At 66.9% G+C, this 56,526-nt stretch carries 49 protein-coding genes and 1 pseudogene (1 of these 50 only partly in view); 29 read left to right on the top strand and 21 right to left on the bottom strand.

The features are described 5' to 3' along the window. Positions 1-95 precede the first annotated feature (95 nt). On the bottom strand, positions 96-863 hold the full coding sequence (locus tag AB1I47_RS10050) for an IclR family transcriptional regulator domain-containing protein (RefSeq protein ID WP_354683604.1): 768 nt from the start codon (positions 861-863) through the stop codon (positions 96-98). A gap of 129 nt (positions 864-992) precedes the next feature. Here AB1I47_RS10050 and AB1I47_RS10055 point away from each other — a divergent pair, with 129 nt between their 5' ends. Then, positions 993-2,861, top strand: coding sequence for a bifunctional sugar phosphate isomerase/epimerase/4-hydroxyphenylpyruvate dioxygenase family protein (locus AB1I47_RS10055; protein ID WP_354683605.1), 1,869 nt, complete (start codon positions 993-995; stop codon positions 2,859-2,861). 4 nt (positions 2,862-2,865) lie between these two features. Here the strand turns inward: AB1I47_RS10055 and AB1I47_RS10060 are convergent, their stop codons facing one another. The 6 genes from AB1I47_RS10060 to AB1I47_RS10085 all read right to left on the bottom strand — a co-directional run bounded on the left by AB1I47_RS10060 (position 2,866) and on the right by AB1I47_RS10085 (position 9,381). Beyond that, complete coding sequence (locus AB1I47_RS10060; protein WP_354683686.1) at positions 2,866-3,756, bottom strand: DMT family transporter; 891 nt, start codon at positions 3,754-3,756, stop codon at positions 2,866-2,868. 158 nt (positions 3,757-3,914) lie between these two features. Beyond that, positions 3,915-5,108 carry a c-type cytochrome gene (locus tag AB1I47_RS10065; protein ID WP_354683606.1) on the bottom strand — a complete coding sequence of 398 codons (1,194 nt, stop codon included), beginning with the start codon at positions 5,106-5,108 and terminating at the stop codon, positions 3,915-3,917. Between the two features lie 31 nt (positions 5,109-5,139). Continuing rightward, positions 5,140-6,111, bottom strand: coding sequence for an ABC transporter ATP-binding protein (locus tag AB1I47_RS10070; RefSeq protein ID WP_354683607.1), 972 nt, complete (start codon positions 6,109-6,111; stop codon positions 5,140-5,142). Beyond that, the gene (locus AB1I47_RS10075) at positions 6,105-7,163 is read right to left on the bottom strand and encodes an ABC transporter permease (RefSeq protein WP_354683608.1); all 1,059 of its coding nucleotides are present in this window, start codon (positions 7,161-7,163) and stop codon (positions 6,105-6,107) included. The genes AB1I47_RS10070 and AB1I47_RS10075 overlap by 7 nt, the downstream gene beginning before the upstream one ends. 4 nt (positions 7,164-7,167) lie before the next feature. Beyond that, the gene (locus AB1I47_RS10080) at positions 7,168-8,181 is read right to left on the bottom strand and encodes an ABC transporter substrate-binding protein (protein ID WP_354683609.1); all 1,014 of its coding nucleotides are present in this window, start codon (positions 8,179-8,181) and stop codon (positions 7,168-7,170) included. Between the two features lie 108 nt (positions 8,182-8,289). Beyond that, a complete protein-coding gene (locus tag AB1I47_RS10085; protein ID WP_354683610.1) occupies positions 8,290-9,381 on the bottom strand; it encodes an LLM class flavin-dependent oxidoreductase in 1,092 nt (363 codons plus the stop codon). A gap of 223 nt (positions 9,382-9,604) precedes the next feature. On the opposite strand from AB1I47_RS10085, the gene AB1I47_RS10090 reads away from it, so the two are divergent. The 3 genes from AB1I47_RS10090 to AB1I47_RS10100 all read left to right on the top strand — a co-directional run bounded on the left by AB1I47_RS10090 (position 9,605) and on the right by AB1I47_RS10100 (position 13,161). Next, a complete protein-coding gene (locus AB1I47_RS10090; protein WP_354683611.1) occupies positions 9,605-10,816 on the top strand; it encodes an acyl-CoA dehydrogenase family protein in 1,212 nt (403 codons plus the stop codon). Positions 10,817-10,930: 114 nt separating this feature from the next. After that, the gene (locus tag AB1I47_RS10095; RefSeq protein WP_354683612.1) at positions 10,931-11,557 is read left to right on the top strand and encodes a cysteine dioxygenase family protein; all 627 of its coding nucleotides are present in this window, start codon (positions 10,931-10,933) and stop codon (positions 11,555-11,557) included. Next, positions 11,554-13,161, top strand: a complete 1,608-nt coding sequence (locus tag AB1I47_RS10100; protein WP_354683613.1) for a rhodanese-related sulfurtransferase — start codon at positions 11,554-11,556, stop codon at positions 13,159-13,161. The genes AB1I47_RS10095 and AB1I47_RS10100 overlap by 4 nt, the downstream gene beginning before the upstream one ends. 37 nt (positions 13,162-13,198) lie before the next feature. Here the strand turns inward: AB1I47_RS10100 and AB1I47_RS10105 are convergent, their stop codons facing one another. Together AB1I47_RS10105 and AB1I47_RS10110 are read right to left on the bottom strand one after the other, a co-directional pair. After that, positions 13,199-13,369, bottom strand: coding sequence for a hypothetical protein (locus AB1I47_RS10105; RefSeq protein ID WP_354683614.1), 171 nt, complete (start codon positions 13,367-13,369; stop codon positions 13,199-13,201). An 84-nt stretch (positions 13,370-13,453) separates the two neighbouring features. Further along, positions 13,454-14,056 (bottom strand): nucleotidyltransferase domain-containing protein, encoded by a 603-nt coding sequence (locus tag AB1I47_RS10110; protein ID WP_354683615.1) that lies wholly within the window; start codon positions 14,054-14,056, stop codon positions 13,454-13,456. A gap of 327 nt (positions 14,057-14,383) precedes the next feature. Here AB1I47_RS10110 and AB1I47_RS10115 point away from each other — a divergent pair, with 327 nt between their 5' ends. The 4 genes from AB1I47_RS10115 to AB1I47_RS10130 all read left to right on the top strand — a co-directional run bounded on the left by AB1I47_RS10115 (position 14,384) and on the right by AB1I47_RS10130 (position 20,784). Continuing rightward, entirely contained in the window at positions 14,384-14,794 is a 411-nt protein-coding gene (locus AB1I47_RS10115) for a cobalt-zinc-cadmium resistance protein (RefSeq protein ID WP_407935818.1), read from the top strand. 201 nt (positions 14,795-14,995) lie between these two features. Then, positions 14,996-16,498, top strand: a complete 1,503-nt coding sequence (locus tag AB1I47_RS10120) for a TolC family protein (protein ID WP_354683617.1) — start codon at positions 14,996-14,998, stop codon at positions 16,496-16,498. A gap of 2 nt (positions 16,499-16,500) precedes the next feature. Continuing rightward, positions 16,501-17,661, top strand: coding sequence for an efflux RND transporter periplasmic adaptor subunit (locus tag AB1I47_RS10125; protein ID WP_354683618.1), 1,161 nt, complete (start codon positions 16,501-16,503; stop codon positions 17,659-17,661). A gap of 6 nt (positions 17,662-17,667) precedes the next feature. Continuing rightward, complete coding sequence (locus AB1I47_RS10130) at positions 17,668-20,784, top strand: efflux RND transporter permease subunit (protein WP_354683619.1); 3,117 nt, start codon at positions 17,668-17,670, stop codon at positions 20,782-20,784. 179 nt (positions 20,785-20,963) lie between these two features. On the opposite strand, the gene AB1I47_RS10135 is transcribed toward AB1I47_RS10130, so the two are convergent. The 3 genes from AB1I47_RS10135 to AB1I47_RS10145 form a co-directional block, all read right to left on the bottom strand. Continuing rightward, complete coding sequence (locus AB1I47_RS10135) at positions 20,964-21,548, bottom strand: methyltransferase domain-containing protein (protein WP_354683620.1); 585 nt, start codon at positions 21,546-21,548, stop codon at positions 20,964-20,966. A gap of 12 nt (positions 21,549-21,560) precedes the next feature. Continuing rightward, positions 21,561-21,914: a mechanosensitive ion channel protein MscS gene (locus AB1I47_RS10140; protein ID WP_354683687.1), complete on the bottom strand. Its 354-nt coding sequence runs from the start codon at positions 21,912-21,914 to the stop codon at positions 21,561-21,563. A 211-nt stretch (positions 21,915-22,125) separates the two neighbouring features. Further along, complete coding sequence (locus tag AB1I47_RS10145) at positions 22,126-24,591, bottom strand: DUF3772 domain-containing protein (RefSeq protein ID WP_354683621.1); 2,466 nt, start codon at positions 24,589-24,591, stop codon at positions 22,126-22,128. Positions 24,592-25,063: 472 nt separating this feature from the next. On the opposite strand from AB1I47_RS10145, the gene AB1I47_RS10150 reads away from it, so the two are divergent. Both AB1I47_RS10150 and AB1I47_RS10155 read left to right on the top strand, forming a co-directional pair. After that, positions 25,064-25,738 carry an alpha/beta hydrolase gene (locus AB1I47_RS10150; protein WP_354683622.1) on the top strand — a complete coding sequence of 225 codons (675 nt, stop codon included), beginning with the start codon at positions 25,064-25,066 and terminating at the stop codon, positions 25,736-25,738. 115 nt (positions 25,739-25,853) lie between these two features. After that, a complete protein-coding gene (locus AB1I47_RS10155) occupies positions 25,854-26,600 on the top strand; it encodes a BON domain-containing protein (RefSeq protein WP_354683623.1) in 747 nt (248 codons plus the stop codon). Positions 26,601-26,631: 31 nt separating this feature from the next. On the opposite strand, the gene AB1I47_RS10160 is transcribed toward AB1I47_RS10155, so the two are convergent. Next, complete coding sequence (locus AB1I47_RS10160; protein ID WP_354683624.1) at positions 26,632-27,357, bottom strand: GntR family transcriptional regulator; 726 nt, start codon at positions 27,355-27,357, stop codon at positions 26,632-26,634. Positions 27,358-27,440: 83 nt separating this feature from the next. Between AB1I47_RS10160 and AB1I47_RS10165 the strand changes: the two are divergent. Both AB1I47_RS10165 and AB1I47_RS10170 read left to right on the top strand, forming a co-directional pair. Further along, a pseudogene (locus AB1I47_RS10165) lies at positions 27,441-27,728 on the top strand (hypothetical protein); the annotation flags it as partial. 39 nt (positions 27,729-27,767) lie between these two features. Continuing rightward, complete coding sequence (locus AB1I47_RS10170; RefSeq protein ID WP_354683625.1) at positions 27,768-28,910, top strand: DSD1 family PLP-dependent enzyme; 1,143 nt, start codon at positions 27,768-27,770, stop codon at positions 28,908-28,910. A 58-nt stretch (positions 28,911-28,968) separates the two neighbouring features. Here the strand turns inward: AB1I47_RS10170 and AB1I47_RS10175 are convergent, their stop codons facing one another. Beyond that, the gene (locus AB1I47_RS10175; protein WP_354683626.1) at positions 28,969-30,483 is read right to left on the bottom strand and encodes a CoA-acylating methylmalonate-semialdehyde dehydrogenase; all 1,515 of its coding nucleotides are present in this window, start codon (positions 30,481-30,483) and stop codon (positions 28,969-28,971) included. A 186-nt stretch (positions 30,484-30,669) separates the two neighbouring features. Here AB1I47_RS10175 and AB1I47_RS10180 point away from each other — a divergent pair, with 186 nt between their 5' ends. Beyond that, positions 30,670-31,638, top strand: a complete 969-nt coding sequence (locus AB1I47_RS10180) for a LysR family transcriptional regulator (RefSeq protein WP_354683627.1) — start codon at positions 30,670-30,672, stop codon at positions 31,636-31,638. 499 nt (positions 31,639-32,137) lie between these two features. On the opposite strand, the gene AB1I47_RS10185 is transcribed toward AB1I47_RS10180, so the two are convergent. Further along, positions 32,138-32,632, bottom strand: coding sequence for a ProQ/FinO family protein (locus AB1I47_RS10185; RefSeq protein WP_354683628.1), 495 nt, complete (start codon positions 32,630-32,632; stop codon positions 32,138-32,140). Between the two features lie 330 nt (positions 32,633-32,962). On the opposite strand from AB1I47_RS10185, the gene AB1I47_RS10190 reads away from it, so the two are divergent. Beyond that, a complete protein-coding gene (locus AB1I47_RS10190; protein ID WP_354683629.1) occupies positions 32,963-33,148 on the top strand; it encodes a hypothetical protein in 186 nt (61 codons plus the stop codon). Between the two features lie 264 nt (positions 33,149-33,412). Next, positions 33,413-34,291: a drug/metabolite exporter YedA gene (gene yedA / locus AB1I47_RS10195; protein WP_354683630.1), complete on the top strand. Its 879-nt coding sequence runs from the start codon at positions 33,413-33,415 to the stop codon at positions 34,289-34,291. Between the two features lie 16 nt (positions 34,292-34,307). Here yedA and AB1I47_RS10200 read toward each other — a convergent pair whose 3' ends face one another. From AB1I47_RS10200 to AB1I47_RS10210, 3 genes are all read right to left on the bottom strand, one after another. Continuing rightward, positions 34,308-35,000 carry a GntR family transcriptional regulator gene (locus AB1I47_RS10200; RefSeq protein ID WP_354683631.1) on the bottom strand — a complete coding sequence of 231 codons (693 nt, stop codon included), beginning with the start codon at positions 34,998-35,000 and terminating at the stop codon, positions 34,308-34,310. Between the two features lie 116 nt (positions 35,001-35,116). Beyond that, the gene (locus AB1I47_RS10205; protein ID WP_354683632.1) at positions 35,117-36,730 is read right to left on the bottom strand and encodes an OpgD/OpgG family glucan biosynthesis protein; all 1,614 of its coding nucleotides are present in this window, start codon (positions 36,728-36,730) and stop codon (positions 35,117-35,119) included. Between the two features lie 130 nt (positions 36,731-36,860). Then, entirely contained in the window at positions 36,861-37,616 is a 756-nt protein-coding gene (locus AB1I47_RS10210) for a TerC family protein (protein ID WP_354683633.1), read from the bottom strand. Positions 37,617-37,816: 200 nt separating this feature from the next. Here AB1I47_RS10210 and AB1I47_RS10215 point away from each other — a divergent pair, with 200 nt between their 5' ends. The 9 genes from AB1I47_RS10215 to AB1I47_RS10255 all read left to right on the top strand — a co-directional run bounded on the left by AB1I47_RS10215 (position 37,817) and on the right by AB1I47_RS10255 (position 49,581). After that, positions 37,817-38,794, top strand: coding sequence for a 2-dehydropantoate 2-reductase (locus AB1I47_RS10215; protein WP_354683634.1), 978 nt, complete (start codon positions 37,817-37,819; stop codon positions 38,792-38,794). 292 nt (positions 38,795-39,086) lie between these two features. Beyond that, positions 39,087-39,806 carry a GntR family transcriptional regulator gene (locus tag AB1I47_RS10220; protein ID WP_354683635.1) on the top strand — a complete coding sequence of 240 codons (720 nt, stop codon included), beginning with the start codon at positions 39,087-39,089 and terminating at the stop codon, positions 39,804-39,806. A gap of 335 nt (positions 39,807-40,141) precedes the next feature. Beyond that, the gene (gene frc, locus AB1I47_RS10225; protein WP_354683636.1) at positions 40,142-41,374 is read left to right on the top strand and encodes a formyl-CoA transferase; all 1,233 of its coding nucleotides are present in this window, start codon (positions 40,142-40,144) and stop codon (positions 41,372-41,374) included. Positions 41,375-41,528: 154 nt separating this feature from the next. Next, positions 41,529-42,311 carry a fumarylacetoacetate hydrolase family protein gene (locus AB1I47_RS10230; protein ID WP_354683637.1) on the top strand — a complete coding sequence of 261 codons (783 nt, stop codon included), beginning with the start codon at positions 41,529-41,531 and terminating at the stop codon, positions 42,309-42,311. A 37-nt stretch (positions 42,312-42,348) separates the two neighbouring features. Beyond that, the gene (locus tag AB1I47_RS10235) at positions 42,349-43,911 is read left to right on the top strand and encodes a Re/Si-specific NAD(P)(+) transhydrogenase subunit alpha (RefSeq protein WP_354683638.1); all 1,563 of its coding nucleotides are present in this window, start codon (positions 42,349-42,351) and stop codon (positions 43,909-43,911) included. A 9-nt stretch (positions 43,912-43,920) separates the two neighbouring features. Then, a complete protein-coding gene (locus AB1I47_RS10240) occupies positions 43,921-45,318 on the top strand; it encodes an NAD(P)(+) transhydrogenase (Re/Si-specific) subunit beta (protein ID WP_354683639.1) in 1,398 nt (465 codons plus the stop codon). A gap of 645 nt (positions 45,319-45,963) precedes the next feature. Then, on the top strand, positions 45,964-47,703 hold the full coding sequence (oxc, locus tag AB1I47_RS10245; protein ID WP_354683640.1) for an oxalyl-CoA decarboxylase: 1,740 nt from the start codon (positions 45,964-45,966) through the stop codon (positions 47,701-47,703). Positions 47,704-47,745: 42 nt separating this feature from the next. Next, positions 47,746-48,996, top strand: a complete 1,251-nt coding sequence (frc, locus tag AB1I47_RS10250) for a formyl-CoA transferase (RefSeq protein WP_354683641.1) — start codon at positions 47,746-47,748, stop codon at positions 48,994-48,996. Between the two features lie 147 nt (positions 48,997-49,143). Continuing rightward, positions 49,144-49,581 (top strand): PAS domain-containing protein, encoded by a 438-nt coding sequence (locus tag AB1I47_RS10255; protein WP_354683642.1) that lies wholly within the window; start codon positions 49,144-49,146, stop codon positions 49,579-49,581. 400 nt (positions 49,582-49,981) lie between these two features. On the opposite strand, the gene AB1I47_RS10260 is transcribed toward AB1I47_RS10255, so the two are convergent. Beyond that, positions 49,982-50,512: a hypothetical protein gene (locus AB1I47_RS10260; RefSeq protein ID WP_354683643.1), complete on the bottom strand. Its 531-nt coding sequence runs from the start codon at positions 50,510-50,512 to the stop codon at positions 49,982-49,984. Positions 50,513-50,524: 12 nt separating this feature from the next. Here AB1I47_RS10260 and AB1I47_RS10265 point away from each other — a divergent pair, with 12 nt between their 5' ends. Together AB1I47_RS10265 and AB1I47_RS10270 are read left to right on the top strand one after the other, a co-directional pair. Further along, a complete protein-coding gene (locus AB1I47_RS10265; RefSeq protein WP_354683688.1) occupies positions 50,525-51,805 on the top strand; it encodes an SDR family oxidoreductase in 1,281 nt (426 codons plus the stop codon). After that, on the top strand, positions 51,787-52,245 hold the full coding sequence (locus AB1I47_RS10270; RefSeq protein ID WP_354683644.1) for a DUF2269 family protein: 459 nt from the start codon (positions 51,787-51,789) through the stop codon (positions 52,243-52,245). Before AB1I47_RS10265 ends, AB1I47_RS10270 begins: the two co-directional genes overlap by 19 nt. Before the next feature lie 51 nt (positions 52,246-52,296). Here AB1I47_RS10270 and AB1I47_RS10275 read toward each other — a convergent pair whose 3' ends face one another. Both AB1I47_RS10275 and AB1I47_RS10280 read right to left on the bottom strand, forming a co-directional pair. Continuing rightward, a complete protein-coding gene (locus tag AB1I47_RS10275; RefSeq protein WP_354683645.1) occupies positions 52,297-52,602 on the bottom strand; it encodes an HAD family hydrolase in 306 nt (101 codons plus the stop codon). A gap of 226 nt (positions 52,603-52,828) precedes the next feature. After that, positions 52,829-53,776, bottom strand: a complete 948-nt coding sequence (locus AB1I47_RS10280) for a LysR family transcriptional regulator (protein ID WP_354683646.1) — start codon at positions 53,774-53,776, stop codon at positions 52,829-52,831. A 290-nt stretch (positions 53,777-54,066) separates the two neighbouring features. Here AB1I47_RS10280 and AB1I47_RS10285 point away from each other — a divergent pair, with 290 nt between their 5' ends. From AB1I47_RS10285 to oxlT, 3 genes are all read left to right on the top strand, one after another. After that, positions 54,067-54,987, top strand: coding sequence for a LysR family transcriptional regulator (locus AB1I47_RS10285; RefSeq protein ID WP_354683647.1), 921 nt, complete (start codon positions 54,067-54,069; stop codon positions 54,985-54,987). A 137-nt stretch (positions 54,988-55,124) separates the two neighbouring features. Further along, entirely contained in the window at positions 55,125-55,343 is a 219-nt protein-coding gene (locus tag AB1I47_RS10290; protein ID WP_354683648.1) for a hypothetical protein, read from the top strand. A gap of 663 nt (positions 55,344-56,006) precedes the next feature. Then, a protein-coding gene (gene oxlT / locus AB1I47_RS10295; RefSeq protein ID WP_354683649.1) for an oxalate/formate MFS antiporter crosses the window boundary here: on the top strand, positions 56,007-56,526 show its start. Its footprint extends 800 nt past the window's final position; the window shows 520 of its 1,320 coding nt (coding positions 1-520); it begins with the start codon at positions 56,007-56,009; its stop codon lies beyond the right edge, outside the window.

The raw sequence follows: 56,526 nt of genomic DNA on the forward strand, positions 1-56,526 counted from the left end.
ATGACCTGCCCCCTCAATGCGGCTCTGAGCTGCGGTGTAACGCACCTCAAGCTTAATCCGCGTACCTTGAGGCGCGGCAGGTCCATACATGATGTCTAGAGCACGCGCATGATCAGCAGCGCGGTGTCCTGCAACACCTGCAGCACGCGGTCCACCGCCTGCTGCGCGGTCTCGTCGCCGATCGGCATATTGACCGACAGCGCGGCGATCACCTTGCCGTGGCGGTCGCGCAGCGGCACCGCGATGCCGCGCACGCCGGTCTGCAACTGCTGCTCCAGCATCGCATAGCCCTGCGCGCCGGCCTTGCGGATTTCTTCGAGCAGGCGCTCGTGCTGCAGGATGGTGTACGGCGTATAGGGCGCGAGCACGCAGGTTTTCAGCCACTCGCGCACCTGCTCTTCGGGACGCGACGCCAGCATCATCACCCCGGCCGAGCCCAGCGGCGCCGGCACCCGCGCGCCCAGCACGAAGCCGGTGCTCATCACGCGGCTGGTGCTGGTGCGGGCGATAAACACCAGCTCCCAGCCATCGAGCACGCTCAGGTAGGCCGCTTCGCCGAGCTGCGCGGTGATCTGCTGCAGGAACGGCTGCACCGTGCGCGGCAGCCGCGCCGAATCGAAATACGACCAGCCCACCTTGAGCACGCGCGGCGTCAGGCTGAACAGCGTGCCGTCGCTGGTGGTGTAGCCCAGGTGCTCCAGCGTCAGCAGGTAGCGGCGCGCGGCGGTGCGCGTGAGCCCCGTCAGTTGCGCCGCCTGCGTCGGCGTCAGGCGCGGATGGTCGTTGTCGAAGGCCTCCAGGATGGCCAGGCCTTTTTCCAGCCCGGCGATCCAGTCACGCCGGTTCAGCGGTTCCTTTTCCATGGTTAACCCGAATTTCGCGCGAATGATGATCGCAATGGAGCGATTGTCGCACGCTTGCGCGCGAATCGTGGTTGTTGCGCGCGGGGATGGCTCATAACCTTTGGCCACCATCGCCACTTAGCTATCGCCATGACCGCAGTCCGCCGGCCCCTGCCGAAATCCATCGCCACTGTCTCGCTGTCCGGCACGCTGCCGGAAAAGCTCGACGCCGCCGCGGCCGCGGGCTTTGACGGCGTGGAGATCTTCGAGAACGACCTGCTGCATTTCGGCGGCTCGCCCGCCGACGTGCGGCGCATGGCGGCCGATCTCGGCCTGCAGATCCTGCTCTACCAGCCGCTGCGCGACTTCGAGGCCATGCCGGATGCGTTGTTCGCCCGCAATATGGCGCGCGCCGAACGCAAGTTCGACGTGATGGAGCAGCTGGGGGCGGAGATGGTGCTGGTCTGCAGCAATGTGCAGGATGTCGCGATCGACGACCCGGCGCGCGCCGCCGCCGACTTGCGCCGGATGGCCGAGTCCGCCGCGCGGCGCGGTCTGCGCGTGGGATACGAGGCGCTTGCCTGGGGCCGCCACACGCGCCGCTGGCAGCAGGCCTGGGAGATCGTGCAGCGCGCCGACCACCCCGCGCTGGGGCTGGTGCTCGACAGCTTCCACACGCTGTCGCTGGGCGATTCGCTGCAGGGACTTGACGCGGTGCCCGCGGAAAAGATCTTCTTCGTCCAGCTGGCCGACGCGCCGCGCCTGTCGCTGGATGTGCTGTCGTGGAGCCGGCACTACCGCAACTTCCCCGGCCAGGGCGACCTGCCGGTGACAGACTTCGCGCGCGCGGTGCTGCAGGCGGGCTATCGCGGGCCGTTGTCGCTGGAGGTATTCAACGACGATTTCCGCGCGGCACCGGCGCGGCTGACGGCGCAGGACGGGCTGCGCTCGCTGATCTGGCTGGAGTCAGAGGCCGGCGGCACGCCGCTGCCGCAGCCGCCGGTGCTCGGTGGCGTCGATTTCATCGAGTTCGCCGTCGACTACGTGGCCGGCCGCGAGCTGGCGCAACGGCTGGCATCGCTGGGCTTTGCTCACGCGGGCCGTCATCGCTCCAAGGCGGTGGACCTGTACCGCCAGGGCGGCATCAACCTGATCCTCAATGCCGAGCAGGACAGCGCCGCTGCGGGGCATTTCCAGCTGCACGGTCCCTCTGTCTGCGCGATCGGCCTGAAGGTCGACGACGCCCGCCGCGCCATCGCGCGCGCCAGCGCACTGCTGTGCAAGGAATGGCGCGAGCCGGTCGGGCCCGATGAGCGCGTGATTCCCGCGCTGCGCTCGCCCGACGGCATGCTGTTCCACCTGATCGACGACCGCGACGCCGACCGCAGCATCTACGAAAGCGACTTCCTGCTCGATACCGATGCGGAAGCCGTTCACCACGGCGCCGGCCTGTCCGCGATCGACCATCTGGCGCAGGCGCTGCCGGCGAACCGGCTCGACAGCTTCGTGCTGTTCTACCGCTCGGTGTTCGGCATGGCGCCGGAGGCCGTGCACGAGATCGCCGATCCGTATGGCCTGGTGAAGAGCCGCGCGATGGTCAGTCCCGGGCAGCAGGTGCGCATTCCGCTCAATGTGTCGGAGAGCGGGCGCACCGCGACGGGCCGCTTCGTGGCGGCTTACGCGGGTTCGGGCGTGCATCACATTGCCTTCCGCTCGGACCGTATCGAACCGACGCTGGAAGCGATCGACCGCCGCCGCGCCGCGATGCTGCCCGTGCCGGACAACTACTACGACGACGTGGCCGCGCGGCTGGCACTGGATGATGCGTTGCTTGCGCGCCTGCAACGCCTTGGCGTGCTCTACGACCGGGACGCCCACGGAGAATTCCTGCACGCCTATACCGAGCCGTTCCACGAACGCTTCTTCTTCGAGCTGGTGCAGCGCCATGGCTATCTCGGCTACGGCGCAGCCAACGCTTCGGTGCGCATGGCCGCGCAGGCGCAGTTGCGGCTCGGCTGAACGGCTACGTCGCGCCAACCGTGCGCGCCGGCAGCGCGCGCTCGCGCGCCGCGGCCACCGTGCCGCCGACGCCGCTGGCGGCAATCAGCGCGACCCCCAGCACGGCCCATGCATCGGGCAAGTAGTCGAAGGCGAGCCAGCCGCCCAGCATGGCGAAGGCGATCTGCAGGTAGAGATAGGGCGTCAGCACGCTGACCGGCGCGCGCGCATAGGCCAGCACCAGGAACAGGTGGCCGGCGGTGCCTGCGAGCGCCATGCCGGCGAGCAGGCCCCAATGCCACGGCGCGAGTTGCGAAGTCCAGGCGAACGGCAACGCCGCCGAGAGCAGCACCGTCGCCACGCAGCCGGTATAGAAGTGCGTGGTGCCGGCGCCGTCGGCGCGGGTCAGCACGCTGGTGAGCAACTGGTAGACGGCATTGCACAGCACGGTACCCAGCGGCAACAGCATCGCCGGCTGCATGCCGGCGTCCGGCCGGATCACCACCAGCGCGCCGGCAAATCCCGCCAGCAGGCACAGCCAGCGCACGGCCGACATGCGTTCGCCCAGCATCGCGGCCGCGGCCAGCGCCATCACCAGCGGCGTCAGGCTGACCACGGCGGTGAACTCGCCCACCGGCAGCACCTGCAGGCTGAAGAAGGCGCATCCGCTCGAAAGCAGCATCGCCACCGCACGCGCGCACTGCAGCAGCGGGCGGCGCGTGCGCAGCAGGGACCGCCCGCGTGCGGGCAGCAACACCGCTCCGGTCAGCGCCGCCTGCACCAGGTAGCGCAGCCACAGCGCCATCACCACCGGCACGGCGGCGCCGGCGATCTTGGTCAGCGTGTCGAGCGCGGCGAAGCACGCCACCGTGGCGACCATCAGCGCGATGCCCTGCAGCGCCCCGGCGCTTCCCATGGCGCTCACGCCGCCTTCCTTATCTGCACCATGTCACCGATCCACGTTGGCTTATCGCTTCGATGCGCAGGTTAACGGCAGCAGCGGGGGGCATCACGGTAATGGATGGAAAGTCAGAATTCGCTGGCAGCGAATAATCGGGGAAGGCCGGCCTGCATTCAGTGGATAAGGCCACCCTTGACGAAGCGCACCGGCTCGGCATCCATGCGCAGCAGCAGCGCGGTCAGGCCGTCGGCGGCGGGCGCAACGTTGCGCGAGGTAGTGGCGGCAGGCCCGGACACGCACACGAGGTCGGCATCCGACCATTGCCGCCCCGGTGCGCCCCGCGCCCGCAGCCAGCCGGCTCGGTCAGCCAGCAACTGGGTTCCCGCCAGCCGCGCCGGTGCTTCGCCGGCGATCGACGCCAGCGCCTGCCAGGCATTGGGCGACGTGGCCGTGCAGCCGGCGCGAAAGCGCGGTACCTGCGCGGGCGGTTTGCCGTCGGGTGTGACCAGCACGGTCAGGAAGCGGGGATCCTCATACGGCAGCGACGCGGCGCCATCGACCGCCACCAGCCGCACGCGCTGGCCGCCGCGCCACTGCGACAGCGCCAGCGGCGCGTCGGTGCCGCAGCGGATCGCCATCTCGGGCAGGCGCAACGGCACCGGCCAGTTGCCATCGGTACCCGCGGCGCTGCCGGCCGTACTGCCCGCCGACAGCGCCTTCATATAGTCGATCACGGCCCAGGTCTCGCGCGCGCCAAGGGCGTCGCGGAACGCCGGCATGGTGGGCCGGCCGTGCCGATCGCGCATGCCCGCCTGCACATGCCAGAACAGTTCGCCATCGGCGCGGCGCGCGAGCAGCGGGCTGACCAGCGTCGGCGGCCACTGGGCGAGGGTGGCGGCCAACCGCCCTTCGCCACGGCCATCGGCTCCATGGCAGCCGGCGCAGTGCTGGCCGTAGACGCGCGCGCCCAGTGCGATCGCATCGACAGAGAAGCGGGTAGGGCTGGCGTGGAAGCTGGTGGGCACGGCCGGGCCCAGCAGCAGCGCTGCGCTCGGCCACGGCGCCACCACCAGCGCCAGCGCGGCGACGGCCAGCAGTACGCCGCGATGGCGGCGCCACGCCAGCGCGAGGACCACGGCCAGCAGGGCGAAGGCGAGGGCGCAAAGGCTCAGGCCAAGCTGGCGCGCCAGACCAAGATCGATCAGCAGCGTTTCACCGGCGATGCGCGCGGCCCATGGCCACGCCGGCTGGCCGTGGCTGTCGCCGGTCAGGCCCAGCGCGTGCCACAGCGACAGCAAGCCCAGCTGGAACTTCTCGATCAGCACCAGCAGCGCGTTCAGCCATGCCTGCGGAGGCGGGCCGCTCATGCGGCGGCCCGCGCGGTGAAGCGATGGGGCATTACCAGCTCGCGTCGAGTCCCAGGTGGCGCAGCGCCTCGTGCCGCAGTTCGGTCAGCCGCGGGTCGCCGCGATGGCGCGGGTAGGGCAGGTCCACGCTGATCTCCGCGGTGATGCGCGCCGGACGCTGGCTGAACACGATCACGCGCTGCGCCAGGAACAGCGCTTCTTCCACATCGTGCGTGACCAGCAGCGCAGAGAAGCGCGAGCGCTGCCACAGCTCGACCAGGTCGCTCTGCATCGCCAGCCGCGTCAGCGAATCCAGCTTGCCCAGCGGCTCGTCCAGCACCAGCAGCCGCGGATCGTTGACCAGCGCGCGTGCCAGCGCCACGCGCTGCGCCATGCCGCCGGAGAGCTGGTGCGGGAAGGCGCGGGCGAAGGCTTCCAGGCCTACGCGGCGCAGGGCAGCGTCGACGCGGTGGCGCTCCTGCGCCAGCAGGCCGCGCGCCTGCAGGCCGAGGGCGACGTTGTCCCAGACGCGACGCCAGGGGTAGAGCGTGGGGTCCTGGAACACGACGATGCGCGACGGGTCGGGCTCGGTGATCGGCGTGCCGTCCTGCAGGATCTCGCCGGAAGAGGGCTGGTCGAGGCCGGCGACCAGGCGCAGCAGCGTGGACTTGCCGCAGCCGCTGGGGCCGAGTAATGCGACGAATTCGCCGGGGGCGACGTTGAGGTCGACGTGGTCGAGAACGGGTAGCCGGTCATCGCCGCTGCCGAACCAGTGGCTGACCTGTCGAATGTCGATCCTGGCACCGGTCAGGACGCCGGGCGCATTCTCTACCGCCGCGTTAACTCCCCGCTCGCGGGAGAGGGGCGGGGGGAGAGGGCCGGCGTGTGCAGCATCACCACCGCCCGCGGCCAGGCCAGCGCCCAGCCTCACCCCCGACCGCTTTCCCACTTCGCCCGAGCGCGGAGCCTTCTTCAGACTTGCGTGGGGTCTCGAGGCTTTCAACCGCTCAACAACACTCACCATTTCACCGTCCCTTTCTGCCACGACAGTACGCGATCGCGCGCCACAAACAACAGCGTGATCACGCCTGAAAACAGCAACGCCATCACAATCAGCGCCGCATACATGTTCACGTACGAAGCCCACCCCTGCGCCCACGTCAGATACCAGCCCAGCCCCGACTTCACGCCCATCATCTCCGCCGTCACCAGCACCGAGAACGATGCGCCCAGCCCCATGAACAGCCCGACAAACACCTGCGGCAGCGCCGCCGGAATCGCCACGCGCAGCACCAGGAACCACCCCGAAGCGCCCAGCGTGCGCGCCACGTCGTAGTAGCTCTTGTTGACCCCGGCCACGCCCGACCAGGTCAGCACCGCAACCGGGAAGGCCGTCGCCAGCGCGATCAGGAACACCGCGGCGGAATAGCTCGACGGGAAGAAGTAGAAGGTCAGCGGCAGCAGCGCGGTCGAAGGCAGCGGGCCGAGCACGCGCAGCACCGGATGCACCCAGTAGCCGATGCGGCGCGACCAGCCGATCGATACGCCGACGAGGAAGCCTGCCAGCCCGCCGTAGGCCACGCCCAGCCCCAGCAGCCTGAGCGTGTTGAGCACGCTGTCGCCCAGCCGGCGCCAGTCGTCGGCATAGACCTCGATCAGCGCCTGCGGCGGCGCAAAGAAGGGCGTCGGCAGGATCGCGGTCTTGGCGGTCAGGATCTCCCAGGCCGACAGCACTACCGGCAGCGCAATCAGCCATGGGCCGGCGCTGCGCAGCGCGACCAGCGCGCGTTGCGCGGCGCGGATACGCTGGCCGACGAGCGCGACCAGCGCCAGCAGTACGGCGCCTGCCAGGGCGGCAATCCCCAGTTCCTCCGTATAGGCCCAGTCGCTGAAGCCCACCATCTGGTTGGGCCATTGCCACGTCAGCGCGCCGAACGCGGCCCACGCCAGCGCGGCGACGATGCCCGTGGCCCACACGGGCCTGGCACTGTGCGCGGAAGTGCCGGAAGGCGAGGCAGAAACCGGGGCACGCTCGCGCGCGAGCCCCGCGTCGAGTGCAGCTTGGCTGGTCGTCATCGCATTACCCCAGGACATTGGCGTAGACATGCTGCGCCAGGCGTTTGGCATCGGTGGTCTTCTTCAGCACGCCGATGCGGCGGAAATCGTCGGCGTAGAACGCGATCTCGTCGCGCAGGTCGACGCCGGTCGGGTGGTGGGTATAGGTCAGCGTGGCGTAGAGCTTGCGCAGGTCGTCCGGGTTGATCTTGGGCGAGTATTTGGCGAAGACCCTGGCGGCCTCGTTGGGATTCTCGTTGACGTAGTCGGTGGCCTGCACGATGGCGCGCGCCAGCGACGTCGCCGCGGGACGGTCGTTGCGCACCAGCTCGCCGCGCGCGCCGATCACGCAGCAGACCTTGCGCGCGTACTCGCCGGTCAGGTTGGTGGCCAGCTCGACGTAGGCGCCGTTGGTGCGTTTCTCCAGGAGGTAGAGGTTGGGATCGCCGTCGGCGATGGCCTGGATTTCGCCCTTGTCGACCGCCACGCCCAGCAGGTCGGCGGGGTACTGGCGCCAGGTGATGTCCTTGTCCGGGTCGATGCCGTGCTTGGCCAGCAGGATGGTGAAGAAGTGCTTGCCCGGCGCGGCCAGGTCGCTGACGCCGACGGTCTTGCCCTTGAGCTGCTGCAGGCTGGTCACGCCCGCGGCTTTCGATCCCACCAGCCGCACGCAGCCGCCGTGCGAGCTGCCGATGATCTTGACGTCAAAGCCCGCTTCCAGCGGCTTGAGCCAGCGGTGGATCATGCCGACCGCGGCATCGGCCTTGCCGGTGGCGATCGATTCCAGCAACTGGTCGGTCGAGCCGCTGTAGTTGATGAGGTCGACCTGCAGGCCGTTCTTCTCGAAGAAGCCCTTCTCCTGCGCCACCACGATCGGCGTCAGGCAGAACGAGTTCTGGTTCCAGGCAAAGGTCAGTTTGCGCGGCGCCGACCAGGCCTGGCGGCCCAGGATCAGCGACGGCGCGGCAATGGCGGCGGCGCCGGCAACGCGCAGCACATCGCGGCGGCGCGGGTTGGCAGTGGTGTGCTTCTGGCTCATGTGGAGACTCCCCGTTTTCGTTGTTGGTGTGTGGCGTTAGTCGAGTTCAGCGCGGCGGCGCGCTGGATCGGGACGACGGCGTTCCTGGCGAGGGTTCGTCCGGGTGGATCAGGCCGCCTTGCGCTCGGCCGCGGCATCGTGCTGCGCGACCAGTTCGCGTACGCGCGGAATCAGTTCGCGGCCGTAGTCGATGGCGTCTTCGAGCGGATCGAAGCCGCGGATCAGGAAGGTGGTCACGCCCAGTTCGTAGTACGCCAGCAGCGCCTGCGCCACCTGCTCGGGCGTGCCGACCAGGCCGGTGGAGTTGGAACGTCCGCCGGTCTCGCGCGCGATCGCGGTCCACAGCCGCTGGTCGACGCGCTCGCCCTTGTCTGCGGCGGCCAGCAGGCGGCGCGCGCCTTCGCTCTGCTGCGGGCCGCCGCGGCTGTAGCCGGCCTGCACGCGCAGCGCACGGGTGCGTTCGAGGATGCTGTCGGCGCGGGCCCATGCCTTTTCTTCGGTCTCGGCCAGTACGGGGCGGAACGACACGGAGAAGCGCACCTTGCGTCCGTGTCTGGCGGCCTCGGCGCGCACGCGCGTGGTCAGCTCGCGCACCTGGTCGAGCGATTCGCCCCACAGCGCGTAGACATCGGCGTGCTTGCCGGCCACCGTGAGCGCCGCTTCCGATGCACCGCCGAAGTAGATGGGCACGTGCGGCTGCTGCGCGGGCTTGACTTCAGAAAAGCCCTGTGTGAAGCGGTAGAACCGGCCTTCGTGGTCGAACGGTGCTGGCTCGGTCCAGATCCGGCGCAGGATCTGCAGGTATTCGTCGGTGCGCGCATAACGCTGGTCGTGGTCGAGGAAGTCGCCGTCGCGCTGCTGCTCGCTGTCAGAGCCGCCGGAGATAAAGTGGACCCCGAGCCGGCCGCCGCTGAACTGGTCGAGCGTGGCGATCTGGCGCGCGGCCAGCGTCGGCGCGGTAAAGCCGGGCCGGTGCGCCAGCATGAAATGGATGCGCTCGGTGACGCTGGCGGCGTAGGCGATGGTCAGCGTGGCCGACGGACCGGTGGAATGGTGCGGCACCAGGATGCGGTCAAAGCCCGCCTGCTCATGCGCCTGCGCAAAGGCGCGCACATAGTCGCGGTCGATCACCGGCCCTGCGGGCGGATGGATCTCGGACTGCTTCTGGCTCTGGATCATGCCGATGAAATCGACGCTCATGCGGGTGCTCCTGTATCGGTGTGGACGGCTGCAGACCGCCGGGGTAGTGATGGGCTGAGGAAGAAAGTACGACAGCCGCGCGCCGCCACTAACGAATAAAAACGACGGACCATATTCAATAAGCGTCGTTTCCGGAACGCGGGGCCGGCGGTACGCTATGCGGCATTCATGGCGATGCCTTCCGCAGCGGGCATCGGCCGTCATCCTTCCCGGAGCGTTCCCGATGTCTTCGACGTCTTCCCTGCGCCGGCTGCCCAGCAGCGACGCGCGCCTTGGCGACGTGCTGGCCGAGCTGTCCGCACGCTTTGCCGCCGGTGCTGCCGCGCACGATGCGGCCGCCAGCTTTCCGCACGATCACTTCGCGCAACTGCATGCGCACGGGCTGACCGCGCAGGTGGTGCCGCGCGAGCATGGCGGTGGTGGGGCAGGGCTGGCGCAGGCACGCCGCATCGTCGCCGCGGTGGCGGGCGGCGAGCCCGCCACCGCGCTGGTGCTGACCATGACCTACCTGCAGCACCGTGCGATCGCGCGCGCCGACTCGCACTGGTCGCCGACCGTGCGCGACGCGGTCTTTGCCAGCGCGGTGCAGGACGGCGCGCTGATCAACGCATTGCGTGTCGAGCCTGAGCTGGGCTCGCCCGCGCGCGGCGGCCTGCCGGGCACGATTGCCACGCGCGTGGGCGACGGCTGGCGCATCAGCGGGCGCAAGCTCTATAGCACCGGCATCCCGGCGCTGCGCTGGCTGGCGGTATGGGCGCGTACCGACGAACCCCAGCCGCGCGTGGGCGTGTTCCTGGTACCCGGACCGGCAGCAGGCATTGCCGGCGTGCGCATCGTCGAGAACTGGAACCATCTCGGCCTGCGCGCGTCCGGCAGCCACGAGACCGTGCTCGACAATGTCTGGATTCCGCCCGATCACGCCGTCGATATCCGCGCGCCGTCGGCGTGGGCCCCGGCTGGCGCGAGCCAGGCCGATATCGATGCCAATGCCGACCAGCAGGCCTGGATGGTGGTGCTGCTCGGCAGTCTTTATGACGCGGTGGCACGCGCGGCCGATACCTGGATCCGCACCTTCGTGCGCGAGCGCGCACCCGGCAGCCTGGGCGCGCCGCTGGCCACGCTGCCGCGCGTGCAGGAAGCCATTGGCGAGATCGCGGCGCTGCTGCGGACCAACCAGGTGCTGCTCGATGACGCCGCCGCGCGCGCCGATGCGGGCGACGCGCCCCCACCCGCCGACAGCGGCCTGCTGAAGTTCACCGTCACCGGCCATGCGATCCGCGCGGTGGAGCTGGCGCTGCAGCTATCGGGCAACCACGGCCTGAGCCGCAACAACCCGCTCGAGCGCCACTATCGCGACGTGCTGTGCAGCCGCATCCATACGCCGCAGAACGACGCCATCCTGGTCGCCGCCGGACGTGCGCAGCTGGGCCTGTAAGCACGCGCCCCGCCTGGCCGTGCTATGTTTGCGGGACCAGCGCCCCGCAGAGGGCAGCATGGCCGGCGCCGGGCGCGCCGGCGAACCATATCGAGACACTCCGGAGCGATTCCCATGGGCAGTTCCCCCAACCCCAATGCGGCCAACGCACTGGCGCCGCTGCGCGACTTCATCACCAGCCTGGCCGCGCTGCTCGACCAGCATCCCGACGAACCGCGCCTCCTGCGCGAGGGCGGCGCGCTGCTGGCTGAACTGGTCGCGCACGACAACTGGCTGCCCGATGCCTGGGCCCAGCCGCACCCCGAGTACTACCAGCAGCACCTGCTGCATTGCGATTCCGCCGAGCGCTTTTCCATCGTCAGCTTTGTCTGGGGACCGGGGCAACGCACGCCGATCCACGACCACACCGTGTGGGGCCTGATCGGCATGCTGCGCGGCGCCGAGGACTCGCAGCCGTTCGTGATCGACGGCAGCGGCAAGCCAGTGCCGCAGGGCGATGCGGTGCGGCTGCTGCCCGGGCAGGTGGAAGCCGTATCGCCGACGGTGGGCGACATCCACCGCGTCAACAACGTCTATGACGACCGCGTCTCGGTCAGCATCCACGTGTACGGCGCCAATATCGGCGCGGTGCGCCGCACCGTCTATGCCGAGGACGGCACGCGCAAGCCCTTTATTTCCGGCTATTCCAACCACACCCTGCCCAACCTGTGGGACCGCTCCCGCGAACTTGCCCAGTCATGACCAACAACAACACTGCATTCCCGACTGATACGCGCGAGGACGTGCGCAAGGCCCTGCTTGACGGCGCAGAGATCGCGCTGATCGACGTGCGCGAGGAAGACCCGTTTGCGCAGGAACACCCGCTGTGGGCAGCCAATTTCCCGCTGTCGAAGCTTGAACTGGAAGCGTGGTCGCGCCTCCCGCGCCGCGACACGCTGATCGTCGTCTACGGCGAATACGCCGGTGCGGACCTGGCGCCGCGCGCCGCCGCCGTGCTGCGCGAGCTGGGCTATACGCGCGTGCATCTGCTCGAAGGCGGGCTGCGTGGCTGGATCGATGGCGGTGGCGAGGTGTTCCGCGACGTCAACGTGCCCAGCAAGTCGTTCGGCGAACTGGTCGAGGCCAAACGGCATACGCCGTCGCTGGCGGCCGAACAAGTGCAGGCGCTGATCGACAGCAAGGCCGACGCGGTGATCGTCGACGCGCGCCGCTTCGACGAATACCAGACCATGAGCATCCCGACGGCCACCAGCGTGCCGGGCGCCGAACTGGTGCTGCGCGTGCGCGAACTGGCGCCGGACCCGCGCACGCAGGTGATCGTCAACTGCGCCGGCCGCACGCGCAGCATTATCGGCACGCAGTCGCTGGTCAATGCCGGCATTCCCAACCCCGTCGCGGCGTTGCGCAACGGCACCATCGGCTGGACCCTGGCCGGGCAGCAACTGGACCACGGCGCCAGCCGCCGCGCGCCGGCCGCGGTCAGCGACGCCAACCGCGACAGCGCGCGCCGCGGTGCGCGCGAGATTGCCGATCGCGCCGGCGTGCGCCGCATCGCGCTGGCGCAACTCGATTCGCTGCAGCAGGCGGGCCGCACGGTATATCGCTTCGATGTACGCACGCCGGAGGAATTCGCCGAGGGCCACCTGCCGGGCTGCGTCAACGCGCCGGGCGGGCAACTGGTGCAGGAAACCGACCACAACGCGCCGGTGCGCGGCGCGCGCATCGTGCTGGCCGACGACGATGACGTGCGCGCCAGCATGACCGGATCGTGGCTGGCGCAGATGGGATGGGAGGTGTGGGTGGTGGAACCCGTCGATGCCGCCGCGCGCAGCGAAACGGGCGCCGTTGCCGCGCCGGTCCCGGACGCAGCGCCGGTATCGACAGTGACGCCGGCCGAACTGGCGGCATGGCTCGATGCCGGCGATGACAGCGTCGCCGTGCTGGATTTCACCGCCAGCGCCAATTACGTCAAGCGCCATATCCCAGGCGCCTGCTTTGTCATCCGGGCACAGCTTGCCGACGCGCTGCAACGCATCCCGCAGCCGCGCCGCTATGTGCTGACCTGCGGCTCGAGCCTGCTGGCACGCTTCGCCGCGGCAGACCTGCGGCGCCTGACCGATGCGGAGATCTTCGTGCTGGAAGGCGGCACGCAGGCGTGGATCGCCGCGGGCCTGCCGCTGGAACACGGCGAAACGCGGCTCGCGTCGGCACGCACCGACCGCTACCGCCGGCCGTACGAGGGCACCGACAGTCCGCGCGAGGCGATGCAGGGCTACCTCGACTGGGAATTCGGGCTGATCGCGCAACTGGAGCGCGACGGCACGCATGGGTTCCGGGTGGTGTAGGGCGATCTCACCTTACCGGACACGGGCAGCGATATCGTTAGGGTTTGAGCATGCCGGGATGATGCGCCTGCAACCATTGCGAGGTCTCGCCGAGCATCCGTTCGGCGAGTTCCAGCGCGAGACGCAAGTCCGGCGCCCTGACCGTGGCAAATCCCGTGTACTTTGAATTGCGGATCGTCAGCAAGCCGTCCAGTTCGTCCAGCAGCAATTGAGTTTCTGTACAGCGGCGCGAAGCAGGTCCTGGACCATCTGCTTGTTCTGCAGTCGCTCCATGCGGACGACCTGCGGTTCGTCAACCGCCAGTTGTGGCGGCTTGCGTGCGGCCATGTGCGAGTTCTCCCTTCAAGGCGATGGTAGGTTGCTGCGTAATGCCGATTGCGAAACTGTTGCCATCTGCCAGCATCTGTTCGAATTCAGGCCGGGAGAACACCGATGCATGGATTTCCCGGCCATGCTTGCGGCCCACCGACTTCAGCAGTGCATGGATGCGGATCGTGCTGAGTTCCTCGCCCAATACCAGCACGTCAAGGTCAGAGGATGCCTTCTCCTCCCCGCGTGCGACCGAGCCGAAAACCACGGCTGTTTCTACCTCCGGTGGTAGCGCCTCTTTCACATCTTCAAGCAGTGCGTCACTACGTCGCACGATATCGGCCAGGCCGTTCAGCAATGGCGAATCAGACGCCCGGTAAAGCACATTCCTGCCGTCTTGCGTCCGCACCACCAAGCCGATGTCAGCCCAGCGTTTGAGCCAACGCGCCACATTACCGCTGTCGGTGCCGGCCAGTCGTGCCAGTTCGGCTGGGGCGTGTTGCTTGCCCGGGCTCAGGTAAAGTGCCCGAAGCAGCGCAAAGCGTTTTTCGCCACCAAAGAGTTCACTCAACAGAGCGTTATGCATGGGGTGGGCTCCACTCTTTACTGCCTAATACGCAGCAGCGCTGTCTATTGGACAGCCATGCTGCGTATCATACAGCGCCGCTGCCTGATACGCAGCAACACCGGCCCCCTGGTTTCCCCAGCGTTTAGGGCGAGGGCCGGTCACGGCAGAAGAAGCGTCCTAAATTCTCCCTACATGCATTCATCCTTCCACGCAATTGGGGAACAAGCGTAACGATTCTCTGTCAATCGTAATCGTTACGTTACAATGCTGTACCGCAGCACGCCCGGAACGCCCCGAAAATGGCGTATCCGGCGCTGCCGCCCGCCACTGCGCCGCCGCCAAACCATGCGATTGTTGTTCCTGCTGCTGACTGCCATGTGCCTGTCGCTGCTCTCCTTTGGAGCAGCGGCGGAGGCGCGCACGGCGCTGCCGGCGCAGGTGCAGGGCAGCGCTGAGCTGATGGATCTGGCGGCGGCGCAACCGGTCGATGATCTGGGCCGGATCGTCGTGCCCGGCGAAGACGGGTTGCATGACGACGATATCTGCGACGACCCGCCACCCGGCTACTGCAATATCTGGTCGGCCGACCTGCTCGATCCGCTCGACCTGCTCGACGAGATCGAGGAATCCAGCGCGCTGTTCGCGCTGCCGCCAGTACAGCTGATGTTGCCCACCGGCGACGTTGCGCAATCTCCCCCCGGCCGCGCCGAGCCGCCGCCTTCGGCCTTCTTCCGGCCGCCCATTTCCCGCGCCTGAGCGTTTCCTGCGCCCGCACCGCACGCGCTGCCGCATGCACCCGCCGTGCCGCGGGCCGCGCCCCCTTGCCTGATATCGCCAGCCTGCCCGCTGCTTTGCCGCGCGGGTAAGCCGCTGCCGTTGTCCGTCCTGCCGTGATCACTCGCGCCGGGGCGCGCGGCGGCATGGCGCAGGCAGTCGTATTGCTTGCTTTCCCGACTCATGACAACAACCAAGCTGACCCTGATCGCGTCGCTGTCGCTGCTCGCGTTCGCCGCCGCACCGGCCCATGCCGCCGCTGCCGCGGGTGCGCCGACGAAGACCGCCGACGCTGCTGGTGCCAATGCTGGTGCCTCACTGGCCACACCCGCCGCCCCCGCCTCCCTGTACAAGCCTGCTGCCGCACCGATGTCCGGTGCCGCCATCGTCGCAGCCGCGGCAACGCCGAAATCGCCCTCGGCCCGCCCCGCTGGCGCGAGCGCCGGGCCCGCCCATTCGGCCTATTCGCTGCCGCAACTGCTCGACATGGCGCAGTCCACCAACAAGGGCGTGGCCGCCGCCGAGGCCGGCGTCGATGCCGCCAGCGCTGCCATCAGCAGCGCGCGCGCCTACCCGAATCCCCAGGTGGAGGTGATGTACGGCCGGCTGTCGGCCAGGCAGCCCGGTGTCACCAGCGGCAACGCGCCCAGCTATGCGATCGTGCAAAAGTTCGACTATCCGCACCAGCGCAGCCTGCGCGAGGCCATGGCCACGCGCGGTCTGGAGTCGTCGCAGGCGGCACGGCAGGGGTTCCGCGCGGACCTGGCTGCGCGCGTGAAGATGGCTTACTACGAGGTGCTGCGGCGCGAGAGCGAACTGCACGCCGCCGAGGAAGACCTGGCGATGATGCGCCAGATCCACTCGCGCGCGAAGCTGCGCGTGGAAGTCGGCGAGGCCCCGCGCTATGAGCTGATCAAGGCCGAGACCGAACTGCTGGCGTCGCAGAAGAGCCAGCAGACCGCCGAGCTGCGCGTGAACCAGGCCAAGGCCGCGCTGCGCCAGCAGGTGGGCGGTGCCATGCCGGGCCAGTTCTCGCTGGCCGGCACGCTGGGCCAGCCACCCGAGATGCCGCCGCTGCCGGTGCTGCGCGACACCATGACCGCCAGCAATGCCGAGCTGGCCCAGCGCCGCATGGAGCTGGAACGCGCCCGGCTGGGCGTCGATTACCAGCGCTCGCTGCGCTGGCCCGAGGTGGCGGTGCGCGCCAGTACCGACCGCCAGCCTGACAACAACGTGTCGCAGATCGGCCTGGTCATGACCATCCCGCTGTGGGACCGCCGCAAAGGCCCCGTCGGCGAGGCTACCGCGCAGGCCACGCAGGCGCTCAGCGCGCTGGAAGCGCGCGAGTTCGAGCTTACGCAGGAGCTGGAAACCGCCTACCGCCAGTACGAGATCACGCAGGCGCAGGTGACGGCGCTGGAGTCCGGCATCGTGCGCGAGGCCGAGTCGGCGCTGGGCGTGGCCGAGGCCGCGTACCGCTTCGGCGAGCGCGGCATCCTCGACTACATCGATGCCCAGCGCGTGCTGCGCGGCGCGCGCAACGAGCTGATCGCCGCCCAGTACGAGCTGCAGGTCGCCGCCATCCAGATCGAAAAGCTTATGTCGACCGCCCCGGGCGCCACCGCCGCGCCGGGCCTGCAGCCGCAGCCGCAGCCGCAGCCGACTCCCACCATCGAACAGAAATAACCATGCGTCCCAATTTCCTGCTTTCGCTGACAGCCGCTGCCGTCCTGACGTTCAGCCTGGCGGCCTGTTCCAACAAACCTGAGCCCGTCGCCGAAGCGCCCAAGCTGCCGCCCGGCGTGATCCAGCCGGAAGGCAACCTGCAGAAGTCGCTGAAGGTGGCGGCCGTGAGCACCTCCCCGTTCAGCGAGATCCTGCGCGTGGCCGGCCGCGTCGACTTCGACGAGCAGCGCGTATCGCGCATCGGCGCCAGTGTGACCGGCCGCGTGACCGACCTGTACGCCGCGCTGGGCCAGGAAGTAAAGGCCGGCCAGGTGCTGGCCCGCCTGCACAGCAGCGAGCTGGGCGCCGCCCAGATGGCCTTCCTCAAGAGCGAGGCGCAAAGCGAGCTGCAAGTGCGCAACGCCGAGCGCGCGCGCCAGCTCTTTGCCGCCGACGTGATCGGCCGCGGCGAACTGCAGCGCCGCGAGAGCGAACTGGCGATCGCCTCGGCCGAGATGCGCGCCTACCGCGACCAGCTGCGCGTGCTGGGCATGTCGCAGGCATCGATCGCACAGCTCGCCAAAAGCGGCAGCATCAACTCGCATTCGCCGGTGTATTCCAGCATCAGCGGCACCGTGGTCGAGCGCAATGTGGCGCAGGGACAGGTGGTGCAGCCGGCCGATGCGCTCTATACCGTGGCCGACCTGTCGCGCGTGTGGGTGGTGGCCGAGGTGCCCGAGCAGCAGGCCGCGCAGGTGGCCGAAGGGCAGAGCGTTGAGATCGAGGTGCCGTCGCTGACCAACGGTGCCGGCCGCCAGATCATCACCGGCAAGCTGATCTACGTGGGCCGCACCGTCAACCCGCAGTCGCGCACGGTGCTGGTCCGCACCGAGCTCGATAACCGCGAAGGGCGCCTGAAGCCGGCGATGCTGGCCAGCATGCTGATCGCCGGCAAGCCGGTCGACCAGCTGGTGATCCCGGCCTCGGCCGTGGTGCGCGAAGGCAACGACGAGCTGGTCTATGTCGAGATGCCCGGCAACAAGTACCGGCTGACCAGGGTCAAGCTGGGGGCCGAGAGCGATGGCATGCGCGTGGTGCAGAACGGCGTGAAGGCCGGCGACCGCGTGGTGGTCGATGGCGCCTTCCATCTGGACAACGAGCGCAAGCGCCTCGAGCAAGGGTAATCGGCCATGATGAAATCCCTGGTTGAAGCCGCCATCAAGCAGCGGCTGGTGGTGTGCGTGATTTCCGTGGTGCTGCTGTTCTTCGGACTGAACGCCGCCACCAAGCTGTCGGTGGACGCCTTCCCCGATGTGACCAACGTGCAGGTGCAGATCGCTACCGAAGCCACGGGCCGCTCGCCCGAGGAGGTGGAGCGCTTTGTCACCGTGCCGATTGAAATGGCGATGACGGGCCTGCCCGGCCTGGAAGAGATGCGCTCGCTGAACAAGGCGGGCTTGTCGCTGATTACGCTGGTGTTCACCGATGCCACCGACGTGTATTTCGCGCGCCAGCTGGTGATGGAACGCCTGATCGAAGTGGGCGGGCGCATGCCGGAAGGGGTGACGCCGGTGCTGGGGCCGGTCTCGACCGGCCTGGGCGAGGTCTACCAGTACACACTGGACCGCGCCGACGACGGCAACCGCGAACTGACGCAGGAAGAGCTGGCCGAGCGCCGCATCGCCCAGGACTGGGTAGTGCGTCCGCTGCTGCGCTCGATCCCGGGCGTGGCCGAGATCAACTCGCAGGGTGGCTATGTGCGCCAGTACCAGGCGCTGGTCAACCCGGAGCGCATGCGCCACTACGATATCTCGGTGCAGCAGGTCTACCAGGCGCTGGCGCGCAACAACGCCAACTCAGGCGGCGGCGTGCTGCCGCACTACGCCGAGCAGTACCTGATCCGCGGCGTGGGTCTGGCCAAGGGCGTCGATGACCTGGGCAGCATCGTGCTCAAGGAGGTCAACGGCACGCCGGTGTACCTGCGCGACGTGGCCAACGTCACCATCGGGCACGAAGTGCGGCAGGGCGCGCTGGTCAAGAACGGCCAGACCGAGGCGGTCGGCGGCATCGTCATGATGATGCGCGGCGGCAATGCCAAGGAGGTGGTCAGCCGCGTCAAGGAACGCGTGTCGGAGATCAACGAGCGCGGCATGCTGCCGGGCAAGCTGCAGATCGTGCCTTACTACGACCGCAGCGAACTGGTCGACGCCGCGCTGTGGACAGTGACCAAGGTGCTGCTCGAAGGCGTGGTGCTGGTGGTGATCGTGCTGTTCCTGTTCCTGGGTGACGTGCGTTCGTCGGTCATCGTGCTGGCCACGCTGGTGCTGACGCCATTGCTGACCTTCATGGTGATGAACCAGGTAGGCCTGTCGGCCAACCTGATGTCGCTCGGGGGCCTGGCGATCGCCATCGGCCTGATGGTGGACGGGTCAGTGGTGGTGGTGGAGAACGCGTTCGAGCGGTTAGGGCACAAGGAGCCCGGGCTCAGCAAGACCGAGATCCTGGTCAAGGCGGTGCAGGAAGTGGCCACGCCGGTGATCGTCGGCGTGGGCATCATCATCCTGGTGTTCCTGCCGCTGATGACGCTGTCGGGCATGGAAGGCAAGATGTTCGCGCCGCTGGCGTTCACCATCTCGATCGCGCTGGCGATCTCGCTGTTCCTGTCGCTGACGCTGTCGCCGGTGCTGTCGTCGTACCTGCTCAAGGGTGGCGCCGAGCATGACACGCGCGTGATCGCGTTCATGAAGCGCCACTACCTGCGCATGCTGCACTGGGCGCTGGGCAACAGCCGCAAGACCGTGATCAGCGCGGTGGGAGCGTTCGTCGCCACGCTGCTGATCGTGCCGCTGCTGGGTACCTCGTTTATCCCGGAGATGAAGGAGGGCTCGATCGTGCCCGCGATCGACCGCGTGCCCAATATCTCGCTGGAAGAGTCGATCAAGCTGGAGAAGGAGGCCAACAAGCTGGTGCTGGGCGTGCCGGGCGTGAAGTCGGTGGTGTCCGGCGTGGGCCGCGGCGAAAGCCCGGCCGATCCGCAGGGCCAGAACGAATCGACGCCGATCGCCAGCCTGAAGGACCGCGACCAGTGGCCCGACGGCTGGACCCAGGACGATATCGCCAACGCTATCCGCGAGAAGCTCAAGGCCATCCCCGGCGTGCAGATCGTGATGGCGCAGCCGATCTCGGACCGCGTCGACGAGATGGTCAGCGGCGTGCGCTCGGACGTGGCGGTGAAGGTGTTCGGCGACGACCTGGACAAGCTGCGCGAGCTGGCGGGCGAGATCTCGCGCGTGGCCGGCGGCATCCAGGGCTCGCAGGACATCCGCATCGAGCGCGTGTCGGGGCAGCAATACCTGTCGATCGAGATCGACCGCCAGGCGATCGCGCGCTACGGGCTCAACGTGTCGGACATCCATGACGTGATCGAGATCGCGATCGGCGGCAAGCGTGCCACGGACATCTTCGAAGGCGAACGCCGCTTTGCCGCAGCGGTGCGCCTGCCGGATGAGTTCCGGGGCAACGTGCAGGCGATCCGCCAGTTGCTGGTGGCAACGCCCAACGGCATGCAGGTGCCGCTGCAGAGTGTGGCGAAGATCGAGGTCAACGACGGCCCGGCGCAGATCAGCCGCGAAATGGCCAAGCGCCGCGTGGTGGTGATGATCAACGTGAAGGACCGCGACCTCGGCGGCTTCGTGGCCGAGCTGCAGCAGGCCGCCGGCAGCAAGGTCAAGCTGCCGGAAGGGTACTACCTGGAGTGGGGCGGCCAGTTCCAGAACATGGAACGCGCGATGGGCCACCTGAAGATCATCGTGCCGGTGACCATCGCCGCGATCTTCTTCCTGCTGTTCCTGCTGTTCAACTCGCTGCGCTTTGCCACGCTGATCATCACGGTGCTGCCCTTTGCATCGATCGGCGGCATCATCGGGCTGTTCGTGACGGGTGAATACCTGTCGGTGCCGGCCTCGGTGGGCTTTATCGCGCTGTGGGGGATGGCGGTGCTGAACGGGGTGGTGCTGGTGTCGTATATCCGCTCGCTGCGCGATTCGGGTTTGTCGCTCGATGACGCGGTGGTGCAGGGCGCGACGCAGCGGTTCCGGCCGGTGATGATGACGGCGACCATTGCGATGCTGGGGCTGGTGCCGTTCCTGTTCTCTACGGGGCCTGGCTCGGAGGTGCAGCGGCCGCTGGCGGTGGTGGTGATCGGCGGGCTGATTACGTCGACGCTGCTGACGCTGGTGATGGTGCCGACGTTGTACCGGTGGTTCGATGACCGGAAGCCGGATCCGACCAGGGATGTGCCGGTGTGATGCTGGCCTGTTCCTGAGCTACCGCTTGTTTGCCTCCCCTCCCGCCTGCGGGAGAGGGGCGCGTTCGCGAGGGAACGGCAGGCAACGCAGGCTTTTTTGCCGGAATGTTTGCCCGCTTCAAACAAAAACGCCCCATGCGATGCATGGGGCGTTTTTGTTTTTCCCGTCAGACTCCAGCCTCAAGCCAGCCGCCCATCCTCCCGCCGCGACCACAAATCCAGCATGAAATCCGGCTCTTCATGATGCACATGATGGAACAGCCCTGGCTGCTTGCCCAACGCATCATGCACCGCCTGTGCCGTGATCTGCTGCTCGGCAAACGGATGCCGGAAATGGCAGGCGACGATGACGCCGTCATCGGCCAGCGCTGCCGCGGCCTGCGCCGCCACCTCGTTCCAGTCGGACTTGGGGAAGTAGTAGCCCAGCTCGGAGAACACCATCAGGTCGAAGGTACCGGCCGGCCAGTGCTGCGGCAGCTCGCCGGTCAGCACCTGCGCCTGCGGAAATGCCGCCAGCCGCTGCCGCGCCTGCTCGGCGGCGGCATCGGCCAGTTCCATCGCTACCAGTTGATCGCAGCGCGGCGCCAGTTCGATGCTCAGGTGGCCGCCGCCGCAGCCGGGTTCGAAGGCGCGCGCGAAGCGTTCGCGCGGCAGCGTCGCCAGCAGCAGCGCACGCTTGCGCGCTTCATACCAGCGCGTGCCGATGCCCCATGGATCTTCGTTGCGGCCGTACAGCCGGGCGAAGTAGTCGCGGTCGACCGGCATGGCTCAATGGCCTTAGTAGCCGTAGTACGGGGCCTGCTGGTAATAGCCCGAAGGCTGCGGGCCGCACGGAACGTAGGCGCGGTCGTAGTCGCGGTAGCAGTAGCCCGGAGGCACTGCCGGGGGAGCGTACGAGACCGGGGCCGGCTCATAGTGGACCGGTGGCGCGACCGCGACGGGCGCGGCAACCACCGGCTGCGAGGCCAGGGCCGCGCCGAAGGCCAGGCCGACCAGGGCACCGACCGCCAGCATCGCGCCGGCATTCGACCCGCCGCCGTGGTGGTGACGGCCGCGCGCGGACGCGGGACCGGCAGCCGCCAGGGCGACGCAAAGGGCCACCGCAGAGACGATTCGGGTAGAGGGGCGCATATCGGACTCCTGGTTATGCAGCTTGTGCAGGAATGATGCACGCAAAGCGGCAGCCAAGGTGTTTCGCGGCAGGGCGTGACTTGTTAGCTTTGTAACGGCAGCTTTAACACATCCACCCCCACACCGCTCCCGGGGGCAGGCAAAGTGCCTGACAAGGACCACCGCGGTGCCGGGGGCGTGCCGGCACCGTCAAGGATCGCCCCGGGGAGCATCAGCCCGCCGCAAGCTGCTGAGGGGGTTCGCCGAACGCCGGCGGCAGGTTCTCCAGCCGCAGCGACTGCGGCACCGACAGCGAAATGCCCGCTGCGCGCAGCCGCTTGAGGATCTCGAACAGCAGGTCGCTGCGCGTATTGGCCGCGATGCGCGGGCTGATGACGTAGCCGGTCACCGACAGCGTGATGCCGTTGGGCGCGAGCTGGCTGAACATCACCGACGGCGCGGGCACGTCGAGGATCGTCTCGTTCTTGTGATAGACGTCGAGCAGCAGGTCGCGCAACTGTTCCGGATCGGTGTTGAGCGGGAACGTCAGCTGCAGCGACGCCACGCCCTGCGTGCTGTTGCTCATGGTCACGTTGCGCAGGTTCTGCGAGATCAGCTGCGAGTTGGGCACGATCACGGTGGAGCGGTCGCCGAGCTGGATCTCGGTGGCGCGCACGTTGATGCGGCGGATATCGCCTTCCACGCCGGCAATGCTGACCATGTCGCCCACCTTGACCGGCCGCTCGGTCAGCAGGATCAGGCCGGAGACAAAGTTCTTGACGATCTCCTGCAGGCCGAAGCCGATGCCCACCGACAGCGCGCTGACGATCCACGCCAGGTTGTCCCAGCGCACGCCCAGCAGCGACAGCGTCAGCAGCACCAGCAGCACATAGCCGACATTGCTGTACAGCGTGATCAGCGAGGCGCGCAACCCCTGCTCGCGGCACACCTTGGGCAGCAGCTCGGCATCGAGCCAGCGCCGCACCGAGCGCAGCAGCCAGATGCCCACGGCCAGCGCGATCACCGCATTCAGGATGCGGTCCGGCATGATGTTGAGGCTGTGCAGCTTGTCGCCGCCCAGCACCATCAGCAGGCTGTTGAGCAGGTCCGCCGGCGTGGTGCCGAAGCCCCCGGTCAGCAGCGCCAGCACCGCCATCAGCAGCAGCACGCTGGCGCCGATGCCCGACAGGATGGTGGACGCCTGCTCCATGTGAGAGTCGTCGACGCCGAAGAGCTGCTTGATCACACGGCCGCTGGCGTGGTTGGTGGAGAGCAGGGCTTCGACGACGTCGCGCGTGACCTGCGTCAGCAGGTACAGGCTGCACAGCACGATGTCGAACCAGACCAGCTCATAGGTCAGGAAGCGCGCAAAGCTGATATAGCCGGCCAGCAGCGCCACCAGCGACACGATCACGATCAGCGAGACGCCCGCGTGGATCATGCCCGCCAGCGTGGCGCGCGCCTCGGGCCGCTCGCCTGCCGCGGCCAGCACGTTGCGCACGCGGTTCGCGCGCAGCAGCGCCGCGCCGATGGTCAGCACCACCACCAGCGACACCAGGCCGCGCCCTAGCAGCGTGACCTGCACGCTGGTATCGGCAATCCGGTTCACGGTCTCCAGCGTGCCGGCCAGCAGCAACAGGCCGGCCAGCACCGCGGGGAAGGGCTTCATCGCCAGCGCCACCGGATCGGCCAGCGCCGGCAGGCGCCACGAAGGATGGCGCGTGCACAGCAGCGCGCGGCCCAGCCCGGCGATCAGCGCGCTGGTCAGCGTCAGCTTGGCCAACTGGCCGTACAGCTCCATCAGGTCCGGCGGCAGTTCGTAGTGGCGCGTAAAGGCGTTGTAGACGAGCTGCACCGCAAGCCCGGTGGTGGCCACTGTCGCCAGCGTGGTCGCCAGCGCCAAAGCGCTGCGGCGCAGCCGCGTTTCGGGTAATTTGGTCAGGCAGAACCACGCCAGCGCGCGCTCGGCCAGGCGCCGGCCCAGCAACCAGACCGCCAGCGCCAGCAGCAGCAAGGCGATGGTGGCCGCGCGCTGCGACGGCTGCCAGGCAAGCTGCACCATGGGCACCACCTGGTCCTGGAAGCGGTCCATGCGCGCGCGGTCTTCCGGCGTGGGGCTGAACAGCGGCTGCCAGAACTGCGGATTGACGATGCTCTCGGAGCGCAGCGCGAGCTGGTTTTTCAGGTGGCTGCGCTGCAGCCGGCCGAGCTGCTCGCCCAGGTTGGCGATATTTTCCTTGCTCTCGGCGGCCTGCTTCAGTTGCGCGTCCAGTTGCATCCGGCGCGCGTTGAGCTCGGCACGCTGGCGCACCACGGCCGGCGCCTCCTTCGTGATGCCGTCGGTCGGCGGCGGGCCCAGCACGTCGAGCTGCGCCTGGAGCTGCGCGCGCTGCGGCGTCAGCGCCGAACTCAGGTTGTCGACATCGGTATCGAGCTTGTGCAGCGTCTGCTCGAGGTCGTGCAGCTTGGTATCGCCATCCGGATCCGAGGCCTCTTGCTTGATGCGGTCCTGCTCGGTCTGCAGGCGCTTGAGTTCGGCGGTGGCCTCGGCATGCGTGAGGGCCGGCACTTGCTGCGCCTCGGCCTCGGAGACCACATCGGAAGCCGGGGCGGCGACGGCGGCCGGCAGCGTGGCCGGCATCAGGTGGCATAGCGCAGCGAGCGCAAGGCCCAGTGCGAGCCGTGAAGCTTTGCTCATGGCGGAATCTCGTCGGAGGGTGACGGCTTCCGGCGGCCCCGGCATCGAAACGGGAACGCGCGCGCAAGCTGTGTGTGCGGGGCCACGCAGCGCGGCGGCGATCGGATGCGGAACTGCCGGGACACCGGCGATGAACAGGGGAAGGGACGGCCGCTCGCCGGCCATCCGCTTCGGCGAAATCTGGTCAGCACGAAGCGCGGCCGGGGATGCGTGGCACGGGGTGTGCTGACCGATGGCGGCACCGCCCGTCAGAAACCGGCTTGCCGCAGCCCGGAATTATACGAAAACGTGCGGATCACACGGCCTTGCGATGCGGCGCATGGCGCACCGCGTGGGAAAATTCCTCGGATTCGGCTCAGATTCGTTCCGCATTCGTCCGATCGGGGCCGCAAGCCGGCACCATCGCCGCGATCGCATTACCATCTCGGTTTGCGGGCCGCCAGGCGGCCCATCGTGATCACCAGGAGGTGGCATGGCAGTTCCGTCGCGCACGGAAAAGGCAGAACTCGGCGGCGAGGCCGGGCAGATCGAGATGCTGGTCGACCGGCCCGCCGGCGCGCCGCGCGGCATTGCGGTGGTGGGGCACCCGCATCCGCTGCTGGGCGGCTCGGCCACGCACAAGGTACCGCACCAGTTGGCGAAGGCGCTGGTGGCGCGCGGCTTCCTGACCGTGCGACCGAATTTCCGCGGTGTCGCAGGCTCTGGCGGCGAGCACGACCAGGGCCGCGGCGAGGCGCAGGACATGCTGGCCGTGATCGCCCACCTGCGCGACGCGCATCCCGGCCTGCCGCTGGCAGTGGCGGGCTTCTCCTTCGGCGCCTTCGTGATGGCGCATGTTGCCGCCACACTGGCGGCGCAGGGGGTGCCGATCCGCCACCTGGTGCTGGCCGGCACGCCGTATGGCATGGTCAAGGGCCATCGCAGCTATGACACGCCGGCCGTGCCCGCCGACTGCCTGCTGGTGCACGGCGAGCAGGACGAACGCGCCGGGCTTGGCGCACTGTTTGACTGGGCGCGTCCGCAGGCGCTGCCGGTGGTGGTGGTTCCTGGCGCGGATCACTTCTTTACCGGCAAGCTGCCGCTGCTGGTCCGCATCGTCGGGCAATACCTCGACCGGCCCGTCGAAGGCGCCGCGGCTACCATGTAAAAACTTCGCTGCCGCTGTCAGCTTGCGCCTGCCGGTGTGGCTGCATATGAGGCTCGCCGGACGGCATGGTTGATGCTACCGATACCAGACAATGACGTCAGATCGGAGGCAATCCATGAAAGACTATCCACCGGCCGAAATCAGGGAAACATGGCGACACCGCGGCTACGGTGAGCCCGACGACACCCGCCAGGCCCACCACTGGCGCAGCGGCGACACCGGCGGCTCGGCCTTCGGTTACGGGCAGGCGCGCTATGGCGAAGAAGGCGGCGAAGGCCCGGAAGACAGCTACCGGCCCGGCCGCGCTGCGCGGTGGGCATCGCGCCGGCTGCCCAAGAACTACCAGCGCCCCGATGCGCGCATCCGCGACGAGCTGTGCGAGCGGCTGGCCCGCTCCGACGAGGACATCTCGGACGTGACCGTCGATGTCGGCTCGGGCATCGTCACGCTGGCCGGCACCGTGGCCGACCGCAGCGTCAAGTTCAGGATCGAGGAGATGGCCGAGGATGTGCTCGGCGTCAACGAGGTCCGCAACAACATCCAGGTCGCGCGCGGCGCGGGCAACGGCGAGGACAGTGCCAAGGGCGAAGGCCGGCGCGAAGGATCCGGCCAGCGTCCGCAGCCGCGCGAGCGGCGGCTCGGTCAGTCTTCGGGCCAACGCCAGCAGGTAGGTGCGCTGGCGGGCAATGTGCTGTATATCGTCCAGGCCCGCGACGGGCGCTTCCTCGGTGCCGAAGCGGGTGAGGCGGTGCTGGTGCCGTCGATCGCGCAGGCCGGCCTGTTCGACGATCCGGACGAGGCCCGCGCCGCGGCCACCGAGCATTGCGGCCGCGGCTACCGGCTGCTGGCGACGCGCCGGTAAGCCACTTCAGCGGCAAGCCGGGCGCCCGGCTTCAGGCGTCCGGCCCCGCTGGCGCGCCGCCGGCCGGGCCCTGCTGGAGCTGCATCACGGCGGCCCGCTTGTCCAGCAGGTGCTGGCGCAGGATGGCCGCCAGCCGCCTGCCGTCGCGCGCTTCCAGCGCGCGCAGCATTTCCTCGTGGTCGTGCACCGCGCGGTCCCACTTGTCGGGCAGCTGGTTGGAGCGAAAGCGCATCGCCTTGAGGCGCCGGTTCAGCGTCAGGTAGGTCTGGCGCAGCACCTGGTTGCGCGCGGCGGCGTTGATGCGGTCGTGGATCTCCTGGTTGCGGCTGTAGTAGCCGGGCAGGTCGTTCTGCGCGCGGCAGGCCAGCATCGCGTAGTGCAGCGCCTTGATCTCGGCCAGCTCCTGCGGCGTGATGCGCTCGCAGGCCAGCTCGCCGGCGAAGGCCTCCAGGCCGCTCATCAGCTCGAACGTTTCCCACGCCTCGGCCTCGCTCATCCGTGACACGCTCGCGCCGCGGTTGGGCGAGATCTCGATCAGCCCTTCGGCGGCGAGCACCTTCAGCGCCTCGCGCAGCGGCGTGCGCGAGATGCCCAGCGTCTCGCACAGTTCGCGCTCGTTGAGCTTCATGCCCGGGGCCAGCGCGCCTTCGACGATGAAGTTGCGCAGGTGGTCGACCACGGTGTCGTGCAGCCGCTGGCGCATCACCCGGGGCAGGACCAGCGCGGGCGCGGTATCGGCGCCTTCCGAATTTTGCATGCAATACCCTCTGATTGGCGGTCCATCGCATTCTAATGGACGGCTCGGTGGTGCGCATGCCGCAGCCCGCCGCGCAGAAAGCGCTGTGGGAGGAGTTCCTGGTGCGCGAGCACGAGGCAGCGCGGCTGCAACTGCAACTGGCGCCGAACGAAGGCGCGCAAGTGCTGGTCCACGGCCACTGCCACCAGAAGGCGTTCGACGCCTTTACGCCGGTGCAGACCGTGCTTCTGCTGCCTGCCGTGCGCAAGCGCGCGCCCGGTGCTATCGTGGTGGCCGACGGCACCAGCTGCCGTCACCAGATCCACGATGGCGCGGACACTGAAGCGGTCCATGTCGCACGCGTGCTCGCCGCGGCGCTGAACAAGGCATAGGCAATGGTCTGCGCGGGGCCGGGCGGGCCAGGAGTCAATATGCATGAAGCCAGGGGTTTGAAGCCGCCGCCGGCGGCGGTTGTCGGTCATTCGCTGTCGGCGCTGCACACGCCGGCACTATTGATCGATCTCGATGCCTTCGACGCCAACCTGGCGCGCATGGCGGAGCTGGCGGCAAACGCAAGCGTGGCGTTGCGCCCGCATGCCAAGGCGCACAAAGCGGTGGCGATCGCCGAGCGGCAGGTGGCCGCCGGCGCAGTCGGCATCTGCTGCCAGAAGCTGTCGGAGGCTTATCCCTTCGCTGCCGCCGGCATCGCCAGCATCCACCTCAGCAATGAATTCATCGGCGCCGACAAGGCCGCGATGGCGGCCGAGCTGGCCGCGCATACGCGGCTGTCGGCCTGCGTTGACGATGTGCGGCAGGTGCGCGAACTCGGCGCCGCCGCCGCGCGCGCCGACGTGCGCATCGAGCTCTTACCGGAAGTCGACGTAGGCCAGGGCCGCTGCGGCGTGGCCACCGCGGATGCATTGCTGGCGCTGATCGAGGCCATCGACGCCCAGCCCGCGCTGCGCTTTGGCGGCCTGCAGGGCTATCACGGCGGCATCCAGCATATCGAAGCGTGGGCGCAGCGGCGCGAGGCGGCACAACGCGCGGCGCAGGCCACCGCGGCCTATGTGCGCGAGCTGGAGAACCGCGGCCTGCGCTGCCCGGTGGTGACCGGCGGCGGCACCGGCACCGCGGAGTTCGACCTGGCCAGCGGCGTCTATACCGAGATCCAGCCGGGCTCGTACCTGTTTCTCGACGGCCACTATGGCGCCATCGAATGGCAGGGCGAATTCCATCCGTTGCATTCGCTGTTCGTTGCCGCCACCGTGATGAGCGCCGCGCGCCCCGGCGTGGCGGTCTGCGATGTCGGGCTCAAGTCGGTGGCGGTCGATTCCGGCCTGCCCCACGTGTGGCCGCGCGACGCGGAAGGGGCGCTGAACTACGCCGCGGCCAATGACGAGCATGGCGTGCTCGAAGTCAGCGATATCGACAGCAAGACCCTGCTCGGCGAGAAGCTGTGGCTGGTACCGGGGCATTGCGACCCGACCGTCAACCTGCACGATGCCTACGTCTGCGTGCGCGGCGAGCGCGTGGAGGCGGTGTGGGCGATCGAGGCGCGCGGGCTGAGCCGCTGACGCCTGATGTGGTGAGGAGCGGCGTGATGTTCGCCGCTCCTGGCCAGCCGGTTGCGCCTTACTGCGCGGTGGGCATCGCGAACTCGGCACCCTTCGAGATGCTCTGCGGCCAGCGCTGCATCACCGACTTCTGGCGCGTATAGAACCGCACGCCTTCTTCGCCATACGCGTGCATGTCGCCGAACAGGCTGCGCTTCCAGCCGCCGAAGCCGTGCCAGGCCATCGGGACGGGAATCGGCACATTGATGCCCACCATGCCGACTTCGATCCGGCGGGCGAACTCCCGCGCAATGTTGCCGTCCTGCGTGTAGCAAGCAACGCCATTGCCGAATTCGTGCGCATTGACGAGCCTCACTGCCTCGGTGAAGTCCTTGACGCGCACGCACGAGAGCACCGGGCCGAAGATCTCCTCCTTGTAGATGCGCATGTCGGGCGTCACGTGGTCGAACAGGGTGCCGCCGGTAAAGAACCCGCCCTCGTGGCCGGGCACCTTGTAGTTGCGCCCGTCGACCAGCAGTTCCGCGCCTTCTTCCACGCCCAAGGCGATATAGCCTTCGATCCGCTCGAGCGCCTGGCCGGTGACGATCGGGCCCATTTCCGCATCGGGCTCCATGCCGTTCTTGATCACCAGCGCCTTCGCGCGCTCGGCGAGCTTCGGCACGATCTTGTCGGCCACATCGCCCACCAGCACCGCAACGGAAATGGCCATGCAGCGCTCGCCGGCGGAGCCGTAGCCGGCGCCCACCAGTGCATCGACAGCCTGGTCGATATCGGCGTCCGGCATCACCACCATATGGTTCTTCGCGCCGCCCAGTGCCTGCACGCGCTTGCCCAGCCTGGCGCCGGTCTCATAGATGTAGTTGGCGATCGGCGTCGAGCCGACGAAGCTGACGGCCCGGATGTCCGGGTGGTGCAGCAGCGCGTCCACCACGACCTTGTCGCCCTGGACCACGTTGAACACCCCGTCCGGCAGGCCGGCTTCCTGCAGCAGGCGGGCCATCAGCAGCGACGCGGAAGGATCGCGCTCGCTCGGCTTGAGGATAAAGCAGTTGCCTGCCGCGATCGCTACCGGGAACATCCAGCACGGCACCATGCATGGGAAGTTGAACGGCGTAATGCCGGCCACGACGCCCAGCGGTTGCCGCATGGTCCAGTTGTCCATGCCGGTCGAGACCTGGTCGGTGTAGTCGCCCTTGAGCAGTTGCGGGATGCCGCAGGCGAATTCGATGATATCGATGCCGCGGCTGACTTCCCCCAGGGCATCGCTGAACACCTTGCCGTGTTCCGCCGTGATGATCGCCGCCAGTTCTTCCTTGTGGCTGTTCATCAGTTCGAGGAACTTCAGCATGACGCGGGCGCGCCGGATCGGGGGCGTATCGGCCCACGCCGGGAAGGCCGCCAGGGCGCTGCTGACGGCTGCCTCGACTTCGTCCCCGGTGCCGAGGCGCACATGCCTGGCGACGGCGCCGGTGGCAGGGTTGAAGACGGCCTGGCTGCGGCTGCCGGTGCCGGCAAACGGTTGACCGGCAATGAAGTGCGCGACGTCAGCGGTGCTGGTGAAGGGGGTGGTCACGAAGGTTCTCCTGTTAAGGGTCAGCCATGTCGCCATGGGAGGGGATGACCGCAGTGTAGGGAGCGCCACCGAACCCGGGTAGCCGCCTGAAGCCGAAAACATTGTTCAGATTTTTGTACCATATGCCGGGCACGGATATGTGTGACCCCGATGCGCGGGTGTGATCAATAGAGCAGGGGAGTAAAAATGAAGCAGGGAGATGTCGAGGGCCTGTGGGAGCACTTGCATTGGCTGACGGTCCTTCACCAACAGGGCAGCTTCAGCAAGGCCGCATCCCGGCTGGGTGTCAGCAAGGCGTCCATGAGCCAGCATATCGCTGACCTGGAAAAGGCCGCCGGCGTGACGCTGGTGCAGCGCACTACGCGAAGCGCAATACTGACCGAGGCGGGACGGCAGCTTGTCGATTCGACCCGGAACGCGTTCGAGCAGATCGCCAGCGGCTTTGCCAGCGTGCGCGACCTGGCGGGCGCACCGCGCGGACGCTTGCGGGTCACGGCACCGGTCGCGTTTGCCCGGCAGCAGCTCATCCCGCGCTTGCCGGAATTCCTGCGAACCTATCCGGAGGTCCACCTCGAACTCGATATGTCGGATCGCCTGCGGTCATTGGCAGTGGAGGGATTCGACGTGGCCGTACGCCACACGGGCGCCCCGCCCGAAACCCACGTGGCCTGGACCCTGGCGCCGACGCGAACGGTGCTGGCCGCAAGCCGTTCCTACCTGAGAGACCGCGGCGTGCCGCAGGCTCCCGAAGCGCTGGCTGCGCATGCGTGCCTGCACTATCCGCGCAGCCAGGGCACCCCGACCTGGACCTTTGTTCCGGCGCGGCCCGGCCTGGCCACGCAGGAGCATGTCGATCCGGTCACCGTGCCGGTCGCCGGACCGATGGCGGTCAACAACAGCGAAGCCCTGCGCGATGCCGCCATCGAAGGACTGGGCATCGCACTGCTGCCCGACTTCAGCGCGCAGTCCGCGCTGGCAAGCGGCCGGCTCGTGGAGGTTTTGCCCGAGTGGAATCCCACGGGTGCTTTCGGCGAATGGCTCTATGCGATCCGGCCATATTCCGCGCATGCTTCGCGCGTGTCGCAGGTATTTGTCGAGTTTCTGCGAGGCGCTTTTGCGCAAGGGTTCTCCACGCAAAGTCCCACGCTGATCTGAAACGCATCCACGCCCTGAACGCAGGCCGTCCGGTCGGTCGATCAATCAGCAGAGAGCGAGAAACAGCGAAGACGATGGACAGGTCCTGCGCCGCATTGATCGGACTGCCAGCACCTAAGATGCTTTTTCCGGGCGCGCTCACGAAATACGACGCCCACCAGCCAGACCCCGCGACGCGCCAGACCGGCTGTCACGGACGGTAGTGAAGTCCCGTAGCAAAAACAGACCCATTGCTGAGGAGACGACTGTGCTGAGTCATCATGAATTCGCCACGCTGGTACTGGTCAACGACAGCCCCGACCCCACGGAGCTGGATGGCGCGGATGTGGAGACATCGCTTGCCCGTGAACTGGTGACCATCGAGCGCCCCGGGCCCAACCGCAGCCGACCCCAGGTCACGATTCAAGGGTATCGGTTTCTGAGAGTCATCGGCCGCCTTCGCGCGAGAGGGACCGGCGCACGGCCGGCCACTCAGTAACGGAAATCAGAACGGCGGATATCAGGACGCCGAGGACGCCGAGGGCGTCGACGGCGCGCTCTTTGCGGGGCGAGGGCCCGGACGACGGCCCTTCAGTTGCTGCGCCCGCTTTGCATCTGTCTGGCTGACGACGCCGGCCTCCTGGCCGTCCAGGTCGACCCGTTTTGCCCCTTCCACCAGGCAAGACCAATAGCGCGTTCCCTTGCACCAGGTACGAATCGCTTCGCGCAATTCTTCCTCGGTCAGGGAAAGCTCGGTCGCATGCTGCCTGAGGTCCTCGAAGGTGCCAACCTTGAGCGGCACCTTGGGGGCGGGATTCTTCGGGAAGGCTTTGGGAAAGCGCTTCTGCAACCGGGCAATGGAATGCACCACCGGGTCCACAGGCTTCGCGGGCGTGTCGGCGCGCGGAGTGCGCTTGCGCTGTGCCCCTGCCTTTGATTCGGCCTGTGCCTTTGATTCGGCCTGTGCCTTCTTCGCCAGTTGTTCTTTCAGTGCTGCCAGTTTTTCAAAGCCCATGGTATCTGCCGTTCTGTATGCGACGGGATTGTAGCAAGGCTGGGCGGGCCGGCTTGTGTGGGGGCCGACTTTCCGGACTTGCCGGGGAGCCGGGCAGCCCGTCGAAGGCAAGGACAAAAGGTCCGACATAAAGTGATGAACGCTCCCTTCAGCGTCGCGGGGGAACAACGCCCGCCCCCTTTCGACTGCTGTTAAGCGGCGCATCCCGCGCTTCCCCACCCCAGACGTTCCAATCCCGCATACGTACTATCGCCTAATGCTGCATTGCCACAATTCCTTTGCTACAATCAGGGAAAACCCGATGAGGGTAATCCCGAAAGGAAGAAAGCCATGCATACCCAATCCGATATCAAGCTCACTGACCAACTCGAACGCGATCTGATCGACCGTGAACTCGGTACGCAACGCCTGGGCTTCGCCCACGACGTGAAGCGCGCCATCGCAGCCTTCCAGGCCACGATCGAACGCCTGCAGACCCAGGCCCGCAAGGCCAAGGTGGTCTACGCCAACGGCTAAGCTGTACTGAATTTGCAGTAAGCGGCGGCATCTGCTGCCAGATCGCAAGTCGAAGTAGTTGCGGCCTTCGCGGCTGCATTGCAGAACCGGTCATACGTGCGCCCGCATCGGGCCGACACGCGGCCGGTTTTGTTTTGCCTGTCATGTACGCGTGCTTTGTGAGCAACATTCACATGGCTTGCCAGACCTTTTCGTTTGGTCGTGAACGGGCAGAGGGCTATCTTTGATGCCTCGCTTTGATGGCTGTACCCAGCCCCCTCGACCATGCCCCCGCTTGTCCTGCTGTGCCTGCTGATCACCTACGTGGTCTGGGGCACGACCTACCTGGCGATCCGCTTTACGCTGGAGAGCTTCCCGCCGCTGTTCATGACGGGCACGCGCTTCCTGTGCGCGGGCTTGCTGCTGGCCGGCTGGCTGGCGTGGCGCGGCACGCCGATGCCGACCTGGCGGCAACTGCGCAACTGCGCGGTGCTGGCGGTGTTCCTGCTGGTGGGCGGCATGGGGCTGACGGCGATTGCCGAGCAGACCATCTCGTCGGGCGCAACCACGGTGATGATCGGGTCGATGCCGATCTTTGCGCTGATCTGGGGCGCGTGCTTTGGCAACAGGCCGAAGTGGTACGAGTACGTTGCGATCGCGATCGGCAGCGTCGGCATCCTGGTGTTGACGGCGGGCGCGGAATTCCAAGTCAGCACCGTCGGCGTGGTGGCGCTGATGCTGGCAGTAGCGAGCTGGTCGTTCGGCTCTGAGCTGGCACGTCGGCTGGAGTTGCCGCAGGGGCCCGCGGCCTTTGCCGCCGAAATGCTGATCGGCGCGGCGGTGCTGATGGTGCTGTCGGCGCTGCGCCAGGAGCCATGGCCGGCAGCGGTCAGCGCCAAGGCCGGCTGGGCCTGGGTCTACCTGGTGGTGGCAGGCTCGCTCGTCGCTTTTTCCGCCTATATGTACCTGGTAGCGACGGTCAGCCAGACGCTGTCGGCCAGCTACGTCTACGTCAACCCGCCGGTGGCGCTGGCGATGGGCGCGTGGCTGGGCGGCGAGCAGATCGCGCCGCAGACGCTGGGTGCGGTGGTGCTGATCCTGCTGGCGCTGACGGTGCTGAGCGTGGGCACACTGCGCACCGCGCGGGCGCGGGCAGCGGCCTGACCGGCCAGCCGCCGGCTCAGCTGCCTGACTGTTCCTGGATCCAGAGCGAGAGCCGCACCTTGTAGGCCTGCTGGATATGCCGGCGCGCGATCTGTTCCGCCAGCGCCGGGTCGCGCTGTTCCAGCGCCTCCACCAGCGCGATATGTTCCTCGTACGAGCTGCGCGCGCGTCCCGGCACTGACAGCGTGGTGCGCCCCAGCAGCGCCATCGACTCATGCAGCGAGCGCAGGTTCTTCAGCAGGTAGCGGTTATGCGCGCAGCGGTGCAGGGTTTCGTGGAACAGGCGGTTGTTCTGCGCCAGCCGGTCCGGGTCGTCGGCCAGCGCCAGGTCGCGCTCGACGATATCCCGCAGCAGCGAGATTTCCACATCGGTGGCGTGGCGCGCGGCCAGCGCGGCGGCGGTGCCTTCCAGCACTTCGCGCATCACGTACAGCTCGCTGACCATGCTGGCGTCGAGCTGGGTCACCATCATGCCGCGGTTGGGCTCGTTGACGACCAGGCCTTCGGATTCCAGCCGCGACAGCGCTTCGCGCACCGGCGTGCGCGACAGGCCCAGGGATTCCGCCAGCTCCACCTCGCGCAGCCGCGTGCCGGGCGAGAGCTGGCCGGCCTGGATGGCGGCGCGCAATTGCTGGTAGGCCCGCTCCGAACGCGGGAGCGATGCAGCCTGGCCGCCCTCGGCGGCACCGGCGAACTCTTGAGAAATCATGTGAGGCTGGCTGGTGCTGTGTGACTGTTGTAACCAGCCATCATACCCGCTCGTGCGCGGCTGACATCACGGCGTCGCAATATCGTACAAAGCGGCCCCGCGGCCGGCCCGGCGCTTCAGCCCGCCGGCGACTGGAACGGGTGGTACTGGTAGAGCCAGGTTTCCGACAGCGGCTTGCCGTTCAGGCGCAGGAACAACCGGATATCGACCGGCTGGTTGCCTTCGGTGGTCAGGTCGAACTGGGCGCGCCAGTGGCCGGGAACGTTGTTGGGCACGGCTTCCGTGAAGACGTAAGAGAAGGTGCCGCGCGAGGCGGTCAGCACGGCTTCGGGCTTGACGCCGAACGGTATTTTCTCCAGCGGCGCGCCCTTGAACTCGACCATGAACTTGCGCACGCCCTTGGGCCGCGGCTGGCCGGGCTGGCCGCCATTGCCGAGGCGCGTGGCAACGCAGCGTGCCAGCGGCGACGGATAGGGCTCGTCGGCCTGCCAGTGCAGGCGGTAGCGCAACCGGTAGGTGCTGCCGGCCTTGGCGGGCGCCCTGGGCACCCACATGGCGACGATGTTGTCGTGGATCTCGTCGTCGGTGCGCAGCTCCACCAGCTGCACCGAGCCGGCTCCCCAGCCGTCGCGCGGCTCGACCCACAGGCTCGGGCGGCGCTCGTAGTTGACGCCGTCCTGGTAGTGGTCGAACAGCCGGTCGCGCTGCAGCAGGCCGAAGCCCTTGGGGTTCTCGTCGGAAAACGCCGAGGCGGTGGTCTGCGGCGGGTTGTTCAGCGGGCGCCAGATATGCTCGCCGGCGCCGTTCCAGAGGGCGAGACCGTCGGAGTCGTGCACCTCCGGACGCCAGTCGACGGCGGTGCCCTTGCTGCTTTCCGAGAACCAGTACATCGAGGTCAGCGGCGCCAGCCCCAGGCGCGCCACGTCTTTGCGCAGGAACAGCGCGCACTCCACGTCCATGATCACGGCCTTGGCGCGCTGCATCACGAAGCGATAGGCGCCGGAGATGCTGGGGCCGTCGAGCAGCGCATAGACGGTGACGGTGTCGGTGTTGCCCTCCGGCGTCTCGAACCAGAAATGGGTAAAGGACGGGAATTCCTCGGACTTGCCCGCCTCGGCCACGTCGATGGCGATGCCGCGCGCCGACAGCCCGTACTGGTACAGGTCGCCGATGGCGCGGAAATACGACGCGCCCAGGAAGGCGACCCAGTCGTTCTTGCGCCAGTCGCGCGTCTTCTGGTCGCCCAGGCGGCTTTCCTGGAAGCGGAAGCCGGCAAAGCCGCTGCCCGGCGGCAGCTTGTGCGCGGGGCTGTCGGCCGGCATGTCGAAGTAGGCGTCGTCGTAGACGATCTCGCGCGCACGGGTAGCCTTGTCCTTGCCGCGCTCGAGCACATGCATGCGCACTGGCGTGCGGAAATAGGTGCCCAGGTGGAAGAAGGTGACCGGGAACTGGCCGGGACCCCCGGCGAACAGGGCGTCGTCGGTGCGGAAGCGGATCTTGCCGTGGGCGTCGTAGTCGATGCGTGACAGCACATCGGCGGGCGGAGATGGCGGCGGCGCGTAGGGCTTGCCCGCCAGCGCGCGGGCGCGCTCGATCAGGGCGTCGAAGCCAAACGGCTGGGCGTCGCCGAGCTTGATCCGGCTGGCTGCCAGTACCGACGGGGTAATGCCCAGCGCGGCGAGCGCGGCAGAGGCGGTGGCGGAGACCAGCAGGGTTCGGCGGTTCATCATGAGGCGGCAGCGTCCTTTTCTTGTCCGGGTTGAGCAGAACTGTAAAAGATGGCGCCGCTGCGGAAAAGTTCGGACACCGTCTGTTACAGCAGCAGGTGTGCCATCCGGCACACCGCCGCGGGTCCCGGCGTCAGTGCGCCTCGGCGCGCTCGCGCCGGTGCTGGCGACGCCGCCGCGCCAGCATGTTCAGGCCCTCGACCCCCGCGGAGAACGCCATCGCCGTATAGATGTAGCCCTTGGGCACATGGTGGCCCAGTCCTTCCGCGACCAGTGTCATGCCGATCATGATCAGGAAGGCCAGCGCCAGCATCACGATGGTCGGATTGCGGTTGATGAAGTTGGCAAGCGGCGTGGCCGCGAACAGCATCGCCATCACTGCGGCGATCACCGCGACGAACATGATCTGCACGTGCTCGGTCATGCCGACCGCGGTGATGATGCTGTCGATCGAAAACACCAGGTCGAGGATCAGGATCTGCCCGATGGCCGAGGCAAAGCTCTGCACCGCCTTGGCCGTGCCGTTGTCCTCGCCCTCTTCGCCGGCGCTGACGTGCTGGTGGATTTCACGCGTGGCCTTCCACACCAGGAAGGCGCCGCCGGCAATCAGGATCATGTCGCGCCACGACAGGCCCTGGCCCATGATGGTGAACACCGGCTCGGTGAGCTTGACGATGATGGCGATGGTGGCCAGCAGGCCAAGGCGCATCAGCAGCGCCAGGCTGATACCGATCTTGCGGGCTTTCTCGCGCATGGTTTCGGGCAGCTTGTTGGTCAGGATCGAGATAAAGATCAGGTTGTCGATCCCGAGCACGATTTCCATCGCCACCAGGGTGGCCAGTGCCGCCCAGGCGGCGGGGTCCTGCAGCAATGCGAGCGTCGATTCCATGAAAGGCTCCGGGTGTCAGTTTTTGAGGCTGGCGCCCGGCGTGAAGCCGCCGCAGGCGCATGAGGGGTCATGTTAGCGCAGCGTCGCTTACACAAGCGTGTCCGGAAAGATAAAGGTTGTTTTTGCGTCTTTGTGGAATATAGTATGTGATATATCAAACCACCCGATTATCCATATATCGAGCCACAAGGAGACAGGCAATGAAAGTATGTATCTACGGCGCGGGCGCCATTGGCGGCTATGTCGGGGCGCAGCTCGCGCGCGCGGGAGCGGAGGTCAGCTTCGTCGCGCGCGGTCCGCACCTGGCGGCGATGAGAGAGCACGGGGTCCGGCTGCTGATCGACGGGGAAGAACGCATGGCGCAGGTGCGCTGCACCAGCGATCCACGCGAGCTCGGCCCGCAGGACTATGTCTTCATTACTCTGAAGGCGCATTCGGTGCCCGGCGTGGTCGGGCTGATGCAGCCGCTGCTGGGCCCGGAAACCGCCATCGTCACCGGCGTCAACGGCATTCCGTACTGGTACTTCTACAAGCATGGCGGCGACCTGGCAGGCAGCACGCTGGAGAGCGTCGATCCCGGAGGGCGCCAGTGGCAAGGGCTGGGGCCGGAGCGGGCGATCGGCTGCGTGGTCTATCCCGCCGCCGAGATCGTTGCGCCCGGTGTGATCAAGCATGTCTACGGCAAGAAGTTTCCGCTGGGCGAGCCGGACGGCAGCCACTCGGCGCGCGTCACCCGGCTCAGCGAAATGATGATGGCCGCCGACCTGGACGCCCCGGTGCGCGACAACATCCGCGACGAGATCTGGCTCAAGCTGTGGGGCAACCTGTGCTTCAACCCCATCAGCGCGCTGACGCATGCCACGCTCGACGTCATTACCTCGGACCCCGCCACGCGCGCGCTGTCGCGCCAGATGATGGTGGAGGCGCAGGCCATTGCCCAGCGCTTTGGCGTGAAGTTCCGCGTCGACGTGGAGCGGCGCATCGACGGCGCCGGCGCCGTGGGCGCGCACAAGACCTCGATGCTGCAGGATCTGGAAGCGGGGCGGGCCATGGAGATCGACCCGTTGCTGACGGTGGTGCAGGAAATGGGCCGGCTGGTCGGCGAGCCAACGCCGATGTGTGATGCCGTGCTGGGCCTGATCAAGCAGCGCGATGCAATGGCAAAGCTGGCGGCCTGAGTGGCTGCCTGAGCTGCGACCCGGAGCGGGCAGGGAATACGGCAGTACTGGGTGTTCCCTGCCGCACGCCGGCCGCGCCAATGTTGCGCTTGGCTGGCATGCGAAGCAGGAAGGCAGAGCGATAGTGATATACCATATACGACAGACCGCGCACCGCTGCTGTGCCGATACATGACCATCCTGCATTGCTTGATGCAGGTACGTAATGAATCGGACCTTTTTGCTAAGCTGTGCGGGAATGCGGAGGGCAGCCATTCCGGCCGCCGCGCCACGGTCTCACACGAGCTTATTCATGTCTGCGCAAAGCCAATCCATCGCTCAGCCTTCCGGCCTGGGCCTGTCCGTGCAACCGATCAACGCTGGCGCCAGCCTGCGCGACCAGGCCTACGCCATGCTGCGGCAAGCCATTGCCGACGCCGACATCTACCAGTCGCATGAAGAGATCCGGCTCGACGAACGGGTGCTGAGCGAGGCCATGGGCGTGAGCCGCACGCCGATCCGCGAAGCCATGACGCTGCTGGAGCAGGAGGGCTTCCTGCGCACCGTGCCCCGCCGCGGCATCTACATCATGCGCAAGACCAAGCGCGAGATCGTCGAGATGATCCAGATGTGGGCCGCGCTGGAAAGCATGGCCGCGCGGCTGGCGACCCAGAACGCCACCGATGCCGAGATCGCCCAGCTGCGCCGCATGTTCGACAGCTTCCGCGATTCCACGCCGGCCGAACATATCGAAGAGTATTCCGACGCCAATATCGCGTTCCACCAGGCGATCGTGCAACTGTCCAAGTCGCAGATCATCATGGACACGATCCGCAATATCTTTATCCACGTGCGGGCAATCCGGAAGATGACGATCTCGCAAAGCGACCGCGCGGCGCGCTCGATCGTTGACCACCTGCGCATCATCGAGGCGCTGGAAAAGCGCGATACGGAACTGGCTGAGCGGCTGGTGCGGCAGCATTCGCTGGACCTGGCGGACTACGTGGAGAAGCATTGCGATTTTCTGGATTGAGGCGGCGATCGAATCGCTGAGGCGATTCCAGCGCTGCGTGGTTGCTCCCGCACGCGAGAGAGAGTAAACAAGCGGTCATTCAGAGGTACCCGACGGCGGACAAAGGTCCGCCGTTTTTATTCGGAGGATGACGCTAGTCCGTTTCACGCTATGGTATGTGATATACCAATGTGAGAACGTGATACTTAAAGACAGCATTTGCTGCAACGCACCGTCAAAAAGTGCCTGAAATCAGCCAATCTTCTCTTGCTCTCTTCTGATATATCACATACCGTATGTCATCAAGACAGCCGAAAACGGTAAGTTAAGAGCCATCGCCCGAGGAGACAACCGCAATGGAAACCAAGGCCCTGCAAGGTGTTCGCATCCTGGACATGACCCACGTCCAGGCTGGCCCCTCGGCCACGCAGCTGATGGCGTGGCTGGGCGCGGACGTGATCAAGGTGGAAATGCCGGGCCGCGGGGATATCACCCGCAGCCAGCTGCGCGACGTGCCCAACGCCGACAGCCTGTACTTCACCATGCTCAACTCCAACAAGCGCAGCCTGACGCTGAACATGAAGACGCCCGAAGGCAAGGCGCTGCTCGAAGACCTGGTACAGCGCAGCGACGTGCTGATCGAGAACTTCGGGCCCGGCGTGCTGGCGCGCGCCGGCTTCGACTGGGAGCACCTGCAAGACCTGAACCCGCGGCTGGTCTATGCCTCGATCAAGGGCTTCGGCCCGGGGCCGTACGCGGACTGCAAGGCGTATGAGAACGTGGCGCAGTGCATGGGCGGCTCGGCCTCCACCACGGGCGATGCCGAGGGCGTGCCCACCGTGACCGGCGCGCAGATCGGCGACTCGGGTACGGGCGTGCATTGCGTGGTCGGTATCCTGGCCGCGCTGCTGCAGCGCGAGCACACCGGCCGCGGCCAGCGCGTGGAGGTGGCGATGCAGGACGCGGTGCTGAACCTGTGCCGCGTCAAGCTGCGCGATCAGCAGCGCCTGGACAACGGACCGCTGCGTGAATACCCGAATCAGGAGTTCGGCGACCACGTGCCGCGCGCGGGCAATGCCTCGGGCGGCGGCCAGCCGGGCGCGGCGCTGCGTTGCGCGCCGGGCGGCCCCAACGACTATGTCTACGTCATCATCCAGCCGCAGGGCTGGGAGCCGCTGATGCGCCTGTGCGGGCGCGAGGACCTGATCAACAACCCCGACTACGCCACGCCGGAAGCGCGGCTCAAGCATCTGGCCGACTGCTTTGCCGTGATCGAGAAATGGACGCGCGGGCTGAGCAAGTTCGACGTGATGGCGGCGCTCAATGAAGTCGACGTGCCGTGCGGGCCGATCCTGTCGATGAAGGACCTGATCGAGGACCAGTCGCTGTACCAGCGCGGCTACCTGGTGGAGCTGGAGCATCCGCAGCGCGGCAACTACGTGCAGCTCGGCTGCCCGATCACGTTGTCGGCGTCGCCGGTGGAGGTCGAACGCTCGCCGCTGCTCGGTGAGCATACCGACGAGATCCTCGAGTGGCTGGGCCGCACGCCGGCGCAGATCGCGGCGATGAAGCTGGCCGGGGCGGTATGAGGTAGCGACCGACGCGCCGCCTTGCCACCACGTCTTGCCCGCCTGCGCGGGAATCACGGCCAGGCGCGCGCCTGAATCCCTTTTTCTCTTCTCAGATCCTGCAACCTATCTCGGAGCAGGCAGGGCTTCTGCTTGCCTGCGCAAGGAGCACGCTGTGCAAACCTGGATACGCTTTCGCCGCCCGAATGGCGGCATCGGCCATGGCCGCATCGACGGACCCGATGGCAGCCGTGTTATCGAATACGACGGCGATGGCTTCACTGACCCCGAGCCCACCGGCGCCGTGCATGAGCGCGCGTCCCTGACGCTGGTGGCGCCCTGCGAGCCCGGCAAGGTGGTGGCGCTGTGGAACAACTTCCACGCGCTCGCGCGCAAGCTGGAAAAGGCCGTGCCCACGCACCCGCTGTTCCTGATCAAGCCGGCGTCGTCGCTGGCCGGGCCTGGCGACGCGGTGCAGCGGCCCAAGAGCTATGACGGCAAGATCGTCTATGAAGGCGAGCTCGGCATCGTCATCGGCAAGAAGGCACGCAATGTATCGGTGGCGGAAGCCGGCGCACATATCTTCGGCTACACCATCGTCAACGACGTGACGGCGGCCGAACTGATCACTGCAGACCCCAATTTCCCGCAGTGGACGCGTGCCAAGGGCTTCGACACCTTCGGCTGCATCGGCCCGGCCATCGTGACCGGCTTCGACTGGAAGGCGGCCAGCGTGGTGACGCGCCTGGACGGCGTGGAGCGGCAGAACTACCCGTTGTCGGACATGGTCTTCTCGCCGCAAGAGCAGGTCAGCCGCATCTCGCAGGACCTGACGCTGATGCCGGGCGATGTGATCGCATGCGGCACTTCGCTCGGCGTGGGCTCGATGAAGGACGGCGCGGTCGTGGAGGTGGCGATCGCGGGGATCGGCTCGCTGGTCAACCACGTGCGCGGCTGAACGCCATCCGCACGCACAAACAGGGACGGGGGATGCCATGCCAATGACGATCGGTGTGCCACGCGAGGTCCATCCGGGAGAGCGGCGCGTAGCCGCCACCCCGGAATCGGTCAGGGAACTGCTCAAGCTCGGCTACCAGGTGGCGGTAGAGACCGGCGCGGGCCAGGAGGCGTCGTTCTCCGACGATGACTATCGCAAGGCGGGCGCGGCCATCGTCGACGCGGCCAGCCTGTGGGCGTCGGTCGACGTGGTGATCAAGGTACGGCCGCCGCAGGTCCATCCCGGTCTTGGCGTGGAAGAGGCGGCGCTGCTGAAGAAGCATGCCGCGCTGATCGGCTTTGTCTGGCCGGCGCAGCAGATGGCGCTGCTGGAGCGGCTGTCGCAGCGCGGCGCCACCGTGCTGGCGATGGATTGCGTGCCGCGCATCTCGCGCGCGCAAAAGCTGGATGCGCTCAGCTCGATGGCCAATATGGCGGGCTACCGCGCGGTGATCGAGGCCGCGCATGCCTTCGGCCGGCCCTTTGCCGGGCAGATCACCGCCGCGGGCAAGATCCCGCCGGCGCGCGTGCTGGTGATCGGGGCGGGCGTGGCGGGCCTGGCTGCGATGGGTGCGGCGCGCAGCCTGGGCGCGGTGGTGCGCGCCTTCGATACGCGGCCGGTGGTGCGCCAGCAGATCGAAAGCGTGGGCGCCGAGTTCCTGACCGTCGAGATCGAGGAAGACGGCAGCGGCAGCGGCGGCTACGCCAAGGAGATGAGCCCCGCGTTTATCGAGGCGGAGATGCGCCTCTTTGCCGAGCAGGCGCGCGAGGTCGACATCATCATCACCACCGCGCTGATTCCGGGCAAGCCCGCGCCAAAGCTGCTGCAGGCCGATACCGTCGGGCTGATGCGCGCCGGCAGCGTGGTGGTCGATCTCGCGGCGGAGCAGGGCGGCAACTGCGTGCTGACCGTGCCGGGAGAATCGGTACGCCGCAACGGCGTGACGCTCATCGGCTATACCGATCTGCCCAGCCGCATGGCGGCGCAGGCGAGCCAGCTCTACGCCACCAATATCCGCCACCTGCTGGCCGAGCTGACGCCGGGCAAGGACGGGCAGCTCGTGGTCGATATGGACGACGAGATGATCCGCGGCGCCACGGTACTGCACCAGGGTGCGGTGACCTGGCCACCGCCGCCGCTGACGGTGGCCATCCCGCAACAGCAGGCCCCGGCCGCGACGCCTGCGGTGCAGGCTGAAGCCGCACCGCCGCCGCGCCGCACCGGCGTGACGATGGTTGCGCTGGCGCTTGCGGCGGCAGCGCTGCTAGGGCTCGGCGCGGTCGCGCCGCCGGCCTTCATGGCGCATTTCACGGTGTTCGTGCTGGCGATCTTCGTCGGCTACCAGGTAGTGTGGAACGTCACCGCCGCGCTGCATACGCCGCTGATGAGCGTGACCAACGCCATCAGCGGGATCATCGTGGTGGGGGCGCTGGTGCAGCTCGGCAAACCGTCGCTGCTGACCGCGGTGATCGCCGGCGTCGCGGTGCTGGTCGCCACCATCAATATCGCGGGCGGGTTCCTGGTCACGCAACGCATGCTGAAGATGTTCCAGAGAGACTAGGAGACCGCCATGCCATCCGGAATCAGCAATATCGCTTACCTTGGCGCCAGCGCGCTCTTTATCCTCAGCCTGAGCGGCCTGAGCCATCCCGCCACCGCGAAACGCGGCAACCTGCTGGGCATCGCCGGCATGGTGATCGCGGTGCTCACCACGGTGCTGGCCGGCAGCCCCGACGGCATCGCCATCGTCATCGGCGCGATGCTGGCGGGCGGCATTGCCGGCGCGGTGCTGGCAAAGCGCGTGGAGATGACGCAGATGCCGCAGCTCGTCGCGGTGCTGCACAGTTTCGTCGGGCTGGCGGCGGTGCTGGTGGGCTACGCCAGCTACCTGGAGCCGACCACGCTGTCGGGCGCGGAGAAGGCGATCCATCAGGTGGAGACCTACCTCGGCATCCTGATCGGCGCGGTCACCTTCACCGGATCGATCATCGCCTTCCTGAAGCTGCAGGGCACCATGGGCGGCAAGCCGATGCTGCTGCCCGGCCGGCACGTGCTCAATGCCGGCGCGCTGCTGGTGTGCGTGTGGCTGGGTTACGCCTTTCTCGGCGCGCCCGATGTGCAGCAGGGACTGGTGCCCTTGGCGGTGATGACGGCGATCGCGCTGCTGGTGGGCGCGCACCTGGTGCTGGCGATCGGCGGCGCCGACATGCCGGTGGTGGTGTCGATGCTCAACAGCTATTCCGGCTGGGCCGCCGCGGCCACCGGCTTCATGCTGGGCAACGACCTGCTGATCATCACCGGCGCGCTGGTGGGATCGAGCGGCGCCATACTCAGCTACATCATGTGCAAGGCGATGAACCGCAAGTTCCTGTCAGTGATCCTGGGCGGCTTTGGCGCGGTGCAGGCGCAGGGTGCGGCGACAGAGCAGGGCGAGGTACTGCCGGTATCGAGCGAAGAGGTCGGGAGCCTGCTCAGGGACGCCAGCGACGTCATCATCGTACCGGGCTACGGCATGGCGGTGGCGCAGGCGCAGGGCACCATCAGCGAGATCGCGCGGCGCCTGCGGGCGCAGGGGGTCAATGTCCGGTTTGGCATCCACCCCGTGGCGGGGCGCTTGCCGGGGCATATGAACGTGCTGCTGGCCGAGGCGCGGGTGCCGTACGACATCGTGCTGGAAATGGAAGAGATCAACGACGATTTCGACAAGGCCGATGTGGTGCTGGTGGTGGGCGCCAACGATATCGTGAACCCCGGCGCGCTGGAGGACCCGGCCAGCCCCATTGCCGGCATGCCGGTGCTGGAGGTGTGGAAGGCGAGGACCGTGGTGGTGTCCAAGCGCAGCATGGCGGCCGGGTATGCCGGGGTCGACAACCCGCTGTTCTACAAGGACAACACGCGGATGTGGTTCGGCGATGCCAAGGGCAGCGTGGACGCCTTGCTGCGGCAGTTGGAGGAGGCGCCGGCCTGAGCGGTGGCACGCGCAGCGGGCGCGCTCCGCGCGCGTCCCGCTTGCCAATGGATGCGAGTGCGGCGATCTATAAATGGTCGTGAATGCACACGATAAAAAACTTTAAGCCAGGCCAGATTTAGCTTCGGTTAGCATCAATCCACACATTCATCCGTGAACCTCGCCGGTCTGGTGTCGGCGGTGCCAACTGTTCCAGCAAGGCAAATTGTCGCTGGTTATTTGGTATGTAGTATATCTAAGCAAGTTTCCCTCAGCTTCGGCCGATGCCCTCATCTGGGGAAACCTGTGCTGCGCGAGCATGAATCCCGTGAATTCAGAAATTACGCTGATTTAGCGGCAGTTGCTTACAAGATTGCTGCACCGCACCGACGAAAGTTTGAAGAATCAGGGGAGATTCTCCTTGCGTCGTTCTGATATATCACATACCGTATGTCATCAAGATCAGCGAAAAACGATCGGGCGCCGCAAGGCAAACGGGGTACCAACAGCGGGCGAGAGGCAAAGGACCTGAGCCCGGCAAGCAGAGTCAAGGAGGAGACCAAGCATGTCCGAAGTCGTAGCGAAGCGGGCCGGGAGCACCACCGCGGAAGACACCCTGGAATAGAAAAATTCCAACCCAGTCAATTTGTCTAGAAGGAAGCAACCATGGCAGAAGTCGGAAACGAGTTGCAGCGTCACGCCGCAGAAGAACATCAGGCACAAACCGATGGTTTTCATCTGGTCATTGACGCGCTGAAGCTGAACGGCATCGAAAACATCTACGGCTTGCCCGGCATTCCGGTCACCGATCTGGCTCGTCTGGCGCAGGCCAACGGCATGCGCGTCATCAGCTTCCGTCACGAGCAGAACGCAGGCAACGCAGCAGCGATTGCCGGCTTTCTCACGCAGAAACCGGGCGTTTGCCTGACCGTCTCCGCGCCCGGCTTCCTGAACGGGCTCACGGCGCTGGCGCATGCGACCACCAACTGTTTCCCGATGATCCTCATCAGCGGCTCGAGCGAGCGCGAGATCGTCGATCTGCAGCAGGGCGACTACGAAGAGATGGACCAGCTGGCCATTGCCCGCCCGCACGCCAAGGCTGCCTTCCGCGTGCTGCACGCTGAAGACATTGGTGTCGGGGTCGCGCGTGCCATTCGTGCCGCCGTGTCGGGCCGTCCGGGCGGTGTGTACCTGGACCTGCCGGCCAAGCTGCTGGGCCAGTCGATGGGAGCCGAGAAGGGCCGCAAGTCACTGATCAAGGTGGTGGATCCGGCCCCGCGCCAACTGCCTGCACCGGACTCGATCGACCGTGCCGTCGCGCTGCTGAAGAACGCCAGGCGCCCGCTGATCCTGCTGGGCAAGGGGGCCGCGTACGCACGCGCCGAAGCGGATATCCGCACGCTGGTCGAGAAGACGGGCATTCCGTACCTGCCGATGTCGATGGCCAAGGGCCTGCTGCCCGATACGCACCCGCAATCGGCCTCGGCCGCACGCTCGTACGTGCTGGCTGAAGCTGACGTAGTGATGCTGGTCGGCGCCCGCCTGAACTGGCTGCTGTCGCACGGCAAGGGCAAGACCTGGGGCAAGCCGAAGCAATTCATCCAGATCGACATCGCGGCGACCGAGATGGACAGCAACGTCGCCATTGCCGCGCCGGTAGTGGGTGACATTGGTTCGTGCGTGTCGGCGATGCTCGACAAGATCGGCAACGACTTTGCCAGGCCGGGCGCCGAGTGGCTGAACGCAGTGGCCGACCGTAAGGACACGAACCTGGCGAAGATGGCCGAGACCCTGGCCAAGTCCAGGGATGTCTCGCCGATGAACTTCCATGGCGCGCTGAACGTGCTCAAGGATGTGGTCAAGGCCAACCCGGGCATCTCGTTCGTCAACGAAGGCGCCAACACGCTGGACTACGCCCGTGCCGTGATCGACATGTACGAGCCGCGCAAGCGCCTGGACGTAGGCACCTGGGGCGTGATGGGCGTGGGCATGGGCTACGCGGTCGCCGCGGCGGTCGAGACCAGCAAGCCGGTGCTGGCGCTGTGCGGCGACAGTGCGTTCGGTTTCTCCGGCATGGAAGTCGAGACGATCTGCCGTTACAACCTGCCGGTCTGCATCGTCATTTTCAACAATAACGGCGTCTACAAGGGTATCGACGTGAATCCGACCGGCGGCAAGGATCCGGCGGTCACGACGTTCGTCCAGGGTGCGCGCTACGACAAGATGATGGAAGCGTTCGGTGGCGTCGGTCACAACGTCACCACGCCGGCGGAACTCGAGGCTGCGGTGAACGAAGCCCTGCGGTCGGGCAAGCCCACGCTGGTCAATGCCGTCATCGACCCGGCTGCCGGCACCGAAAGCGGTCGTCTGACCAATCTGAATCCGCAAAGCTCGGCCAAGAAGTAATTCACCCGAATTTCACCCCTCTGATCCAATAGGAGAACGAAAGTGAACCTCCCGCTCAATGGCATCAAGATCATCGACTTCACGCACGTCCAGGCCGGGCCCGCCTGCACGCAGCTTCTCGCTTGGTTCGGCGCAGACGTCATCAAGGTGGAGCGCCCCGGTTCCGGCGATGTCACGCGCACGCAGCTGCGCGACATCCCGGATGTCGATGCGCTGTACTTCACCATGCTCAACTCCAACAAGCGCAGCCTGACGCTGGACACCAAGAAGCCGGAAGGCAAGAAGATCCTGGAGCAGCTGATCCGCGAATCGGATGTGCTGGTCGAGAACTTCGGCCCGGGCGCGCTGGACCGCATGGGGTTCTCGTGGGAGCGCATCAATGAACTGAACCCGAAGATGATCGTGGCCTCGGTCAAGGGCTTCAGCGACGGCCACCACTATGAAGACCTGAAGGTCTACGAGAACGTGGCGCAGTGCGCGGGTGGCGCTGCCTCGACCACCGGCTTCTGGGATGGCCCGCCGACGGTGTCCGCCGCGGCGCTGGGCGATTCCAACACCGGCATGCACCTGGCCATCGGCATCCTCACCGCGCTGATCGGCCGCGACAAGAGCGGCAAGGGCCAGAAGGTGGCCGTGTCGATGCAGGACGCGGTGCTCAACCTGTGCCGGGTCAAGCTGCGCGATCAGCAGCGCCTGGACCGCCTGGGCTTCCTGGAAGAGTACCCGCAGTACCCGCACGGCACCTTCAGCGACGTGGTGCCGCGCGGCGGCAACGCGGGCGGCGGCGGCCAGCCGGGCTGGGTGCTGAAGTGCAAGGGCTGGGAGACCGATCCCAACGCCTATATCTACTTCACTATCCAGGGCCATGCCTGGGAGCCGATCTGCAAGGCGCTGGGCAAGCCGGAATGGATTTCCGATCCCAACTACGCCACCGCCAAGGCACGCCAGCCGCATATCTTCGATATCTTCAATACCATCGAGGAGTGGCTGGCCGACAAGACCAAGTACGAGGCCGTGGACATCCTGCGCAAGTTCGATATCCCGTGCTCGCCGGTGCTGTCGATGAAGGAAATCGCCGCCGATCCGTCGCTGCGCGCCAGCGGCAGCATCACCGAGGTGCCGCACAAGGAGCGTGGCACCTACCTGACGGTGGGCAGCCCGATCAAGTTCTCCGACCTGAAGCCGGAGATCACCGGGTCGCCGCTGCTGGGCGAGCATAGCGAAGAGGTGCTGGCCGGCCTGGGCTACGGCCCGGAAGACATCCAGCGCCTGCGCGAGGCCCAGGTGATCTGACGCCACCCGCCGGCCATGTGCCGGTGCGGACGCCGGGGCCCGCGCGCAAGCGTCGCCCCGGCGTTTTTTGCTTGCAGTGCGGCAGCGCGCCGCGCTACCTTGATGGCACCACCCCAACCGGCAATGACCGACACAGAGGGAATCCCCATGCCAGAGCAGATCGACTACGCGCAACTGGTGTCCGTCATCGGCGACGCCATCATCATCTCGGACGCCAAGGGCGCCATCACGCTGTGGAACCCCGCCGCCGAGCGCCTGTTTGGCTACACCCAGGCCGAGGCCATGGGCCAGTCGCTTGACCTGATCATCCCGGAGCGCCTGCGCGGGCGGCACTGGGAGGGCTACGACAAGACCATGGCCACCGGCCTTACCCGCTACGGCCAGGACCTGCTCAAGGTGCCCTCGGTCGACAAGGAAGGCAAGGCCCTGTCGATCGCCTTCACCGTGGCGCTGCTCAAGGATGACGCTGGCGCCATCACTGGCATCGTCGCCGTGATCCGCGACGAGACCGTGCGCTTCCAGGAGGAGCGGGCGCTGAAGAAGCGGCTGGTGGAGCTGGAAAGCCAGCTCAAGGAACAGACCTGAGCGGCGCTGCAACGCGTGCCGCCACCGCTGCGGCCGCTGCCGTCCGATGACGCTGATGGCCTTGCGGCCGTAGTGCCTGACGCCAGCGTACCTCAGCGCTTCGGGCTTTCCCCCCTTCATCGGCTTCGCCTTCGGCCGAGCCGAGTCCGGCGCCGGTCGCCGGATCGCTCTGCGGATCGGACGCGCCCCGCATCGCAAACGCTTCCAGCCCGGCGTGCAAGCGCAGGCGGACGGTGGCGTGGAGCTTGCACCGGTGCGCACAAGGCCGGGCCGCAGCGCACGCATGTGCGCCGCGGGCACGGTCCGGGCGCGCACGGCGCGGTAAAACCGGGATGCGAATGTGAAAATTACTGGCGCTTCGTGCAGCGATGGAATCGATACGCGCAGGGCGGGCCAGGCTTCAGTCCCGGCGCCGCGTGGCGCGCCGCACCAGCAGCGAACCGAGCGGCAAAGCCAGGCCGAAGGCCAGGTAGACCAGTGCCAGCATGCCCGGCGACAGCCGGCGCTCGAAGCCAGGGGTGAGGCGGTGCGGCGTGCACTTCAGGTCGACGAAACAGGCAATGCCCGCGATGGCAAGGCCGTGCAGCACCAGCGCGGGCGCCGTGGCATGTGGGCCGCGGCGCGCCACCGCGCCCTCGTAGAAGGCCGCCCAGAACACCGACATCGCATGATGGATCACGTAGCCCAGCACGGTATGCCGGAACGACGGGCGGTTGACATGCATGGCACGCTCGCCCCAGATCCAGTGACTGACCGCATTGACCGGCGCGAAAGCGCTGCCGCAGTCGACGCTGCCGCCGCAGGCCAGCATGCCGGTGGACAACAGGCTGGCGCAAGTGCCGGAGATCGCGGCGCGGCGCAGCACGGTGGCGACTTCCAGCGCATCCACCGCGTGCTGGTGCTCGGTGCCGGCGGCTTTATCGGCCGTCATGCCTGCGCTGCAATGCTGGCTGGAGGATTCCATGTGATAGCGGGGGTGCGACGCGTGCCCGCGCCGGCCGGACCCGAAGCGCCGCATGGCGGCCATGCCGCCATGGCAAGCGAATATCGTGCCGTCGATTTCGCCCGGATGACGACTGAGGCGGACTGGACGCCGCTGCTGGGCGATGTGGATGCCGTGGTCAATCTCGTTGGCATCTTTCGCGAGAGCGCGGAGCAGCGCTTCGACGTGCTGCACCGCGCCGCGCCGGTGGCGCTGTTTGCCGCGTGCACGCAGCAGGGCGTGCGGCTGGTGATCCAGATGTCCGCGCTCGGCGCGGACGAGCGCGCGGTCACCGACTTCCATCGCAGCAAGCGCGCCGCGGACGACTATTTGATCGGCCTCGGCATCGATGCGCTGGTGCTGCAGCCGTCGCTGGTATTTGGCGCCGACGGCACCAGTGCGCGGCTGTTCTGCGCACTGGCCACGCTGCCATGCCTGGCGTTGCCGGGCGGTGGCCGGCAGCCGGTGCAGCCGGTCCATGTCGATGATGTCGCGCAGGCGATCGTGGCCGCGCTGGCGGCGTGGGGCACCGCTGCGCAATTGGCGTCAGGCCGGCTGGCGCTGGTCGGCCCGCAGCCGCTGCCGCTGGCTGCGTACCTGGAGGCATTGCGGCATGGACTGGGCCTGCGCGGACGCGCATGGGTGTTGCCGCTGCCCCGGGGGCTGTCCGCCGCGATGATGCCGCTGGCCGAACGCATTACCGGCGGCGTACTCGGCCGCGATGCGCTGACGATGCTAGACCAGGGCAGCGTGGCCGATGCTGGGCCGCTGACACGCCTGCTGGGCCGGGCGCCGCGCGCAACGTCGCAGTTCATCCCACCAGAGCTGCGCGGCGCGTTGCGCGCGCAAGCGCTGCTGCGCTGGTTCAATCCGGTGTTGCGCTGGAGCCTGGCATTGGTCTGGATCATCACCGCCATCGTCTCGCTGGGGCTGTACCCCGTGGCTGACAGCTATGCGCTGCTCGCGCGCGCCGGCGTGCCAGCAGCCTTGCAACCATTGGCGCTGTACGGCGCGGCGCTGCTCGACCTGGCCTTCGGCGTGCTGTGCGTGCTGCCGCGGCGCCCGCGCTGGCTGTGGGCAGCGCAGATGGCGCTGATCGTCGGCTACACCGCCATCATCAGCGTGCGCCTGCCGGAATACTGGCTGCATCCGTATGGTCCGCTCAGCAAGAACCTGCCGATGCTGGCGGTGCTGTGGTGGCTGCATCTGACCGAGGAGCGCGCATGGACTACATCACGCTGAAATGGATCCATATCCTGTCGAGCACCTTCCTGTTCGGCACCGGCGTCGGCAGCGCCTTCTACCTGGTCGGCGCCACGCTCACGCGCAACGTCCGCACCGTGGCCGCGACCGCACGCATGGTGGTGATCGCCGACTGGATCTTCACCGCTTCGACCGCGATCCTGCAGCCGCTGACCGGCTATGCGCTGGTGCATATGGCAGGGTTCTCGTGGTCGGCGCCGTGGCTGAAGTGGTCGGTGGTGCTGTACGCCGTTGCCATCGGCTGCTGGCTGCCGGTGGTCTGGCTGCAGAAGCGCATGCGCGACGTGGCGCTCGAATGCACCGCGCCGCAACTGCCGCGCGCGTACTGGCGCCTGTTCTGGTGGTGGTTCGCGCTTGGGGTCCCGGCGCTGATCTCGTTCCTGGTGATCTTCTATCTGATGGTGGCCAAGACAAGTTGAGAAGAATGGCGAGGCCGCCATCGCGCCTCGCCATGAACCGGTCAGGCCCGCTCAGTTGAGCTTGCCGACGGCGCGCAGGTATTCATTCTTCTTCTGGAAGATCAGCTCGCTCAGGAAGGCGGCGTCATAGGCCGCCAGCAGGTGGGCGTGGTGCTCTTCGATATAGCGCGCGACGCGCGCCTTCTCGCATTCGATGCCGCATAGCCATGCATACATCGCGGCGTCCCAGCGGAAGCTCAGGTCCAGTTCGATAAAGGCGGCGTTGTAGGCAGCGAGCTGGGTGTCTCGCGGAATCGGTTGGTTGTCGGTGCCGACGGTGATGGCGGCGGGTCGGCTATCCTGCAGGACCTGGTTCATGCTTGTCTCCTTGATGCACGCTGGTGGCGGTGGGGTTGAGACAAGCATAGGGACGGCGAACGATTTACGATAATTAAAGTTTCATTCTGAAATCATAAATCATCGTTTATATATGACGGGGAACGCCGATCATCACTCACCGAGAATCGCGGCAAGTCCAAGGATGATGATGGCGGCGGCTCATTGGGAGGAGGGATGCCGCATTCAAAGCAGCAATGGTTACCTCTTATACTTTTTCCCCGCGGCGTATGATGCCCTTCACCCCGGTGATCCGCTCGATCAGCCCCGCGCCTTCCTCCATCAGGAACTGTTTGAACGCCAGCGCCACCGGGGGCAGCCGCTTGTTCTTGCGATGCACGACGTACCAGTTAAGCATCACCGGAAAGCCCTCGATATCGAGCACAGCGAGTTTGCCAGCCTGAAGCTCCAGCCCGACCGTATGCGCCGACAGGAACGCGATGCCCATATTGGCGATCACCGCCTGCTTGATGGTCTCGGTGCTCTTGATCTCCATCGCGATGCGCATATTGGACAGCTTTCCCGCAAAGCCTTCCTGCATCGAATTCCAGGTGTCCGAGCCTTTCTCGCGCGAGACAAAGGCTTCGTCGGACAGCGCAGCCAGCGGGATATTGCGCTGGCCGACCAGCGGGTGGTTGGGCGCGGCAACGATCACATACGGATGCGGGGCAAAGGCCTCGTTGATGGTGTCCATGCCCTCGGGCGGGCGCACCATCACGGCCAGGTCGGTCAGGTTGCCGGCGAGCTGGTGCAGCAGTTCCTCGCGGTTATGAACGGCGAGGTTCAGCGTCACGCCATCGTGGCGGTCCATGAACTCGGCCAGCAGCCGCGGGAAGAAGTAGTCCCCCGCGCTGATCACTGCCACGTTGAGCCGCCCGCCTGAGATGCCCTTGAGTTGCGACATGGCGTCCTCGGCCTCGCGGAACTGCTGGATGATGCTGCGGCTGTAGTGCAGCATCTCGTGGCCCGCCGGGGTCAGGTAGATCTTCTTGCCCAGTTGCTCGAACAAGGGCAGCCCGACGTGGTGTTCGAGCTGGCGCACTTGCGTCGACACCGCCGGCTGGGTCAGGTGCAGCTCCTCGGCGGCGCGCGAAAAGCTCATATGGCGGGCGACGGTTTCAAAGACCTTGAGCTGGCGCAGCGTGGCGTTCTTCATTTCCTCGATCCGTGCGATATATAAACGATCGTCAATGCAAACGATAAAAAACTTTATGCAGTATTGATCTTAGATTCAAGTAGCATCAATTCCGGATTTGCATGCCGCAGCGCCTGCGGCATCGCCGGCGCATCGTCGCGACCGATACCACGATGGCTGCCCACAGCCACGACAACCAAGGAGACTACCGTGACCGGAACCAACGGAACGGCACTTGCACCACGATGCCCCGCCATGCCTGATGCTATCCCGCCCACCTTTCGCGCCGATGCCGGGCGGGGAGGGCGGTCATGAATATCTCGCTGCCACAACTGAAGGCCTTTGCCGCGGTGGCGCGGCACAAGAGCTTTACGCGCGCCGCCGCGGAGCTGGGCCTGACCCAGTCCGCGGTCAGCCGCAGCGTGCGCGAGCTGGAAGAGGAAATCGATCAGCGCCTGTTCGACCGTACCACGCGGCAGGTAGAGCTGACCGACGCCGGCCAGCACCTGTCGCAGCGCATCTGCCACCTGGTCGAGGAAGTGGAGCAGACCCTGCGCGACAGCCAGAGCGCCTGCCGCCCCTGCCAGGGCCTGGTGCAGATTGCCTCGGATCCGGTGCTGAGCTCGATGTCGCTGCCGGCGTGGCTGGCTGGCTGCCGCGAGGCATGGCCGGCCATTGCCATCCACGTGAAGGACCGGCCGCAGGAATCGGTGCTGCAAAGCGTGCGCAGCGGCGAGGTCGATTTCGGCATCGCCACCGATCCGCGCGCCGGTGACGACCTCTATTACGAGCCGCTGTGCATCGACTCCTATCACGCGGTGCTGCCGGCCCAGCATCCGCTGGCCATGCGCGACGCGGTGGCTTGGGGCGACCTGAGCGATGCCAGCGTGCTGACGCTGGACCAGCAATGCGGCGTGCAGCCGGCGGTGGAGAAGGCGCTCAGCAGCTACCACGTGCGGACCAACTCACTGCAATTGCTCGGACACTTCGCCGCGGTCTTTGGCATGGTGGCGCTTGGCCTGGGCATTGGCGTGGTGCCCTCGCGTGCGCAGGCAGCGTGCCTGAATCCGGCGGCAGTGATGCGGCCCCTGCGGCCGCAGGTGACCTCCACCGTGATGCTGGTGCGGCGCAAGAGCCGGTCGCTGAAGCCGAATGCCGCGGCCATCTGGGACGCGCTGCGCGGCCAGGAGTACAAGGAGACACCCGGCGTGCGGGAAACCACGCTGGTGTAGCGATTCAGGCATATCCGTCCTGATCCCGTTGCATTGGTGCAAAACTTCTACTGATATATCACATACAGGATATTTACACATACTGCGGCGCACCATATAATGAAAACTCCTGATCACAACGCAACTGGAGTTTTTAAATGGAAGTCGCTCTTCTCTTCGTTCTTGGCCTGCTTCTGATCGCTGGCGGCGTCAGCATGACCATCCTGCTGGCAACGCGCCTGCCGATGGACGTGCTGGTGACCGCGCAGGAACACGGTCGCTTCGCCGGTCTTGGTTCGAACCAGGAAAGCGATGGCGTAGGACGCGCACGTCAGTCGCGCATCGTGCCCGCCGCCGGTGAACTGGCCTATGCGTGATTCGCGCGCCGGGCGCCATCCGCGCTGAACGGCGCATCGGACAAGGGCTGTAGCGGCCGGCATCCCTTGTTGCAGTCATCCACGGTTCGAGCTCCCTGGTTGACGCATTAGCGCGCGGACCAGGGCAGGGCTCAACGAGCCTGCGGCCGCCACTCCTCTCTTCCCCTTTGCTGTCCTCGGCGCTTGCGTTCTTCACGCGCCAGCCGATCGCAGCATCCCATTGCCTCCGGCAGGTTCCTGCCCGGGTCATCGACGCTTCTCCATCCTCCCCAGGAGCGCAATGTCTGGGATGTATGCATCTAGGGACTTTCCCCACCCGGCCGTTTTCCCCGGTTTTCCCGAGACGCGAACCCCGGCATTCTTGCGATGGCCTCGGCGCCGGCGGAGGGATGCGGGTGGCCGTGGCAACTGCTTGATTTCCAAAGACTCCGCCAGCTTTGGTCAGTCGTCGTGCGCACGATTGGCACTGCAACAGCGGCCAGCCAGGCGTCATTTCCGGTCATTCCATGCTGCAGAGCCGCAGAGAAGATGCTTGACTTAGCTGATATATCACATACCGTATAGCACTTGAGCGGCTTAGCTGTTCTCGATAGAGAGTCACGCAGAGGCGTCCCAAGGCGCCCATCTTCAACCTCGGCGGCTTGCCGCTAGAAGGAGACATCAATGGAACTGCAGCAACGGGAGTCCACGTCGCGCTTTGCGTCGCCGTGGGTGCAACTGGTCTTCGGCGTGATCTGCATGGCGATGATCGCCAACATGCAGTACGGCTGGACGCTGTTCGTCGAACCCCTCGATGACAAGTACCACTGGGGCCGCACGGCCATCCAGGTAGCGTTCACCATCTTCGTGGTTACGGAAACCTGGCTGGTGCCGATCGAAGGCTACCTGGTCGACAAATACGGCCCGCGCCCGGTGGTGGTGGGCGGCGGGTTGCTGTGCGCGGTCGCCTGGGCGCTGAACTCCGTGGCATCGTCGCTGCCGATGCTCTACTTCGCTGCAGCCATCGGCGGTATCGGCGCCGGCGCGGTGTATGGCACTTGCGTGGGCAATGCGCTGAAGTGGTTCCCCAACCGACGCGGGCTCGCGGCAGGGATTACCGCGGCGGGGTTCGGCGCCGGCTCGGCGCTGACGGTCGTGCCGATCGCCAACATGATCAAGACCTCCGGCTATGAAGCCACCTTCC

The sequence above is a fragment of the Cupriavidus necator genome (assembly GCF_040578825.1).
GTDB classification, from domain to species: domain Bacteria; phylum Pseudomonadota; class Gammaproteobacteria; order Burkholderiales; family Burkholderiaceae; genus Cupriavidus; species Cupriavidus necator_E.

Coding starts and splice junctions, on each gene's coding strand:
- AB1I47_RS10050 (WP_354683604.1), bottom strand. CDS start 863: ATGGAAAAGGAACCGCTGAACCGGCGTGACTGGATCGCCGGGCTGGAA.
- AB1I47_RS10055 (WP_354683605.1), top strand. CDS start 993: ATGACCGCAGTCCGCCGGCCCCTGCCGAAATCCATCGCCACTGTCTCG.
- AB1I47_RS10060 (WP_354683686.1), bottom strand. CDS start 3,756: ATGGGAAGCGCCGGGGCGCTGCAGGGCATCGCGCTGATGGTCGCCACG.
- AB1I47_RS10065 (WP_354683606.1), bottom strand. CDS start 5,108: ATGAGCGGCCCGCCTCCGCAGGCATGGCTGAACGCGCTGCTGGTGCTG.
- AB1I47_RS10070 (WP_354683607.1), bottom strand. CDS start 6,111: ATGGTGAGTGTTGTTGAGCGGTTGAAAGCCTCGAGACCCCACGCAAGT.
- AB1I47_RS10075 (WP_354683608.1), bottom strand. CDS start 7,163: ATGACGACCAGCCAAGCTGCACTCGACGCGGGGCTCGCGCGCGAGCGT.
- AB1I47_RS10080 (WP_354683609.1), bottom strand. CDS start 8,181: ATGAGCCAGAAGCACACCACTGCCAACCCGCGCCGCCGCGATGTGCTG.
- AB1I47_RS10085 (WP_354683610.1), bottom strand. CDS start 9,381: ATGAGCGTCGATTTCATCGGCATGATCCAGAGCCAGAAGCAGTCCGAG.
- AB1I47_RS10090 (WP_354683611.1), top strand. CDS start 9,605: ATGTCTTCGACGTCTTCCCTGCGCCGGCTGCCCAGCAGCGACGCGCGC.
- AB1I47_RS10095 (WP_354683612.1), top strand. CDS start 10,931: ATGGGCAGTTCCCCCAACCCCAATGCGGCCAACGCACTGGCGCCGCTG.
- AB1I47_RS10100 (WP_354683613.1), top strand. CDS start 11,554: ATGACCAACAACAACACTGCATTCCCGACTGATACGCGCGAGGACGTG.
- AB1I47_RS10110 (WP_354683615.1), bottom strand. CDS start 14,056: ATGCATAACGCTCTGTTGAGTGAACTCTTTGGTGGCGAAAAACGCTTT.
- AB1I47_RS10115 (WP_407935818.1), top strand. CDS start 14,384: ATGCGATTGTTGTTCCTGCTGCTGACTGCCATGTGCCTGTCGCTGCTC.
- AB1I47_RS10120 (WP_354683617.1), top strand. CDS start 14,996: ATGACAACAACCAAGCTGACCCTGATCGCGTCGCTGTCGCTGCTCGCG.
- AB1I47_RS10125 (WP_354683618.1), top strand. CDS start 16,501: ATGCGTCCCAATTTCCTGCTTTCGCTGACAGCCGCTGCCGTCCTGACG.
- AB1I47_RS10130 (WP_354683619.1), top strand. CDS start 17,668: ATGATGAAATCCCTGGTTGAAGCCGCCATCAAGCAGCGGCTGGTGGTG.
- AB1I47_RS10135 (WP_354683620.1), bottom strand. CDS start 21,548: ATGCCGGTCGACCGCGACTACTTCGCCCGGCTGTACGGCCGCAACGAA.
- AB1I47_RS10140 (WP_354683687.1), bottom strand. CDS start 21,914: ATGCGCCCCTCTACCCGAATCGTCTCTGCGGTGGCCCTTTGCGTCGCC.
- AB1I47_RS10145 (WP_354683621.1), bottom strand. CDS start 24,591: ATGAGCAAAGCTTCACGGCTCGCACTGGGCCTTGCGCTCGCTGCGCTA.
- AB1I47_RS10150 (WP_354683622.1), top strand. CDS start 25,064: ATGGCAGTTCCGTCGCGCACGGAAAAGGCAGAACTCGGCGGCGAGGCC.
- AB1I47_RS10155 (WP_354683623.1), top strand. CDS start 25,854: ATGAAAGACTATCCACCGGCCGAAATCAGGGAAACATGGCGACACCGC.
- AB1I47_RS10160 (WP_354683624.1), bottom strand. CDS start 27,357: ATGCAAAATTCGGAAGGCGCCGATACCGCGCCCGCGCTGGTCCTGCCC.
- AB1I47_RS10170 (WP_354683625.1), top strand. CDS start 27,768: ATGCATGAAGCCAGGGGTTTGAAGCCGCCGCCGGCGGCGGTTGTCGGT.
- AB1I47_RS10180 (WP_354683627.1), top strand. CDS start 30,670: ATGAAGCAGGGAGATGTCGAGGGCCTGTGGGAGCACTTGCATTGGCTG.
- AB1I47_RS10185 (WP_354683628.1), bottom strand. CDS start 32,632: ATGGGCTTTGAAAAACTGGCAGCACTGAAAGAACAACTGGCGAAGAAG.
- AB1I47_RS10190 (WP_354683629.1), top strand. CDS start 32,963: ATGCATACCCAATCCGATATCAAGCTCACTGACCAACTCGAACGCGAT.
- yedA (WP_354683630.1), top strand. CDS start 33,413: ATGCCCCCGCTTGTCCTGCTGTGCCTGCTGATCACCTACGTGGTCTGG.
- AB1I47_RS10200 (WP_354683631.1), bottom strand. CDS start 35,000: ATGATTTCTCAAGAGTTCGCCGGTGCCGCCGAGGGCGGCCAGGCTGCA.
- AB1I47_RS10205 (WP_354683632.1), bottom strand. CDS start 36,730: ATGATGAACCGCCGAACCCTGCTGGTCTCCGCCACCGCCTCTGCCGCG.
- AB1I47_RS10210 (WP_354683633.1), bottom strand. CDS start 37,616: ATGGAATCGACGCTCGCATTGCTGCAGGACCCCGCCGCCTGGGCGGCA.
- AB1I47_RS10215 (WP_354683634.1), top strand. CDS start 37,817: ATGAAAGTATGTATCTACGGCGCGGGCGCCATTGGCGGCTATGTCGGG.
- AB1I47_RS10220 (WP_354683635.1), top strand. CDS start 39,087: ATGTCTGCGCAAAGCCAATCCATCGCTCAGCCTTCCGGCCTGGGCCTG.
- frc (WP_354683636.1), top strand. CDS start 40,142: ATGGAAACCAAGGCCCTGCAAGGTGTTCGCATCCTGGACATGACCCAC.
- AB1I47_RS10235 (WP_354683638.1), top strand. CDS start 42,349: ATGCCAATGACGATCGGTGTGCCACGCGAGGTCCATCCGGGAGAGCGG.
- AB1I47_RS10240 (WP_354683639.1), top strand. CDS start 43,921: ATGCCATCCGGAATCAGCAATATCGCTTACCTTGGCGCCAGCGCGCTC.
- oxc (WP_354683640.1), top strand. CDS start 45,964: ATGGCAGAAGTCGGAAACGAGTTGCAGCGTCACGCCGCAGAAGAACAT.
- AB1I47_RS10255 (WP_354683642.1), top strand. CDS start 49,144: ATGCCAGAGCAGATCGACTACGCGCAACTGGTGTCCGTCATCGGCGAC.
- AB1I47_RS10260 (WP_354683643.1), bottom strand. CDS start 50,512: ATGACGGCCGATAAAGCCGCCGGCACCGAGCACCAGCACGCGGTGGAT.
- AB1I47_RS10265 (WP_354683688.1), top strand. CDS start 50,525: ATGCTGGCTGGAGGATTCCATGTGATAGCGGGGGTGCGACGCGTGCCC.
- AB1I47_RS10270 (WP_354683644.1), top strand. CDS start 51,787: ATGGACTACATCACGCTGAAATGGATCCATATCCTGTCGAGCACCTTC.
- AB1I47_RS10275 (WP_354683645.1), bottom strand. CDS start 52,602: ATGAACCAGGTCCTGCAGGATAGCCGACCCGCCGCCATCACCGTCGGC.
- AB1I47_RS10280 (WP_354683646.1), bottom strand. CDS start 53,776: ATGAAGAACGCCACGCTGCGCCAGCTCAAGGTCTTTGAAACCGTCGCC.
- AB1I47_RS10285 (WP_354683647.1), top strand. CDS start 54,067: ATGAATATCTCGCTGCCACAACTGAAGGCCTTTGCCGCGGTGGCGCGG.
- AB1I47_RS10290 (WP_354683648.1), top strand. CDS start 55,125: ATGGAAGTCGCTCTTCTCTTCGTTCTTGGCCTGCTTCTGATCGCTGGC.